Genomic DNA, 57,671 nt, shown 5'->3' on the forward strand with positions numbered 1-57,671 from the left:
CCCCACACGCAACGATCGCCTCCCGGAACACCGGCTCCGAGCCGTACAACTCCCCACCCATACCCACCCACTGCGCCCCCTGCCCCGGGAACACGAACACCGACCGACCCGGCGAACCGGCCACCCCCGTGATGACGCGGGGGTCTCCGTCGGCGAGGGCGGCCAGTTCCGCCATGAGGTCGGTCCGGGTGCTGCCCGCCAGGGCCGCCCGGTGGGCGAGCATGGTGCGGGTGGTGGCGAGGGCCCGGCCTATCGCGGCCGACCGGAGTCCGGGGTGGGCGGTGAGGTGGTCCGCGAGCCGTCGGGCCTGGGCGCGGAGGGCGTCGTCCGTCTTGCCGGACAGCAGCCATACGGTGGGCTCCGCGGAGTCGTCCGCGGCGGGTTGTTCGGGGGTTTCTTCCAGGAACTGTTCGATGACGACGTGGGCGTTGGTGCCGCTGGCCCCGAAGGCCGAGATGCCCGCGCGGCGGGGCCGCCCCGTCTCCGGCCACGGCCGGGCCTCGGTCAGCAGCCGGATGTCACCGGTGTCCCACTCGACGTGCGGCGTGGGCTCCTGGACGTGCAGCGTCGGCGGCAGTTCGGCGTGCCGCATCGCCATGACCATCTTGATCAGGCCGGCCGCGCCGGCCGCCGCCTGGGTGTGGCCGATGTTCGACTTCACCGACCCCAGCCACAACGGCTCCACCCGGTCCCGGCCGTAGGTCGCCAGCAGCGCCTGCGCCTCGATGGGGTCACCGAGCGTCGTCCCCGTACCGTGCGCCTCCACCGCGTCCACCTCGGACGGCTCCAACCCGGCATTGGCGAGAGCCTGCCGGATCACCCGCTCCTGGGAGAGGCCGTTGGGCGCGGTCAACCCGTTGGACGCGCCGTCCTGATTGACCGCCGAACCCCGCACCACCGCCAGCACCCGGTGCCCGTTGCGACGGGCGTCCGACAACCGCTCCAGCAGCACCAGCCCCGCACCCTCACCCCACGCCGTACCGTCGGCCGTCGACGAGAAGGGCTTGCACCGGCCGTCGGGGGCCAGGGCGCGCTGGCGGGAGAACTCCGTGAACTGGAGGGGGGTCACGCTCACGGTCACCCCGCCGGCCAGGGCGAGTGTGCACTCCCCCGAGCGCAGTGCCTGCGCGGCGAGGTGGATCGCCATCAGTGACGAGGAGCAGGCGGAGTCGACGGACACGGCCTGGCCCTGGAGGCCCAGCAGGTACGAGACCCGGCCGGAGGTGATGCTCGGCGAGATGCCGGTGGCGAGGTAGCCCTCGGTGTCGGGCGGTGCCTGGTCGGGGCTGCCGACGTAGCCGGAGGACCAGATGCCGGTGAACACGCCCGTCCGGCTGCCCCGCAACGACGTCGGATCGATCCCCGCGTCCTCGAACGTCTCCCACGCGGTCTCCAGCAGCACCCGCTGCTGCGGATCCATCGCCAACGCCTCACGCGGCGAGATCCCGAAGAAATCGGCATCGAACCCCGCCGCGTCCGCGAGGAAACCACCCGACCGCGTATACGACGTCCCGGGACCACCCGCCGGATCATAGAGACGACCCACATCCCACCCGCGATCCGACGGGAACTCCCCCACCGCGTCGACCCCACCGGCCACCAGATCCCACAAGTCCTCCGGCGACCCCACTCCACCCGGCAACCGGCACCCCATGCCCACGATCACCACCGGATCAGCCGACACCGGAACCCCGGCCGGCACCACCGACACCACACCCTTTGCCGCACCGGAGAGTTCGGCCGTGAGGTGGTCGGCAAGGTCGGCCGGGGTGGGGTGGTCGAAGACGAGGGTCGCGGGCAGCCGCAGGCCGGTGGCGCCGGCGAGGCGGTTGCGCAGTTCCACGGAGGTCAGGGAATCGAAGCCGAGGTCGCGGAAGGCGAGTCCGGGGGTGATCGCGGCGGCGTCGGAGTGGCCGAGGACGGTGGCGGTGTGGGCGGCGACCAGGGACAGCAGGTCCGACGCGGGGGCCTTCGGCGTCGGCAGGGTCTGCGGCATCGAGAGGTCGGCCGTGGTCAGCGCGGGACGTCCGGAAGCCAGCGCGGTGTCGAACATGGCCAGGGCGCGTTCGGTGCTGATGGGGCGGATGCCCTGGCGGGCGAGGCGTTGGCGGTCGGCCGCGGTGAGGTGGGCGGTCATGCCGCTCTCCTGCTCCCAGTAGCCCCAGGCCATCGACACGGCGGGCAGTCCGAGGGTCTGCCGGTGTGCGGCGAACGCGTCGAGGTAGGAGTTCGCGGCCGCGTAGCCGGCCTGGCCGGCGTTGCCGAGTACACCCGCGGCCGCGGAGAACAGCACGAAGGCGGCGAGGTGGTGCTCGCGGGTCAGCTCGTGCAGGTTCCAGGCGCCGTCGACCTTGGGACGCAGCACCTGGTCGAGCTGCTCTGCGGTCAGCCGTTCCACCACGGTGTCGTCGAGCACGCCGGCCGCGTGGACGACGGCGGTGAGCGGGTGCGCGGCCGGGATCGAGTCCAGTACGGCCGCCAGCGCGTCCCGGTCCGCGACGTCACAGGCCACGACCCGCACGTCGACGTCCCCTTGCGGCTCCAGGTGCGGCACCGCGCCGCCGCCGCGGCTGACGAGCAGCAGGTGCCGTACCCCGTAGCGGGACACCAGGTGCCGGGCGACGGCCCGGCCGAGGGTGCCGGTGCCGCCGGTGATCAGCACGGTGCCGTCGGGGTCGATCGGCCGGGGGACGGTGAGGACGATCTTGCCGGTGTGGCGGGCCTGGCTCATCAGCCGGAAGGAGGCGACGGCCTGGCGGAGGTCCGCAGCGGTGACCGGCAGCGGCTCCAGTGTCCCGTCGGCGACCATCGCCACGACCTTGGAGAGGATGTCGCCCTGCCGCGCGGGGTCGACGTCGTTGAGGTCGAAGGCCCGGTAGATCAGGCCCTCGGGTGAGCGGATGTCCGTCCTGCCCAGCTCGACGAACCGTCCGCCGTCGGCGAGCAGCCGCAAGGAGGCGTCGGTGAGTTCTCCCGCGAGCGAGTTGAGGACGACGTCCATGGCCGGGAACCGCTCGGCGAACCGGGTGTCGCGGGACGAACCGATGTGGTCGTCCGCCAGTCCGAGGCGCCGCAGGGTGTCCCACTTGGCGGGGCTCGCGGTGGCGAAGACCTCCGCGCCGCTGTTCAGGGCCAACCGGATGGCGGCCATGCCCACACCGCCCGCGCCGGAGTGGACCAGGACCCGGTCGCCGGGGCGTAGTTCGCCGAGGTCGAACAGCCCGTACCAGGCGGTGGTGAACGCGATGGGCACCGACGCCGCCTCGGTGAAGCTCCAGCCCTCGGGGATCGCCGTCAGGAGCCGGTGGTCGGCGACCGTGCGCGGCCCGAAGGCGCCGGGCATCATTCCCGTGACGCGGTCGCCGGGCCGCCAGGCCGTGACGCCGGGGCCGACCTCGATGACGGTGCCGGCCCCTTCGCCGCCCAACGGGGGCCGGTCCGGGTACATGCCGAGGGTGATGAGCACGTCGCGGAAGTTCAGGCCGGCCGCGCGTACGGCGACCCGTACCTGTCCGGGTTCCAGCGCGGCCTCCTGCCGGGGCAGCAGGGCCAGGTCGTCCAGTTGCCCGCTGCCGGACTCGCTCAGCCGGTACGCGCCGTCGGGGGCGGTCGGTTCCGGCGCGTACCTGGCCTGCCGCGGCACCAGGACGCCTTCCCGGCGCAGGGCCAGTTCGGGTTCGTCGCCGGCCGTCATGGCGGCCAGGACCGCGTCCTCCTCGGACGCGTCGCCCATGTCGACCAGGACGAACCGGCCGGGGTGCTCGGCGGCGGCGCTGCGGACCAGGCCGCGTACGGCCGCGCCGGCCACGCCGCGGGTCAGGACGGCCAGGCGTGCGGCCGCCCGCTCCGGCTGCCCGGCCAGGAAGTCCTGGACGAGCGCGCGGGCCCGCTGGACGAGGGCGTGCACGGAGTCCGCGTCGGCTTCCGCGGCGAGTACCGGGCTCGGCACCACCTCGGTCGGTGGGCCCGCGATGAGGGGTACCCACCGGGTGTGCAGCACCGTGGCCCGGGCCTCGGCGGCCGGACGGACGGTCAGCGCGGTGATGTCCGCGACCGGGTTGCCGGACAGGTCGGTCAGGGTCGCGCGGTAGGTGCCGGTGCCCGTGCGGGCCAGGTGGACCCGGGCGGACGACACACCGGTGGTGTGCACGGCGACGCCGGAGAAGGAGAACGGCAGCCGGACCCGGGTGTCGGGGCTGAGCAGGATCAGCGGCTGGAGTGCGGCGTCCAGGAGCGCGGGGTGGATGCCGAAGCGGGCGCCGTCGGGGACGGACACCTCGGCGTACAGTTCGTCCTCGCCCCGCCACAACTCCCGCACGCCCCGGAACGCGGGTCCGTACTGGTATCCGAGTCCGGCGAGGTAGGCGTAGAACCCTTCGGGGTCCACGGGTTCGGCGTTCCTCGCGGGCCAGTCGGGGCGACCGGCCGTCACCTGGCCGCCGAGGGTTCCGGACGCGTGGCGGACCCAGCCGTCGCCGCCCCTGGCGTGCACGGTGACCGGTCGGCGGCCGGCGTCGTCCGGGGCGCCGACCGAGACCTGGATGTCCGTGGGTGCGTCGGAGAGCGCGAGGGGCAGGTGCAGGACGAGGTCGTCGAGGGTCCCGCCGGCCAGGGTGGCGAGTTCGAGGAAGGCGGTGCCCGGCAGCAGGACCGTGCCGTCGACGGCGTGGTCGGCCAGCCAGGGGTGGGTGCGGGTGGAGACGCGCCCACTGTGCACGGTGGTCCCGTCGGGCAGTTCGACCGTGGTGCCCGCCAGCGGGTGCCCGGTGGCGTGGTCGCCGGCCGCGGGGGTGAGCCAGTAGGTGCTGCGCTGGAAGGGGTAGCGCGGCAGCCTGACGCCGTGCGGGCGGTCGTGCGGCCAGGTCACGGCGACGCCCTGGACGTGGAGGCGGGCCAGGGCGGTGTGGAATTCCCCGACGGCGCCGTGGTCGCGGCGCAGGGTGCCGGTCGCCACGCCGTCCAGGTCCTGCACCAGCACCGGGTGCGGGCTGACTTCCACGAACACCTCGTGGCCGTCGGCGGTGAGCCGGGCGGTGGCCAGGTCGAACCGTACGGGTTCGCGGAGGTTGCGGTACCAGTAATCGGCGTCGAGGGCTGAGGTGTCGACCGGCTCGCCGGTGACCGTGGAGTAGAACGGGATCGCCGCCGAGCGGGGCGTGATGTCGGCCAGTTCGGTGAGCAGTTGCTCGCGGATCGCCTCGACCTGCGCCGAGTGGGCGGCGTAGTCGACGGGGATGGCGCGGGCGCGTATGCCGTCCCTGGCGCAGGCTGCCAGCAGTTCGTCCAGGGCCCCGGGTTCGCCGGACACGACGACGGTCGAGGCGGAGTTGACCACCGCGACGGTGATCCGGTCGTCCCAGGGGCTCAGGTAGCCGGCGGCGTCGTCCGCGGACAGCGCGACCGAGACCATGCCGCCGTGTCCGGCCAGGGCGACCAGGGCCTTGCTGCGCAGGGCGACCACCCTGGCGGCGTCGTCCAACGACAACGCCCCCGCCACGTACGCCGCCGCGATCTCCCCCTGCGAATGCCCGACGACGGCATCAGGCTCCACACCATGGGCACGCCACAACTCCGCCAGCGCCACCATCACCGCGAACAGCGCGGGCTGCACCACATCCACCCGCTCCAGCGAACCACCGCCGGTCAGCACCTCGACCAACGACCAGTCGGTGTACGGTGCCAACGCCGCGTCACACGCATCGATCGCCTCCCGGAACACCGGCTCCGAGCCGTACAACTCCCCGCCCATCCCCACCCACTGCGCACCCTGCCCCGGAAACACAAACACCGACCGACCCACCGGGCGGGCGGTCCCGGTGACCAGACCCGGCGCCGTGCCGCCCTCGGCCAGGGCGTCCAGGGCCGCGGCGGTGCCCACCACCACGGCCCGGTGCTCGAACACGGCGCGGGCGGCCAGAGCGCCCCCGACCGCCGCCGGGCTCACCTCGGGATGCGCGGCGGTGAAGGCGCCCAGCCGGCGCGCCTGCTCCCGCAACGCCGCCTCGGACCGGGCCGACAGCGGCCAGAGGACCTGGTCGTCCGCGCGGCCCCGGGGGGAGGGTGCGGCGGAGTCGGCCTCGGCGGGCTGTTCGGGGATGCTCTGCTCGATAATGACGTGGGCGTTGGTGCCGCTGATGCCGAAGGCGGAGACGGCGGCCCGCCGTGGCCGCCCGGTCCCGGGCCAGACGACCGGTTCGGTGAGCAGCCGGACCGCGCCGGAGGCCCAGTCGACGTGCGGGGTGGGCGCGTCCACGTGGAGGGTCCGAGGCAGTTCGCCGTGCCGCATCGCCATGACCATCTTGATCAGGCCGGCCGCGCCGGCCGCCGCCTGGGTGTGGCCGATGTTCGACTTCACCGACCCCAGCCACAACGGCTCCACCCGGTCCCGGCCGTACGTCGCCAGCAGCGCCTGCGCCTCGATGGGATCACCGAGCGTCGTCCCCGTACCGTGGGCCTCCACCGCGTCCACCTCGGACGGCTCCAACCCGGCATTGGCGAGGGCCTGACGGATCACCCGCTCCTGGGAGGGGCCGTTCGGCGCGGTCAGGCCGTTGGAGGCGCCGTCCTGGTTGGTGGCAGAGCCCCGGACGACCGCCAGCACCTCGTGGCCGTTGCGGCGGGCGTCGGACAGGCGTTCCAGCAGCAGCAGGCCCGCGCCCTCGGCCCAGCCCGCCCCGTCGGCCGCGGCGGCGAAGGACTTGCTGCGGCCGTCGGGCGCGCTCGCCCCCTGCCGGGACATCTCGGTGAACAGCGTGGGTGCCGCGTTGACGGTGACGCCGCCGGCCAGGGCCAAGGAGCATTCTCCCGAGCGCAGCGCCTGGGCGGCCAGGTGCAGGGCCACCAGGGACGACGAGCAGCCGGTGTCCAGGGACAGTGCCGGGCCGAGCAGGCCCAGCTGGTACGCCAGCCGGCCGGACCCCACGCTCGACGCGGTGCCGGTGACCTGGTAGCCCTCCAGGTCGTCGGGGACCGGCCCGGCGGCGTAGCCGGTGGACCACATGCCGGTGAACACGCCGGTGGGTGTGCCCTCCAGCGCGGTCGGGTCGATACCGGCGTACTCGATGGTCTCCCACGCGGTCTCCAGCAGGATGCGCTGCTGCGGGTCCATGGCGAGCGCCTCGCGGGGCGATATCCCGAAGAACGCCGCGTCGAAGTCTCCGGCGGCGTCGAGGAAGCCGCCCTGGGACGTGCTCGACGTGCGGGGGCGGCTTCCCGTCGGGTCGTACAGGCGGTCGATGTCCCATCCCCGGTCGGCCGGGAAGTCGCCGACCGCGTCCACGCCGTCCGCGACCAGCCGCCACAGGTCCTCGGGGGTGCCGACGCCTCCGGGGTAGCGGCAGCCCATGCCGATGACCGCGATCGGCTCGTCCGTCGCGGCCGGGGCCGGGGCCCGCGGCGCGTCCTGCTCGCCGGACCCGCCGGACAGGTGGGCGGCCAGCCGCGCCGGGGTGGGGTGGTCGAAGACGAGGGTGGCGGGCAGCTGCGTCCCGAGCGCGGCGGTCAGGCGGTTGCGCAGTTCCACCGCGGTCAGTGAGTCGAAGCCCAGGTCCTTGAACGCCCGCCGGGGGTCGAGCCGCTCGGGGGTGGCGTGTCCCAGCACCCCGGCGACGTGGGTGGTGATCAGCTCCAGCAGGTCGGTGCCGCCGGCGGGGGGCACGGGTCGGGGGGCCTGCGGCCGGCTGTGGGCCTCGGGCAGGTCCCGCAGCAGCCGGCTCGGCCGCGCGTGGGTGTAGGCGCGGGCGAACTGTTCCCAGTCGGCCTCGGTGACGACCGCGAGGGCCTCGTCGTGGTCGAGGACGTCCTGCAGCGCGTCGAGTGCCCGGCCCGGGTCCAGTTCGCCGAGGCCGAGCAGGGCGCGCTGGTGCCGCACGGGCTCCAGGTCCGCCATGCCGCCTTCGGCCCAGATGCCCCACGCGACGGAGGTCGTGGCGCGGCCCTGGGCCCGGTGCTGTGCGGCCAGGGCGTCGAGGAAGGCGTTGCCGGCGGCGTAGGCCGCGCCGTGGCCGTCGCCCCACACGCCCGCGGTGGAGGAGAACAGGACGAAGGCGTCGAGGTCGGGCAGGAGTTCCGCCAGGTTCGCCGCCCCGGCGACCTTGGCCGTGACGACCTCGGCGAACTCCGCCGGTGTCGTGTCGGCCAGCCTGGTCGCCCTGATCACGCCGGCGGTGTGGAAGACCGCGCGGATGCCGCCGACGCGCGCGACGAGGTCCCGCAGGGCGTCCCGGTCGGCCACGTCGCACGCCGCCACGGTCACCCGCGCCCCGGCTGCCTCCAGTTCGTCGCGCAGGCCGGCCGCGCCGGGTGCGTCGGGGCCGCGGCGGGAGGCCAGCACGATGTGCTCCGCGCGCTGCCGCGCGAGGCGGCGGGCCAGATGACCGCCGAGCGCGCCGGTGCCGCCGGTGACCAGCATCGTGCCCCGCGGCCGCCAGGGCCGCGCGGCCGGGCCCGATGAGGCCTTGCGGCGCAGCCGCTTGGCGAAGCGCCGGGTGCCGCGGATCGCCACCTGGTCCTCGCCCGTGCCGGCGAGCACGACGAGCAGCGCGTTCACGCTCTCCTCGTCGGGCACGGCGGGAAGGTCGACCAGGCCGCCCCAGCCGTGCGGGAACTCCAGCGCCGCGGACGCGCCGGTGCCCCACGCCAGGGCCTGGGCCGGGCTGGTGACCGGGTCGGTGCCCGAGGTGCTCACGGCGCCGCTGGTCGCGCACCACAGCGGGACGGCCGCCGTCCTCACCGGGTCCGGGCTGCGCACCGGGTCCGGGCTGCGCACCGGGTCCAGGGTGCGGACCAGGTCCAGGGTGCGGACCAGGCCCGCCGGGAGCACCGGGTGGTCGGGGTGCGGCTCCTCGTCCAGCGCCAGCAGCGACAGCACACCGTCCGGCCCGGGCCGGGCGTCCCCGGTGCCGGCCACGTCCCAGGTGTCGGCCGCATCCCAGGTGTCGGCCACCGCGAAGCCCCGTTCGCGCAGGGCCTCGGCCCACGGGTGCCCGGTCGTGGCCAGGACGAGCCAGCGATCCGGGTCCACCGGGGCCGCGGTACCGCTCGTCGGCGTCCATGCCACCTCGTACCGCCAGTCGTCACGGGGCACCGGCGGGGTCGCGGTCACCCAGTAGGGCTCGCGCTGGAAGGCGTACGTGGGCAGGTCCGCCCCGGGTGCGGTGCGGGGCAGCACCGGCTTCCAGTCGACGTCGGCTCCGGCGGCGTAGAGGCGTCCCGCCGCGGCGAGGAATTCGGTGAGGCCGCCGTGGTCGCGGCGCAGTGTTCCGGTGGCGGCGACATCCAGCGCGGGCACCAGCACGGGGTGCGGGCTGACCTCCAGGAACAGGTCGTGGCCGTCGGCGGTGAGCCGGGCGGTGGCCAGGTCGAACCGTACGGGTTCGCGGAGGTTGCGGTACCAGTAGCCGGCATCGAGGGCGGAGGTGTCGACGGGTTCCGCGGTGACGGTGGAGTAGAAGGGGACGTCCGCGGTTCTCGGCTCGATCCCGGCCAGTTCGGTGAGCAGTTGCTCGCGGATCGCCTCGACCTGCGCGGAGTGGGCGGCGTAGTCGACGGGCAGGCGGCGGGCACGGATGCCGTCGGCCTCGCAGGCCGCCAGCAGTTCGTCCAGCACGTCGAGGCCGCCGGACACCACGACCGCCGCGGGTCCGTTCACCACGGCGGTGGTCAGCCGCTCGCCCCAGCGGGCCAGGTAGCCGGCGGCCTGTTCGACGGACAGCGCGAGGGACACCATGCCGCCCCGGCCGGCGATGACGGCCAGCGCCCTGGACCGCAACGCCACGACCTTGGCGGCGTCGCCCAGCGACAGCGCGCCGGCGACGTACGCGGCGGCGATCTCCGCCTGGGAGTGGCCGACCACGGCGTCCGGCTGCACGCCGTAGGACCGCCACAGGTCGGCCAGCGCCACCATGACGGCGAACAGGGCCGGCTGCACCACGTCGACGCGGTCCAGCGAGCCGTGGCGCAGTTCGTCGACCAGCGACCAGTCGGTGTACGGGGCCAGGGCGGCGGCGCAGGCGTCGATGCCGGCGCGGAAGACCTCGGACTGCTCGTACAGGTCACGGCCCATGCCCGCCCACTGCGCCCCCTGTCCGGGGAAGACGAACACGGTCCCGCCGGTACGGGCAGGCAGGCCAGGCACGCCCAGCAGTCCCAGCAGTCCCGGCAGTCCCGGCGGGAGCGCGGCCAGGCCGGACAGCAGGTCGTCCCGGTCGGCGCCGACCACCGCGGCCCGGTGCTCGAACCGGGTGCGGGCGGCCAGTGCGCGGCTGATCGCGGCGGCCGGGACGTCGGGGTGGGCGGTCGCGTACGCGTGCAGCCGCTCGGCCTGGGCGCGCAGCGCGGCGTCGGTCTTCGCGGACAGCAGCCAGGCGGTGGGGGCGGCCCGGTCGGCGGGTTCGGGAAGGTGGCCGGGGTCCGGGTCGGAGGACTGCTCGATGCTGCTCTGCTCGACAATGAGGTGGGCGTTGGTGCCGCTGATGCCGAAGGCCGAGATGCCCGCGCGGCGCGGGTGCTCGTGCTCCGGCCACGGCCGGGCCTCGGTCAGCAGCCGGACGCCGCCGGAGGCCCAGTCGACGTGCGGGGAGGGGGCGTCCACGTGCAGGGTCCGAGGCAGTTCGCCGTGCCGCATCGCCATGACCATCTTGATCAGGCCCGCGACGCCGGCGGCGGCCTGGGTGTGGCCGATGTTCGACTTCACCGACCCCAGCCACAACGGCTCCACCCGCCCCTGACCGTACGTCGCCAGCAGCGCCTGCGCCTCGATGGGATCGCCGAGGGCGGTGCCGGTGCCGTGGGCCTCCACCGCGTCCACCTCGGAGGGCTCCAACCCGGCGTTCGCCAACGCCTGACGGATCACCCGCTCCTGCGACGGACCGTTCGGCGCGGTCAACCCGTTGGACGCGCCGTCCTGGTTCACCGCCGAGCCCCGGACGACCGCCAGCACCCGGTGGCCGTTGCGGCGGGCGTCCGACAGACGTTCCAGCAGCACGACACCCGCGCCCTCGGCCCAGCTGGTGCCGTCGGCCGCGGCGGCGAAGGGCTTGCTGCGGCCGTCCGCCGCGAGGCCGTGCTGGCGGGAGAACTCGGTGAAGCCCAGCGGTGTCGCCATGATCGTGACGCCGCCGGCGAGCGCCAGCGAGCACTCGCCCGCGCGCAGGGCCTGGGCGGCCAGGTGGACGGCGACCAGGGAGGACGAGCAGGCGGTGTCCACGGACAGCGCCGGACCGCGCAGCCCGAGGTGGTAGGCGACCCGGCCGGACGTGACGCTGGTCGCGACGCCGGTGAACAGGTAGCCCTCCAGGTCCTCCGGCAGGCCCGGCCCGGTCGCGTAGCCGGACGACCAGACGCCGGTGAACACGCCGGTGTGGCCGCCGCGCAGCGAGGCCGGGTCGATTCCGGCGTGCTCGAACGTCTCCCAGGCCGTCTCCAGCACGAGCCGCTGCTGCGGGTCCATGGCGAGCGCCTCGCGGGGCGAGATGCCGAAGAACGGAGCGTCGAAGCCGGCCACCGCGTCCAGGAACCCGCCCCGGTTGGTGTACGTGGTGCCCGGGCCGCGCAGGTCCGGGTCGTACAGGCCGCCCAGGTCCCAGCCGCGGTCGTCCGGGAAGTCGCCGATCGCGTCCACGCCCTCAGCGACGAGCCGCCACAGGTCGTCCGGCGAGGCCACCCCGCCGGGGAGGCGGCAGCCCATCCCCACGATGACGACCGGGTCGTCGTGGGCGGCCGCGGCGGCGGGGGCGGCCTGGGCGGCGGAGGCCGGCCGGTCGCCGGGGCCGGTGCGCAGCCAGTCGATCAGTTCCGCGGGCGTCGGGTGGTCGAAGACGAGACCGGAGGGCAGTTGCCGGTCCAGGGCGCCGGCCAGGCGGTTGCGCAGTTCGAGCCCGGTGACCGAGTCGAAGCCGAGGTCCTTGAAGGTGAGCGCGGGATCGATGTCCGCGGGGTTCTCGTGGCCCAGCACGAGCGCGATCTGCTCGGTGACCACGGCGGCCGCGTCGACCGTGCTGCCCGACTCGGGGTCGCCGGTGTCCGTGCCGCCCGTGTCCCTGCCGCCCGCGTCGGTGTCGCGGGTCTCCGGGCCGCCGTCCGGCCGGCCGGGCGCGGCGGTCTCCGCGGCGTGCGTCCCCGGGGCGGCCGGGGTCCGTCCGCTCTGCCGGGCTGTCGCTTCGGGCAGCCAGTACGAACGGCGTTGGAAGGCGTACGTGGGCAGGTCGACCGGCGCGGCCCCGGCGACGGCCGGGGACCAGTCGACCGGCACGCCGGCCACGAACAGCCGGGACAGCGCGGTCAGGAAGACGTCCGGCCCGCCCCGGTCACGGCCCAGCGTGCCGGTGGCGACGCCGGGCACGCCGGTCCGCTCGCGGGCCTGTTCCAGGGTCTGTTCGAGGGCGGGCAGCAGCACCGGGTGCGGGCTGACCTCGACCACGACGTCGTGCCCGTCCGCCAGCAGTGCGGCGGTGGCCAGGTCGAAGCGGACCGGCTCGCGCACGTTGCGGTACCAGTAGCCGGCGTCGAGCTCCGTGGTGTCGTCGAGGAGGCCACCGGTGACCGCGGAGTAGTACGGGATGGTGCCCTGCCGCGGCCGCACACCGTCCAGTTCGGTGAGCAGCCGCTCGCGGATCGCCTCGACGTGCGCGGAATGGGAGGCGTAGTCCACCGGGACGACGCGTGCGCGGACACCGTCCGCCGCGCAGGACTCGACCAGTTCGGACAGGGCCTGCGTGTCGCCGGACACCACGACCGAGCCGGTGGCGTTGACCACGGCGACCGTCAGCGCGCCGCCCCAGCGCGACACGTGGTCCTCGGCCCGCTCGGCGGACAGGGCCACGGACACCATGCCGCCCCGGCCGGTCAGCGCCACCAGCGCGCGGCTGCGCAGTGCCACGATCCGGGCCGCGTCGGACAGCGACAGCGCGCCCGCGACGTAGGCCGCGGCGATCTCGCCCTGCGAGTGCCCGACCACCGCGTCGGGCTCGACACCGAAGGAGCGCCACAGTGCCGCCAGGGACACCATCACCGCGAACAGGGCGGGCTGCACGACGTCCACCCGGTCGAGCGGAGCGCCGTCCAGGACATCGGCCAGGGACCAGTCGGTGTACGGGGCCAGGGCCTGGGCGCACTCGTCCATAGCGGCCCGGAAGACGGGGTACGCGGCGTACAGCTCCCGGCCCATGCCGACCCACTGCGCACCCTGGCCGGGGAACACGAAGACGGTACGGCCCGGGGTGCCGGCCCGGCCGGCGGCGGCCTGGACGGAGTCGAGCAGGACCGCGCGGTGCGCGAAGCGGGTTCTGGTGGTGGCCAGCGCGTGCGCGACCTCGGCGCCGGTCAGGTCCGGGTGGCTGCGCACGTGCTCGCGCAGGCGCTCGATCTGCGCTCGCAGCGCCTGCTTGGTCCGCGCCGTGACGATCCACGGCGCCGGCCGGGCCTCGGGGGCGGGCCGCCGGGCCGGCGGCGCGGCCGCATCGGGCGCCTGCTCGACGATCACGTGCGCGTTGGTGCCGCCCATACCGAACGACGACACGCCGGCGAGCAGGGGCGCGTCCGGCCGCGGCCAGGGGGTCAGAGCGGTCTGGACCCGCAGCGCCAGTGCGTCGAGAGGGATGCCGGGGTTGGGGGTTTCGTGGTTCAGGCTCGGCGGCAGTGCGCGGTGGTACACGCTGAGGACGGCCTTGAGCAGACCGACGATGCCCGCGGCGCCTTCCAGGTGGCCGACGTTCGTCTTGGCGGATCCGACCCGCAGGGCGCCGTCGGCGTCGCCGGACCCGGCCGGGTCGCGGTAGGCCGCCGCGAGGGCGGCGGCCTCGACGGGGTCGCCGACAGCGGTGCCGGTGCCGTGCAGCTCCACGTACTGCACATCCGCGGGACGCACGCCGGCGCGGGCCAGTGCCTCGCGGATGACCTGTTCCTGGGCCTGCGCGCTGGGCACGGTCAGGCTCCGTGTGGCGCCGTCGTTGTTGACCGCGCTGCCCCGGACGACACCGTAGACGCGGTCCCCGTCGGCCAGGGCCCGACCCAGCGGTTTCAGGACGAGGAAGGCGCCGCCCTCGCCGCGGACGAAGCCGTTGGCCCGGGCGTCGAAGGTGAAGCAGCGGTCGTCCGGGGACAGACCGCCGAACTCCGCCGCTCCCTCCTCTCGGGCGGCGGTCAGGTTGAGGTTCACCCCGCCGGCCAGGGCGAGCGCCGACTCGCCGCGGCGCAGGCTCTCGACCGCCAGATGCACCGCGACCAGCGCCGACGACTGGGCCGTGTCGACCGTCATGCTCGGTCCGCGCACACCGAGGAAGTGCGAGACGCGGTTGGCGATGACGCCCCGGCTGGTGCCGGTCAGCGTGTGCGGCGTGATGTGACCGGGGTAGGCCAGCGACGTGTAGTCCTCCCACATCGAGCCGACGAACACCCCCGTCGGACTGCCCGTCAGCGTGCCCGGCACGATCCGGGCGTCCTCCAGGGCCTCCCAGGCGAGTTCGAGCATGAGCCGCTGCTGCGGGTCCATGCCGGCGGCCTCACGGGGGGACACACCGAAGAACGCGGCGTCGAAGCCGTCCACCCGGTCCAGGTAGCCGCCGTGCCGTACGCCCTGCCGGCCCGCGGGCGGCGCGGTGATCGCGTCGGACCCGTCGCACAGCAGTCGCCAGAACGCCTCCGGATCCGGGGCTTTCGGCAGCCTGCCCGCCATTCCGATGACAGCGACACGATCAGCGTCCGAATCCAAGGGGAAACGCATCACATCGACACCTCGTGAGCCGTGGAATGAAGGAAGGCAGGGGGGGTGTTTCCGTAGCAGTCCCGATGGTGCGGCTCCGGCCGCGCCGGCGGCCGGAGCATCGAGCGAGCGGGCAGCCCGGCGGCCCGGTGGTATCCGAACCCGGACTCGACGGCGCTTCGGGCGCCTGGATCAGTGGAGCGGTCCCTCGAAAGCGACAGCGCCGGCGACGCTCTCCGAGGAAGATGCACTGGTGAGCTGAGCGTGGGGGCCGGGGCGATGATCGCCCCGCCGCGCAGACGAGCATGGCAGCAACATCACGCCGTCGCCATAGGCCATGCGGAGGCTGTCTCAAACGAGGCACATCACAACGTCATATGCCTGCACGACCAAGGCGCCGTGGCGAAATCCGTCCCGTGCCCCATGAAACGCGCCGATTCCTGACGACGGCCCGCCACAGTGTCCGCCGGCGGACCCGCCGGCGAATCTGCCGGTGAACCTGCCGGTTCGGTCACAGTAGTTCGTCCACACCCCGAACCGCCACGACCGGGCCGGGTTCACGGGCACCGTCGACGCCGCCGGTGACAACGCCCTAGAATCCCCTTCGCACTCGCGCAGAAGAACGTCCTCGACCGCCATCCGCCCACGCGGGAAGACCTCCGCACGGCGATCACCACCCGGATCGAGCGAACCGACCACCGGCGCCACCGACGGCTCCGACCGAACCGTTCGACCCCCTCGACGTCGAGACGATCGCGAAGCGCCACCGCCCCCCGGCGGCACACAACCCAGCTGTCACCGATCCGTGCATCGGCCCCGGCCGTTCGCGCCCGGCACCCGGCGCCCGGACCTGGTGACATCCAGTCAGGAGGCAGCGATGCGAGCCACGTTTCCCCTCACCACACCGCACCACCTCGACAACGAGCCCGAAGCCGAGGCCCTGCTCGCGAAGGCTCCGGTCGTCCTCGCGTCGATGGGTACGGCGGACGTCTGGCTCGCCCTTTCCTACAAGGCGGTGCGCCAGGTTCTGAGCGACAGCCGGTTCAGCCGGGAGGCGGCCACACTTCCGGGCAGCCCGCTGAAACTGTCCGTCGCCGCCGACCCGCTACTGGTCTCCAGCCTGGACGGCGAGCGCCACGCCCGCCTGCGCAAACTGATGTCGCAGGCGTTCAGCCCGCGCATGGTCGATCAGCTCGAACCACGCGTGCAGTCCATCGCGGACTCCCTGCTCGACTCCCTCGATCCAACCGCGGATCTTGTGGCAGGCCTCTGCGCTCCACTGCCGTTGATGGTCATCTGCGAGCTGCTCGGCGTGCCCTACTCCGAGGCGGAGGCCATCCGCAGGTGGACCAGGCGGCTGTTCGTCACGAACATCACTCCGGACGAACTGCGGGCCGCACAGGGCGAGATGCAGGACTGGCTCGCCGATCTGGTGCGTCAGAAGCGGGCGCAGCCGGACAACGGGCTGATCTCGGCGATGGTCGCCGCCAACGACGAGGGCGACCACCTCACCGAACCCGAGCTGCTGGCCAACCTCGAAGGCCTGCTGATCGCCGGCCACGAGACGACCGTCAACCAGCTGGGCAACTCGTTCCTGACCCTGCTGCGCCACCCGGACCAACTCGCGCTGCTGCGGTCGTCACCGGACCTGATCGGACCGGCGGTCGACGAACTACTGCGCTACAGCAGGCTCTTCACCTCGGCCGAGGTCCGCGTCACGACCGAGCCCGTCGATCTGGAGGGCGTCGAACTGGGGGCGGGCGCACCGGTGTTGCCGGTCATCGTCGCGGCCAACCGCGACCCCGGCGTGTACCCGGATCCCGGCCGCTTCGACATCACGCGCGAAGGACCGGCAGCGCACCTCGCCTTCGGGCACGGGCCGCACTTCTGCCTCGGCGCGATACTGGCCCGCCGGGAGATGCGGGTGGCGATCGGCTCCGTGGTGAAACGGTATCCGGGACTGCGCCTCGCCGTTGACGAGTCCGAGCTCGCCTACGTGCCGGAACTGGTCTTCCGCGGCCTGCAGGCGTTGCCGGTCACCTGGTGATCCGCGGACTCTCGTACCGCAGTGGACAGCTGCCCGCACGACCGACGGCACCGGCTGCGAACTGACCTGGATCGTCTCGGTTGAGCCGGGGCCGGGTGGGTGAGGCCGCGGCGGGCAGCAGTAGGGTGCGGCGCTGACGGATTGATCATGTGTCGGCGGACGGGCACAGCGCGCGTGAGGAACTCGGCGTGAGGTACGGAGATCAGGAGCACCTGCGGCGGGCCCCCTACCGGGAGGGGTCCCACCAACCGCAGCAGCCGGGTGGTGTCCCGCTGTGGCAGCGGTTCCGGGGCGAGGAGTGGCCGACCCTGCGGGAGGTGCTGGCGCCCGTGCGGCGGACGGTCGGGGGCTGGGTCCTGGTGCCGCTGATGTTCTGCCTGTGGCCGTTGCTGGTGCTCCTGGGGCTCTACCCGATGGCCAGGACGGCGCGGCGGCAGGCGCGGCGGGTGTTCGCGGTGCCGGGGCCGCCGGGGATCACCGACGAGGCGGTGCTGCGGGTGCAGCGGATCCGGGGGTGGCTGGCGCTCGCGGCGGCGTTCTGGGTCCTCGTGGTGTACGGGTCGTCGGACGACTGGGGCCGGCTCGACGAGCAGTTCGAGGTCCGGCTGGCGGTCACGCCAGTGCTGGTGCTGGTGACCACGCCGGTGGTGGTCGGGGTCCTGTTCCGGCTCGCCGGGCCGGCCGCCCGACCGGCCATGCGGGCGCAGGTGCGGCCTGCGGTGCTGATGGCCCTGAAGTACGTGGGCGCGTGCACGGCGGTTCCGGCTCTGCTGTGGCTGGCCTCGCAGGCGCGGGGGTCGGTCCAGGGCCTGTTCCTCGGGCCGCTGTTCGACCTGCTGGTCATGACGGCGCCGATCTGGGTGCTGATGTTCGTGGCCTTCGCCTCACCGACGGTGGCCCGTACGGCATTCACCATGGACCGGGTGCACGCGACGTTCCCGCCCATCCTCACCGGCATCGTGGTCTGGGAGCTCGCCGGGATCGGGCTGCTGTTCGGCGGCCTGCCGCCCGGCCCGCCGCCCGTCCAGCTGTGCGCCGTGGTCGGCGGACCCGCGACGGTGACGGCGGTGGCCTGGTGGGAGGTGCACCGGCTCCGTACACGCTTCGGGGTCTCCCTGCGCGGGCGGGCGACGGCCGCGAACCGACGGTAGTCCGACCCCGTTCGGGAGGCGTGCCCCTGCCCCAGCCGGCCTCCTCTGCCCGGTAAGCGATCACCGGTCTCCTGCCACGCTCCCTCCCGGTCTCCTCCCCTCCCGTTGACGGCCCTTCGGGAAAGCGCTTACCGTCGTCCCGCCCGGCCCCCACCTCCAGGGAGGACCTCCCCTCGTGCCCGCCGCACCGAACCCCGCCCTGCTCTCCCGCCGCCGCCTGCTGCAACTCGCCGCCATCGGTACCACCGCCCTCACGCTCGGCGCCCTCCCCACCCCCGCCACGGCCGCGGCCGACGCCTACGACACCCTCCGCCTCCGCTGGCGCGACCTGCTCACCGGCACCGGCTTCGACCCGGCAACCGCCCCCTACGCCACCACCCTCGCCGCCCTGGGCGACCGGGCCCGCACCCAGCTCCAGGCCATGGCCCCGGCCTCCACCTCCCTCTGGCCGGACCTCCCCCTGGGCACCAACTCGGCGAACGTCACCGCCTCCCACACCCGCCTGCGCACCATGGCCATGGCCTGGGCGCAGCCCGGCACCGGTCTGACCGGTGACCAGACCCTCGCCACCGCGATCACCACCGGCCTGAACCACCTCAACACCACCACCGGCGCCTACACCCCCACGGCCACCGCCTACGGCAACTGGTGGGACTGGCAGATCGGCACCCCGCAGGCCCTCCTCGACATCTGCGTCCTGGTCCACGACCTCCTGACGCCCACCCGGCTCTCCGCCCTGCTCGCCGCCGTGGACCGCCAGGTCCCCGACTCCCAGGTGTCGAGCTACACCGGCACCAGCACGGGCGGCAACCGGGTGGACCTCTGCCGCGTCCTGGCCCTGCGCGGCGTGCTGGGTCGCGCCTCCGCCAAGCTCACCACCGCCACCACCGCGCTCTCCCCGGTCTTCCCGTACGTACTGACCGGCGACGGCCTGTACGCCGACGGCTCCTTCGTGCAGCACACCTGGGTGCCGTACACCGGTTCCTACGGCGAGGTGCTGCTCGGCGGCCTGAGCAGGCTCTTCGCCCTGCTGGCCGGTTCCGCCTGGCAGATCTCCGACCCGTCCCGGCAGAACGTCTTCGACGCCGTCACCGACGCCTACGCGCCCTTCCTCTACAACGGCCTGGTGATGGACTCCGTCAGCGGGCGGGCCGTCAGCCGGGGCCGCCAGAGCGGCGACCAGTTCCAGCTCCAGCAGGACGACCACACCCGGGGCCACACCCTGATCGGCCACATCCTCCGCCTCGCCGACTCCGGTGCCGCCCCGGCCGCCCAGTCCGCCGCCTGGCGCTCCGCCGTGAAGGGCTGGCTCACCCGTGACTACTACCTCCCCTACCTCTCCAACGCCTACCTCGACGTCCCCGAGCTCGCCCGCGCCCAGGCGCTCCTGAACTCCGCCACCGCCGCCTCCCCCGAGCCGCTCGGCGCCCGGGTGTTCGCAATGGACCGCGCCGTGGTCCGCCGCTCCGGCTGGGCCGCCTCGCTCAGCCTCTGCTCCGCCCGCACCGCCTTCTACGAGACCGGCAACGGCGAGCACCTGCGCGGCTGGCACACCAACAACGGCATGCTCTCCTGGTGGGGTGCCACCTCCGGCAACGGCCAGTACTCGGACGCCTTCTGGCCCACCGTGGACCCGTACCGCCTCCCCGGCACCACCGTCTCGGCCAAGCCGCTCGCCGACGCCGCCGGCGGCGCCTGGGGCGCACCCCGCCCGGACTCCACCTGGGCCGGCGGCGCCACCGACGGCACCTACGCCGCCGTCGGCCAGGACCTGCGCGGCCTCTCCTCCACCCTGACCGGACGCAAGTCCTGGTTCCTGCTGGACGATTCGGTGGTCTGTCTCGGCGCGGGCATCGGCTGCACCGACGGCACCCCGGTGGAGACCGTCGTCGACAACCGCAACCTCGGCCCCGCAGGCACCCACGCCCTCACCGTGGACGGCGCCGCCCAGCCCACCACCCTCGGCTGGTCCCAGCGCTTCGACGGCGCCCGCGCCGTCGCCGTCGCGGGCTTCGGCGGCTACGTCCTGCCCGCCGGCAACACCCTCCAGGCGAAGCGCGAGGCCCGCACCGGCAGCTGGCACGACATCAACACCAACGGCTCCACCGAGCAGCTCACCCGCCGCTACCTCACCCTCTGGTTCGACCACGGCACCGACCCCACCGACGCCGGGTACGAGTACCAGCTGCTGCCCGGCGCGACCGCCGCGGCCACCGCGGCCCGGGCGGCCGCCCCCACAGTCACCACCCTCGCCAACTCCCGTACGGTCCAGGCGATATCCGACTCCGCCTCGGGTGTGACGGCCGCCAACTTCTTCGCAGCCGGCACGGCCGGGCCGCTCACCGCCTCCGCCCCCTGCTCGGTGCTGGTCCGCGACACCGGCAGCACCCGCACCGTCACCGTCGCCGACCCGTCCCGCCGGGCCGCCACCGTCACGGTCACCCTCGCCGGCACGGGCCGCCCCACCGCGGCCGCCGAAGGCGTCAGCGTGCTCTCCACCGAGGGCACGGTCACCCTCCTGGTGGAACTCGGCGGCACCCAGGGCGCCGGCCGCACCATCACCCTCACCACCGCCTCCGGTGCCCCGGCGACCGCCACCGCGACCCTGCTCGACCCCACTCAGGACAGCTTCGTCCGCGACGGCTCCTACGCCACCACCAACTACGGCACCGCCACCACCCTGACGGTCAAGAACACCGGCACCACCGACAGCGGCTTCAGCCGCCGCGCCCTCTTCACCTTCGACACCACCGCCGTCCCCGGCACCGTCCGCCGCGCCGTCCTCTGGGTCCACGGCGCGGTCGCCGACTCCGGCGGCACCCTCGCCACCCTCCAGGCCTTCACCACCGCCCCCACCCCCTGGACCGAACTCGCCGTCACCTGGGCCAACGCCCCCGCCCTGGCCCAACCCCTCGGCACCGGCCGGATCTCCACCACTCCCGACTGGATCCCCCTCGACGTCACCTCCGCCGTCACCCCGGACAACCCCTCCCTCGCCCTGGCCCTCTTCCAGCCCCTCGCCACCGTCGGCCTCGCCGTCAACCTCGACGCCCGCAGCCACACCGCCTTCCATCCCGTCCTGGAGGTGATCAGCTCCTGACCGGCCACCGCCGCACCACGGGGTGTCATGACTTCGGTGGCCGCCCCGATCAGGGGAGACACTGAGGAGTTCGCTGCCGGATCACCTGATCGAGCCGGTTCCTGGCGGATCGGTCTCGTCGGGGCCGGGATCGGCCGATGCCCCGGACATGGGTCCGAGGGCGATCCGCGAGAGAGGGCCTGGCGGCAGGCCGGCCCGCAAGTGCGGAGCTGGCGCAGTGCAGGGCGGCCGGTGGTGGCCTGATCGTTCGCCGGTTTCACCGCCGGGACCTCCGGGCCGGTGCGGACCTCGGCCCGGCCGTCGCCGGGGGTGCCGGTCGGCGGAGTCGGCGCCGGCGCCACCTGCCGTCCGTGCCCCCGGCGCGACCGGCTGCGGGGCCGGTTCCCGGGCCGGTCGGCCGGCCCGGGAAAGGGGTCAGCTCTCGTTGCCCCGTTCGTCCTCGGGCGAGAACCGCAGGCAGGTGGCGGCCGCCGCGCGCCGAGGGCCAGCAGCACGACGGAGATCCACAGGCCGGCCAGGTGGTTGCCGGTGCTCTCCTCGGCCCAGCCCATGTCGTAGGAGCCGACGAAGCCACCGGTCATGCCGGGCAGGAAGTGGACGACGGAGTAGAGCGCCACCTGATGCATCCAGTCGGCGAAGATCGCGATGGGCATCTGCTTGTCGCGCAGCACCGTCAGCAGGGAACCGCAGCTGGTCCCGGCGGCCCTGGCACCGTCCTGCTGCTCGCGAGTCGCCGCCTCGCCGACCAGCGCCGCCTCCTTGGCGGTCGGCCACGGGCCGTGGCCGGGCCGTCCGGGAGGTACTTGAGGACGACGAAGGCCAGGAGAACGCAGGGAAGGCCCTCGATGACGAACATCCACTGCCGGCCGTGCCAGCCCCCTCACGCGGACGGCCGACGGCTCAGCGGTGCTCGGGGTTCTCGAAGTCGAAGCGGCAGCCGGCGTCCCACTCGGAGCGCTGGTTGCCGTGGGCGGGGATGCCGCCGGCGTCCTTGAGGATGCGGGCCAGGTGGAGCTGGTTCCAGGTCATGAAGGTGGTGTTGCGGTTGGTGAAGTCGTTCTCCGGGCCACCGGAGCCCTCGTCCAGGTAGGACGGGCCGGGGCCCGCCTCGCCGACCCAGCCGGCGTCGGCCTGGGGCGGGACGGTGTAGCCCAGGTGCTGGAGGCTGTAGAGGACGTTCATCGCGCAGTGCTTGGCGCCGTCCTCGTTGCCGGTGATCAGGCAGCCGCCGACCCGGCCGTAGTAGGCGTACTGGCCCTCGGAGTTGAGGATCGACGAGCAGGCGTAGAGCCGCTCGATCACCTTCTTCATGACGGAGGAGTTGTCGCCCAGCCAGACGGGCCCGGCCAGCGTGAGGATGTCGGCGGCCATCACCTGGGAGTAGATCACCGGCCACTCGTCGGTCTCCCAGCCGTGCTCGGTCATGTCCGGCCAGACGCCCGTGGCGATGTCGATGTCCACCGCCCGCAGGACGTCGACCGCGACGCCCTGGCGTTCCAGGATGCCGGTGCTGACGTCGATCAGGCCCTGGGTGTGGCTGCGTTCGGGGGAGCGCTTGAGGGTGCAGTTGATCACCAGGGCGCGCAGGTCGGTGTACGACGTCGGCGTGTCCGGCACGGGGTCCTCCCTCGGTCCGTCGGGGAGACCGGTCGGGTCGCGGACTCCCGGCACAGCTCACCAGCCCGACGGGGCGGACGCGCGCGCAGTTGGGCCGGTTGCCTGACGACACGCCGACCGGTGCGCCGGGCAGTCGCGGACGAAGCGGGCCTGGCACCCGTGTGCGGCGTCAGTGCCCGGGGTGGCGGCCGCCGTCCGGGAGGCAGAGGTGAACGGTGTGCCGAGGGTCGGTGGGGAACGAGTGGTCGAGCTTCCAGCCCTGTTCGGCCGCCACCCGCAGGACGGCTGCGGCGCCCGCGCCCCGGTAGTGCCGGGCCCGGACGGCGACCCGGCGCAGGACCCGGCCCGTCCCGTCGAAGCGGTAGTGGTTCCTGCTGCGTTCGCGCGCCAGCTCGGCCCGGAAACGTTTCCGCAGGTGTTTCCGCAGATGGCGCACGTAGGCGTTCGGGCTGCGGCGCAGCTCCAGGAGGCTCACCCTCGGCACGAGCACGAGGGTGAGCAGGGGAACCACCACCCGGCAGCGCATCGGGCCCCACGGTGTTCCGGGCTCGGGCGGTGGTCCGGACGGATCGGGCACACCGGTCGGCACGGGAGGTGGCAGGAGGCGGTAGAAGTGCAGTTGTCCCTGCACCGCCCTGCTCTTCGCCCAGTCCGTCGACCAGTCGTGCCGCCCGGCCAGCTCCTCGACCCGCAGCGGGGTCAGCCCACGGTAGTGGTGGCGTTCGAGACCCGTGACGGCCCGGCGCACGCCGCTTGGCGGCAGCTCGGCCGGTCTCCAGCCGCTGGTCCGCTCGGCGGCGGCGAAACGGTTCCGCAGGAGCTCGTCGGTGAACCGCTCCCACTCCTCGGGCCTGCCGTTCCACTCGACGCGCAGGCGGCGCCAGGAGATCCCGGCTGCCGACAGCCCCGCCAGGGTGTCGGCCAGGTCGGCGGCATCGGGACCGCCGCCGCCGCCGACGGAGCCTCCCCAGAACGCCAGGACCGTCCAGCCGATCACGAGCAGGAGTCCCAGCGGGAGGTAGAGGAACTGCAGGACGAACTGTGTCACCAGGCCGGCCCGTGACCGGCGCGGCGCCGCCTGCTGGGCGGGGGTCGTCCACGGTCGGACCGGAACGCCGGTCCGGGACGCGCCCGGTCCGTCCGAACCGCGCGGCATGGCTGAAGGCATCGGACACCGTCCCCCTCGGTCGCGTGCTGCCTGGATCGGCTCTGCCCGCTCCGTGGGGCGCCAACCTCTCTGTGACGCAATCGAGTTCTGGTCACGGCCAGGCGGCCCGCGCCCTCGGAGCGCCCTCGGAGGCTCGGCTCAGGACCGGGCGGCGCGGCGGATGATGAGCATGTCCTGGGTGTGGCCGATGGCGAAGCCCCCGGCGGGGAGGGCGAAGTGGTCCTGGACGTAGGCGGCCAGGGCCGTGCGGGAGGGGCGGGGGTCGAGGGTGGCCAGGTCGGCGACGTTGACCATGAACTCGGCGACGTCCACGGCCACGGTGAGGTCGGGCGCGCGGTAGTGGAGGTCGAGGGTTTCGAGGGCGTAGCCGTGCTCGGGGTGGAGCTCGCGCAGGCGGTCGGCGAGCGGGCGGAGGTCGTAGCGGGCACCGGTGAAGTGCGCGGCCATCCGCATGCAGGGGCTCTCCGGGTTCTGCAGCACGACCAGGAGGGTGCCGCCGGGGGCCGTCCAGTCCAGGGCGCGGTTGAGGGTACGGAGCCAGTCCGCCTCGGGCACGTAGTAGAGCACGTGGGAGAGGTGGACGAGGTCGGCCCGCTCGGGCGGGTCGGCCCGGTCGAGCGGATCCGGGAGGACCAGGGCGTCGGGGCAGGCCACGGAGAGCTTCTCGCGCATCGCGGCGCTGGGTTCCACCGCGATCGTGCGGTCGAAGGAGCGGCTCAGGTAGGCGGTGGTGCGGCCGTCGCCCGCGCCGAGGTCGAGCAGGACCCGGCGGTGCGGCAGGGTGGCCACGATCTCGCCCAGCCGGTCGTGGGTGATCGGCTTCTCGTCCGTTCCGGCGAGGAACAGTTCGAACGCCCGGCGGTAGTCGGCGCCCGTCACGTCCAGCACCCGGACCGGGTCCTCGTCCTTCGTCCTCGTCTCCACCGGTCAGCCTCCCCTGTTGACGTTGTGTCGGGTCGCGTCATTGGACCCCGGGGGCGCGGTCCGGTGGTGCAGGGACGTTCCTGCCCGCGTGTCGGCCAGGTCCTTCGGCACCCGGGGCCCGCCGTTTAATCGGTGGCCCGGGCTCGGCGGCGGCTCCTACAGTGTCGGCCGGATCAAGAACGCCCAGGGAGCAGGACATGCGTGTGCACTACCCCCGGACGCCGCATCTGCCCTGGTCACCGGGCGCCGCGGCGGACGACGTACGGACCGGGGACCTGTCCGCGCTGGCCGGCGCCGAGGTCGTCGTCACCGAGAAGCTCGACGGCGAGAACACCACGCTCTACCGCGACGGCCTGCACGCCCGCTCGCTGGACTCCGCCCACCACCCCTCCCGCGCCTGGGTGAAGGGCCTCCAGGGCCGGATCGCCCCGCGCATCCCGGAGGGCTGGCGGATCTGCGGCGAGAACCTGTTCGCCCGGCATTCGATCCCGTACACCGACCTGGAGAGCTGGTTCTACGGCTTCTCGGTCTGGACGGGCGGCGAACCCAACCGCCACGACGACGGCCACGACGACGGCGGGGACGACGGCCAGGACCACTGCCTGGACTGGGACGACACCGTCCGCCTCCTGCGCCGCCTCGGCGTCCCCACCCCACGGGTGCTGTGGCGCGGCTGCTACGACGAACGCGCCCTGCGCGCCCTGCGGTTGGACCTCGACCGGCAGGAGGGGTACGTGGTGCGGACGGTCCGGGGCTTCTCCCGGGCCGAGTTCGGCGAGCGGGTCGCCAAGTGGGTCCGCCCGCGGCACGTGCGCACCGACACCCACTGGATGCACGCCGCCGTGGTGGAGAACGGGCTCGGCCCGGGTGCCGCGCTCTGGGCCGTGCGCTCCGGCGCGCTGCCCGAACCGACCGCCCTCGCGGCCGCCCTGGACCTTCCCGAACTCACCTGCCCGCCCGAGGAGTTGGCCGATGTTTCGGCCCGACTGGACGAACTGGGCCGGGGCGGGGACGCCCGGCTGGCCGGTGTTCTCGCCACCGCGCTGCGCACCGCCCGCCGGCAGTCGCTGGCGCCGCGGCTCGCCGGGCCGCTCGGCCTGCCGCTGGCCCGGCGGGTCGCCGACCTGGTCGGGCTGCACCCGGCCCTCCACCAGCCGTACCCGGACGGGGAGCGCCGCGCCGGGCTGGTCCGGCTCTCGGCCGCCGCCGACCTCGGGGTGCTGCACGCCGTCGCCGCGACCGCCGCCCCCGGACGGGCGGAGCGCGAGCAGGTCGCCTGGTCCGCGCTGCACGCCGAGGACGCCGGGCTGCTCGACGGGGCGCCGCTCGCCCGGTTGCGGGCCGGGCTGCGCGAGGCGCTGGCCGGTCTGGACCGCGACGCCGCCGACCGCTGCTGGGCCCAGGCCCGCGAGGCGTACGCCCTCGGCCGGATCGCCACCGCCGAGGAGGCCGTGGCGGCCACCTGGCGCTGGCGCGACGGCCGCTTCCCCCGGCTGGTCCACCTGTGCGGCCCCTCCGGCAGCGGCAAGAGCAGCTTCGCCGCCGGGCTCACCGGCGTGACCGCCCGGATCTCGCTGGACGACCTGCGCGCCGCCCGGGGCTCGCGCGCCGACCAGCGCGACAACGCCGAGGTGCTGCGCGAGGGGCTGGCCCGGCTGGACGCCGCCCTGTGCGCCCCGGGCGACGGCGAGGCGGCCACCGCGGTCTGGGACGCCACCTCGCTCAACCGCCAGCAGCGCTCCCACGTCCACGCCGTCGCCCAGCGCCGCGACGCCCTGATCACCCAGGTGGTCCTGGCGGTCGGCGAGGACGAGCTGGTGCGCCGCAACGCCGTCCGCCCGCACCCGGTGCCCGAAGCGGTGCTCACCGCGCAGCTGCACCGCTTCGGACCGCCCTACCCCGGCCAGGCGCACCGCACCTGGTACGTGGGCCCCGGTGGCATCGTGGAGGACACGGCGGGCACCCTCGACGAGGAGGAGGAGTGATGCGCCCCATCGAACAGGTCTGCCAGCGCATCCGCTGGGACGCCCGCTTCGACCCGGCCCGGTTCACGCTGGGCGTGCGCCAGCGCGACAACCGCACGAAGCGCGTCCCACTGGAGGCCTTCGCCGCCTCGGGCGAGATCCCCTGGCACCGGGTGCACTGGGTCGAGGCCGACGGCGTACGGGTCTGGGACCGCGCCTCGGGCGTGGACCTGCTCGACTCCACCGAGGCCGGGCACCGCACCGACCCGCCCCTGCTGCCCTCGCCCTTCTTCACCGCGACCGTCCCGCACGCCTGGCATCCGGGCGGCGGCTGGCGGCCCACCGAGGCCGGCCCGGGCACCCGGGTGGCCACCGGCGTCCCGGCGGCCACGGACGTCCCGGCGGCCACCGGCCTGCGCGTGGTCACCTGGAACACCCTGTGGGACCGCTACGACGCCGACCGGATCGCCACCGCCCGCCGCCGCCCCCTGCTGCTCGCCGCCCTGGAGGCCGCCGACGCCGACGTCATCGCCCTCCAGGAGGTCGAGCCCGCCCTGGTCGCCCTGCTGCTGGCCGCCCCCTGGATCCGCGCCGGGTACACCCTGGGCGCCGACCCGCTCGGGCCCGACGTCGACGACCACGGCCTGCTGCTGCTCAGCCGGCTGCCGGTGGCCACGGCCGGGCTGCACGCGCTGGGCCCGCACAAGGCCGTCGCCGCCCTCTCGGTACGGACCGGCGGCACGCCGCTGACCATCGCCGCCGTCCACCTCAGCAGCGACCACTCGCCGGACGGCGCCGCCCGCCGCCAGGCCGAACTCTCCCGACTGGCCGAGGGATTGGCCGGCGTCGAGGGCGAACTGCTGCTGCTCGGGGACTTCAACGACGGCCGCTCCGGCCCGGCCGGCCCCGCCGCCGCGCTCGGCCTGCTGGACGCCTGGACCCAGGTGCACGGACCGGCCGACGACACCCCCACCTTCGACCCGACGGCCAACCCGCTCGCCGCGGTCTCCTCGCTGACCGGCCGCCCGGGCCGCCTGGACCGCGTCCTGCACCGCGCCGACGGCACCCGCGCCACCGCGGCCGTCCTGCTCGGCGACCGTCCGGCCGGGGACGGGCTCCTCCCCTCCGACCACTACGGCGTGGCCGTGGACCTCGCGCTCGACGGCGAGGACCCGGACGACGGCCCGCCGGACGTCCTCGACGCCGCACCCACCGCCCGCACCGCCGTCGCCTGGCTGCCGCCCGAGGAGCTGTGGCCGCCGATCCAGCGCCTGCGCGAGGCCTACGACCCGCAGCTGCGCCGCTGGCCCCCGCACGTCAACCTGCTGTTCGGCTTCGTCCCGGAGTCCGAGTTCGACCGCGCCCTGCCGCTGCTCGGTGCGGCCGCCGCCGAGACGGCACCGTTCACCGCGCGACTGGAGGGCGTGCACGCCTTCGGGCACCGCGAGGACGCCACCGTCTGGCTGGACCCGGCCGCCGGCTCCCCCGCGCCCTGGGCGGCACTGCGGCACGCGCTGGAGCGGCGCTTCCCGCGGTGCCGCGGCCGGGCGGAGGGCTTCACCCCGCACCTGACCCTCGGGCGCAGCGACGACCCCCAGCCGGTGGCCGCCGACTGCGCGGCCCGGCTCCCCGGGGCCTCCGCCCGGGTCGGCGAGCTGGTGGTGCTCTCCCGCCGGGGCGCCGAGCCGATGCGGCCGCGCGCGGTGGTCTCGCTGGGGACGGGCGAGGTGCGGCCGGTGCCCGAGCAGCCGATCGCCTCGCCGTCCCCGGAGCCGCCTCAACGCACCTCCACCGCCCGGGCGTTGGCCCGGCGCATCGCGGCGGCCCTGCCCGAGGGCGTGGTGCACACCGTCGGCTCCCGGCGGCTCGGCTGCCAGCTGGACGGGGCCGACCTGGACCTGGTGGCGGCGCTGCCCGGCCCCGCCGATCTGCCCGCCGTCCGCGCCCGGGTGGCGGCCGCGCTGCCGGGGACCCGCGGGCTGCGCGAGGTGCGCGGCGCCCGGGTGCCGGGGCTGCGGCTGACCGCCGACGGCCTGGCGGTGGACCTCGTGGTGGTCTTCACCGGCGATCTCGACCCGGCCCGGGCCGTCGAGCGCCGTGCGGAGCTGGGCGAGGCCGAGGCCGTCGCGCTGAGCGCGGTCACGGACGCCGAGGCGATCCTGACGGCGCTCGGCGACCGGCACGGCCGCTTCGTCCGGCTGGCCCGCCAGGTCAAGGCCTGGGCCCGGGCGCGCGGCCTGGACTCCGCGCCGTTCGGCCAACTCCCCTCGCTCGCCTGGTCGGTGCTGGCCGCCCGGACGGTCCTGGAGGCCACCGGCAGTCCCGAGGAGGAGCTCTTCCGGCGCTTCACCGGGACCTGGGCGGGCTGGGACTGGCGCCAGCCCGTCGCCCTCACCGGCGACCCGCTGCCGGCCTCCCCGGGCCCGCTCACCGTCCTCACCCCCTCCGCCCCGGTCCGCAGCTGCACCACCCAGGTCGGCGCCGACACCCGCGATCTGCTCACCGAGGAGCTCTACCGCGCCTGGGAACTGGCCACCGAGGCCGCCGAGGCCGCCGAGACCGGGGAAGCCGCCGAGACCGGGGAAGCCGCCGAGGCAGGGGAAGCCATCGACGCCGAGGAAGCCGCCGATCAGACCGGGGCGGCCGCCGGAAACCCGTGGCCCGCCCTGCTCGCCGCTCCCCCGCTGCACCGCCGGCACGCCGCCTGGGCCGTGATCGGCACCGACGAGGGGTCACTCGGCCTCGTCCGGGGCCGCATCCGCGCCCTGCTGGCCGCCCTGGAGGACGCGGGGGCCACCCGGCTGCACGCCTGGCCCCACCCGTACCGGACGGCCGACGGCCGCGCCCACCTCCCGATCGGCCTCGGCCCCGCGCCGCTCTCCGCCGCCCGGCTCGCCCCGCTCGCCAGGGCGTGGTCCCGCACCCTGCCCGGCGTCCGGGTCGAGTACCTCGACGGCGGCGCCGTCCCCACTCCGGTCCGCCAACCGCCCGCCTGACCCGCCCGACCCGCCTGACCTGCCAACCGCCCGCCCGACTGAACCGCCCGACCCGCCGAAGCGTCCCGATCGACCCGACCACGCCCTCCCACCGGACGACCCCCACCCGCGGAACGACTCCGATCTGCCGAACCACCCCTGCCCATCGGGCTCTTCTGGACAATCGCCCCCGAAATTTGCCACGGTGAGCACCAGCGGCCCAGCCATCGATCATGCGGCCGAAGCCCCATGGGAGCTCCCCGTGCCCTCCGCCGACTTCCCCGCGTTCTACCTCGGACAGAGCGTCTTCTCCGACCCCGGCGCCCACCTCCCCCGCTACGCCGATCTCCCCAAGGACCCCCGCCGACTCGCCCGGATCGCCCGGAACCTGATCATCCATCGCCTCGAAGGCTGGCTGTTCCACCACCCCATCCCGGCGAACCGGCTCCACCACGACGCCGAGACCCGCTACCTCGACGACATCCTGCACCTGATCACCGACCGCGACCCGGCCCCGCTCAGCCATCCCCGGGCGCCCGCCGACCGCTTCGTCGGCGTCTGCCGGGACCTGGCGCTGCTGCACTGCTCCTTCCTGCGCCACGTCGGCATCCCGGCCCGGTTGCGCTGCGGTTTCGCCGGCTACCTCGGCCCGGACGGCTTCCACTGCGACCACGTGGCCACCGAGTACTGGGACGACCGGCGGGGCTGGCTGCTCGCCGACCCGCAGCTGGCCGACCCGAAGGTCGCCGCCGCCTGGCGGGTGGACTTCGACCCGATGGACGTCCCGCGCGACCGCTTCCTGGTCGCCGGCCGGGCCTGGCGCACGATCCGCTCCGACCGGGCGGCCGCCGGTTCCTTCGGCGTCCACCCGCCCGAGGAGGGCCCGCTCAACGGCGCGTGGTTCGTCGCCCACTCCACCCGGCTCGACCTCGCGGCCCTGAACAAGGTCGAGACGCTGCTCTGGGACACCTGGGGCACCGACTCCACCAACACGCCCCACGCCCCGTACGACGAGGTGGCCCATCTGACCGTCGGTCCGGTCGACGTCCACGCCGTCCGCCGCCTCTTCGCCGAGCACGACGCCCTGCGCACCCCGAAGACGGTCCTGTCCCTGGCCCCGTTCAACGGCCCCCGCGAGGTCACCCTGCGCTGACCGCCCCCGGCCCCCTCGACCCTCCTGGCGGAGCAGGCCGCCCCTACGCCCCGACCTGCTGGTAGAGCGTCACCAGGAGGCCGTACACCGGCTCGCCCTCCGCGTCCTCCTCCGTCTCGTCGACCAGTCCGGCCAGCGCCTCGACGAGCCGCGCCGCCTTGGCCGGGCTGAGCCGGAGGTGGCGCAGTGCCAGGAGGTGGTCGACGGGCGAGCGGTCCAACTCCTGGGCGACGGCGCCGAACAGCGCGGCCGTACCCTCTGCCTGCGGTTCGGCGACGAAGAAGCGATCGGCGGTCCGCCGGTAGTACTTCTCGGTGCCGCCGCGCACCCGTCGCGTTCCCGCGTCCTGGACCAGCCCCGCCTCGCCCAGCACCCTGAGGTGGTGCGAGACGCTGCCCTTGTTCACCCCGAGCTGCGCGGCGAGCCGGCTGATCGTCGACGGACGGCTGCTCAGGGCGAAGAGCAGGCGTTGGCGCAGGGGGTGGGCGAGCGCGGCGTGCTGCAGCGGCGCACTGATCCGCTGGACGGTCTCGTCCGGTCGGTGACTCACCTGATCAAGCGTTAAGTACGTTTGACGCTTTGGCAAGTCGCTGGTCTACTGCCTCTCCATGACCTCCACCACATCGCCGTCCGCCCTGGACACCTTCACCGTCGTCGAGTCGATAGCCGACCTGGTCTGCGAGAACTACGTCTTCCCCGACGTCGCCCGGCAACTGGCGGACCTGCTGAGGCGAAGGAGCGCCGAGGGCGCCTACCGGACCGAATCCGCCCAGGAGTTGTCCGAAGCGGTCACCGCGGACCTGCGGTCCGTCAACGGCGACCTGCACCTGGGCCTCAAGTACCACGCCGTGCCGGTGCCGCCGGAGCCGGGTGCGGCGGTACTCGCCATGGTGCGCAGGGAGTTCGACACCTTCCTGAACGGCGTTCCCCGCGTGGAACTCCTCGACCACGGCGTCGCGGTCCTGGAGATCGGACCCAAGCTGTTCCCGCTGGACTGGGCGGCACCGCCGCTGACCGCGGCGCTCTCCCTGGTGGCCCCCGCCCGCGCCCTCATCCTGGACCTGCGCCGCAACACCGGTGGCGACCCGAACACGGTCGCCTTCGTCTGCGCCTACCTGCTCGACGGCCGCACCCACCTGAACACCATGTTCTCGCGGAAGGACGAGGTGGGCGCACAGTCCTGGACGCCCCCCTTCGTCCCCGGCACCCGCTTCGGCGGCAGCAAGCCGATCTACGTACTGACGAGCGCGGACACCTTCTCCGGGGGCGAGGAGCTCGCCTACGACCTGCAGCAGCTCGGGCGCGCCGAGGTCGTCGGGGAGGTCACCCGCGGCGGCGCCCACCCGCGCGAGGGCTGGACGGTGCACCCGCACCTGGAGCTGAGCGTGCCCTTCGCCCGCGCGGTCAACCCGGTCTCGGGCACCAACTGGGAGGGCATCGGCGTCCAGCCCGACGTCCCCTGCGACGCCGAGGCGGCGCTCGACCGCGCCCTCTCCCTGGCCGCGGCGCGCCTGGCGTAGCCCTGGGCCAGTCGGTAGCCACGCAGCGAGTCCTGTGGCCGGCAAGCGTGTCCGGCCGCAGGCGTCCTGACGATCCGACATGAAGATCTGAAATTTTTATTGCGCAATTTTTCCTTCAGATCTATCGTCGACGCATGCCCGAGAAGCCCCGGCCCGACCGGATCACCGACCTGTCCCGCCTGAAGGCGTTCACCAACCCGCTGCGGATGCAGCTCTACCGCCTGCTCTTCGCCGCCGGGAGCGCGACCGCCTCGCAGCTCGCCGAGCAGGTCGACCAGGCTCCGTCGCTGGTCAGCTACCACCTGCGCAAGCTCGCCGAGCAGGGCTTCGTCACCGCGGCGAGCGGCCGGAGCAGCGACGGGCGGGAGCGGTGGTGGCAGGTCGCCTCCGAGGAGGGCTGGGGCTTCCGCGCGTCCGACCTCGCCGGCACGCCCGAGGGCGCGGCAGCCGTCAGCACCGTGACCAGGGGCCTGGTCGACTCCCGGGTCGCCCAGTACCGCGCCTACCTCGACCAGACCGCCGCCTGGGGCGGGGAGTGGACCGACGCGGCTTTCAGCTCCGAGTGGCTGCTCGACCTCAAGCCCGCCGAACTCGCTGAGCTGGGCGAGGAGTTGCAAGCCCTCGCCCGACGCTGGCGGGAGCGCGGCAACGCCGCCAAGGCCGCCGGGGACACCGCGGGCCGCGAGCACGTGTCCGTCCACCTGTACGGGTTCCCCTTCCGCCCCTGACGCCGGCACAGGCCGGCCCCGAGCACCGGCGCAGGCCGGTCCCCGGCCGCCGGCGCCGCCGTGTCCCGACCTCCGGAGTCCCCCATGGTCCTCACGGAACCGCCCCTCTCCCGCCGGGCCGCCGCGCCGCCCGCCCACCGCGACGGCAACGTGCTGCGCTGGCTCACCGCCTACACCGCCTCGCTGATCGGCGACAGCGTCTACTTCGCCGCCCTCGGCTGGTCCGCCCAGCGGTCCGCCGGCCCCACCGAGGTCGGCCTGGTCATGGCCGCCGGCGCCGCCCCGCGCGCCTTGCTCATGCTCGGCGGCGGCGTCCTGGCCGACCGGCTCGACCCGCGCCGGGTGGTGCTGGGCAGCGACGCCGTGCGCTGTCTGCTCATCCTCTCGGTGGCCGCCGCCATCGCGCTGACCACGCCCGCGCTCTGGCTGCTGGTCGCGGTGGCGCTCGTCTTCGGCGCCGTGGACGCCCTGTTCGTCCCCGCCGTCGGCGCCCTCCCGCCCCGGATCACCAGCCCCGACCAGCTGGCCCGGGTCACCGGCCTGCGCTCACTTGCGGTGCGCCTCGGCCAGATCGCCGGACCGCCGCTCGGCGGCCTGGCCATGGGCCTGGGCGGACCGGCCGCCGCCTTCGCCGTCGCCGGGCTGCTCTTCGCGCTCTCCCTGCCGCTCCTGCTCTCCGTGCGGATCAGTCCGCTCGAAGCCCCTCCGGGTGACGCCCCGTCCGGCGCCGGCGCCCTGCCCCGGCCCGGCACCGCGCGCGCCGAACTCCTCGACGGACTGCGCTACATCCGCCGCCACCCGCTGATCGGACCGCTGGTCGCCGTCGGGGCCGTCTGCGAACTCGGCCTCACCGGCACCCTCAACGTCGGCCTGGTCCTCCTCAACGCCGAGCGCGGCTGGGGTCCGTCCGGCTACGGCTGGATCGTCGGCTGCTTCGGCGCCGGGGCCGCCGCGAGTGCCGCGCTGCTCGCCGTCGTCGGGCGGATTCCCCGGGCCGGTCTGACCATGGCCGTCACCCTGCTGGCGGGCAGCACCGGCGCGGCGGCCATGGCGCTGGTGCCGCAGCTGTGGACCGCCGCCGTCCTGGCCACCCTGACCGGCCTGGGCGCGGGCGTCTTCGGCAGCCTGAACGGCACCCTGATCCAGACCACCGCCGACCCCGCCTACCTGGGCCGGATCACCTCCGCCGTGATGCTCACCCTGGTCGGCCTCGCCCCGCTCAGCTACCCGGTGGTCGGCGCCGCCATCGGCGCCTGGGGCACCGCCCCGGTCTTCGTCGGCTGCGGGGCCCTCTCCTGCCTCGGCGCCGCCCTCGCCCTCGCCTCCCCCGCCGTCCGCCGCGCGGAACTCCCCCGCACCGAACTCCCCCGCGCGGCCTCCCGCTGAGCCCCCAGCACCGGGCGCGGACGCCGGCCCGGCAGACCCGGCAGGCCGGTCACCAGGTGACCGGGAGCGCCTCGACGCCGTAGACCGTCGACCCCTCGCGGAAGCGGAGCTCGGCCTCGGGAACGGCGAGCCGCAGGGTCGGGAAGCGCCGCAGCAGGGCCGGCAGGGCCACCTTCAGTTCCAGCCGGGCCAGTTGCTGGCCGAGGCACTGGTGGGCGCCGAAGCCGAAGGACAGCTGGGCGACCGGACGGCGGCGCAGGTCGAGGTCGTCCGGTCGCTCGGGGACGAGTTCGGGGTCGCGGTTCGCGGTCAGCGGGGAGAGCAGGACGTGCTCGCCCTCGGCGATCCGGTGGCCGTTGACCTCGACGCCGGCCACGGCGGTGCGCAGGAGCGGTGCGGGGATGGCGAGATGGCGCAGCAGTTCCTCCACCGCCGGGCCGGTCGCCCCGGGGTCGTCACGGAGGACGGCGAGCTGCTCCGGGTGGCGGAGCAGCGCCAGCACGCTCAGGGCGAGCTGGGTCGCGGTGGTCTCGTGTCCGCCGACCAGGAGGGTGGTGCCGAAGCCGATGAGCTCCTCGTCGGTGAGCTCCGCGCCGTGCTGCCGCACCACCGCGCCCAGCACGCCGTCCCCGGGGGTGGCCCGGTTGCGGGCCACGATGTCCGCCATGGCCGCGTTCAACTCGGCAGAGGCGGCGATCAGTTGACCGGCGTCGGCGGTTCCGTCCATGATCACCCGGGAGCAGCGCTGGAACATCGCCCTGGTCCCGTACGGGACGTCGAGCAGTTCGCAGATCGCCAGCGAGGGGATGGGCAGGGCGAAGGCCTCGACCAGGTCGACGACCGGGCCCTGCTCCGCCATCGCGTCGAGGTGCTCGGAGACGATCGTCTCTATCGCGGGCCGCAGCCGCTCGACCCGGTGGACGGTGAAGCTGCCGGTGAGCATCCGGCGCAGACGGCTGTGCTCCTCGCCGCTGTAGGCGGGCAGGAAGCCCGGGTGGTTGAACAGGGTGCGCGGCAGCGACGGGTCGATGCCGTTGCCGGTCACCAGGCGCTCGTCCGCGAAGGCGGCCCGGACGTCGCCGTACCCGGTGATGACGACGGCGTCGATCTCGCCGCGCACCGGGTGGGTCACGCGCAGCCGCGGCAGGCCGTCCGCCTCGCGCATCCGGCGGAGGTCCGGCGACGGGTCGAACGGGCAGGTCCGGTCCCGTTCGGAGGCGACGAAGGACGCCGAGCGGTGGTCGGGCATGGTGCGGGCTCCTCAGCTGGATCGGTCCGGGGGCGCGGTCGTACGACGGGAGGCGGGAAGCGGGAGGCGGGAGGCGGGAGGCGGGAGGCGGCGGCCTACCCGTGGTACCGGGTGGAGGCGTGGTGCCAGTCGTACGCGCCGCGGATGGTGGTCTGCAGCGCCTCGGTGCAGTAGCGCTGCAGCAGGTCGCGTTCGGCCGGGTCGAGGTGGCCCGTCGCCGTGCTGCCGAGCAGGGCCCGGTGGGCGCCGGTGAACAGCTCCAGGGCTTCGGCGCGGCGGCGCAGCGCCCGGTCGACCGCCTGCGGCCGGGAGAGCCCGTGGTCCCGTTCCAGGCAGAGCACCAGGTTGTTCTGCTCCCCCAGGGCCGCGTCCTTCTCCAGGGAGACGATGTCGTTGTCGCAGATGATGAAGGTCTTCGTCATCTCGCGCATGACGGACAGGTGCGGCAGCGCGTACAGGTGGTCGGGCAGGACGCAGGAGGACAGCCGCTCGGCGAGGTCGATGACCGGTGCCACCCCGATGGTGTGGCGCCGGACCCGCAGGTAGGTGCTCAGCGGCATGGGCGCACCGGACTGCCGGCTGCGCGCCTCGTCGACGTGGTGGTCGAGGTAGGAGGACCAGTGGGCCGCCGAGCGCCGGATCCAGTCCTCGGGCATGCCGTGGCAGCTGCGTCGTCGCATGTCGGCGAAGGCGGCGGCCGGCGGCAGCGGGGAGGCCTGGCCGGTGACGCCCTCCTGGACGAGTCCGACGAGGTGGCGGACCCGCTCGGGCGAGCCGCCCCACTGTTCGTCGAGCGCGTCGTCGAACAGGAAGTACCAGCTCTGCTGGTCGACGCCGATGTCCAGTTCGCTCCCGGTCGCGTTCGGATAGAACATGGCCGCGATCAGCGGGAACTGGCCCTTGAGGTGGTGGGCCCGCTCCGCTTCCGTGGACAGGAAGCCGAAGGAGCGCGGCCAGGCGAGGTGGCGGTCGTGGGCGGCCCGGAAGTCCGGGCTGATCCGGCGGGGGAAGGGGAGCTGGTCGAGGGCCGGGGCCTCCGGGTCCGGGGAGAGGATCTCTGCCGTGGTTGTCATGGTGTGGCGCACCTCCGGGGACGGGGCCGGGTCACGGCCGTACGGGACGGGGCCGGTTCAGTCGGCCGGCCAGGGTGAGACGCGCATGGGCAGCGCGTTGGGCCGGATCAGGGCGTGGACCACCGGCCGGACCCGGTGCCCCTCGACCGGGCGCGGCCGCCACCGGGAGACGATCGAGCGCAGGACGACCAGCATCTCGGTCATCGCGAAGTGGTCCCCGATGCACTTCCGGTTGCCGAGGGCGAAGGGGACGTAGGCGCCCGGTGGCAGGTCCTTCTCGGGGCGGTCGAGCCACCGGTCCGGGTGGAACCGCAGCGGGTCCGGGTAGTGGGCCGGGTCCCGGTGCATCGTCAGCGCGCTGTAGATCAGCTCGGCCCCCTGCGGGAGGTCGACCCCGCGGACCCGGACCGGTTCCAGGGCACGCCGCATCAGCAGCCAGCTGGGCTGGTGCAGCCGGAGCACCTCGCGGAGGAACCGCTCGGTGAACGGGAGCGTCGCGGCGCCGGGCAGGGCGCCGGCGGGCAGGGCGTCACACTCGGCCCTGATCCGCTCGGTGAGCTCCGGGCGCCGTCCGATCTCGTGGAGCGCCCAGGCCAGGGTGGTGGACGTGGTCTCGGCGCCGGCCATGAGCAGGGACAGCAGCTCGTCGCGGGCCTCCACGTCGGTCATTCCCTGCGGGTTGCCCGGGGTTCCGGCGAACATGATCGAGAGCAGGTCGCCGCCGGCGGCCGGGTCCTGGCGGGCCTGCCGGACGGCGGTGTCCGCGAGTTCGCGCAGTGCCGCCGCCGCGGCCAGGTACCTGCGGTGCCCCAGCAGGCGTGAGGACGCGATCGGAGCGGGCAGGACGGTGCCCACGAAGACCCCGCGCATCACCGTGGTCAACTGCTCGGCGACGCGTTCCCCGAGCTCGGCCACGGCCGCGGCGCCGTCCGGGCGTTCGGTGCTGAACAGGGTCGACACGAGCATGACCGTCATCATCCGGCGCAGCACCAGGTCCATGGCGATCACCTGGCCCGGGCGCCAGGACGACACCTGCTCCTCGGCGATGTCGGTCATCGTGCCGACGCTCGCGGCGATGCTGTCCCGGTGGAAGGCCGGCTGGAGCGCGCGCCGTTGGCGGAGGTGGAAATCCCGATCGGAGGTGATGATGCCGTTCCCGATGAATGGCCGCGCGACGTCGAACAGCAGTCCTTTGCCGAACTTCCTGCTCTGCTTCAGGAGAACGTCGTGGACGGCCTCCGGTGAGTTCAGGACGAACACCGGACGATTCCCGAGGAATATCCTGACGATGTCACCCCGGGCCCTGACCGACTGCAGGAACTCCACCCGCTGGACGGCCAGCTGCGGCAGGTGGCCGAGCAGTGGGAAGCGCCCCGGCGCCACGGGGGCCGCCACGGGAGCGGTGGTGGAACGCACAGCCCCGCACCTCCCTGAAGTCTCGGATCGAAAATCCGCCCGACATTGGAACGTTCACTCGCTCGCGGTGCACGGTGATCATCGTCCGCCGGATCGGGAGAGGTCAAGGGACCGGCCGAAAATGCACTGCCGGAGTGATTTTGAGCCGAACCGCGCGAATTCCCCCACCTCCCCGTGTGTTTCAGGCCACCCGTCCCGGATTGGACCGGGACGCCGTCCGCACCCCGCCGTTAGCCTCGGGCGCACCGCCCAGCCGATCAACGGAGAATCGTCATGCACCCCGAACTCGCCGCCGATCTCGGCCGGTTGCCGGAGCTCCTGGAGGAGACCCGGCAGCGTGCGCTCGCCTTCCTGGAGACCCTCGACGAACGGCCCGCGATCGGACGGTCCGGCGCGCAGGAGGCCTGCGTGCAACAGGGCGGCGCCGAGACCGCCGGCGCGAAGAACGCCGGCGCGCCGCTCGCCGAGGAGGGCGGCGGAGTGCGGGCCGCCCTGGCGGAGTTCGCCGAGCGCTGGGAGCCGCGGCTGTCGGCGAGTGCCGGGCCGCGCTACTTCGGGTTCGTGACGGGCGGGGCGACGCCGGCGGCGCTCGCGGGCGACTGGCTGACCTCGGCCGTGGACCAGAACTCCAACTCCTCGCTGGATCCGGCCGGTCAGCAGCTGGAGCGGGAGACGGTCGGGTGGCTGCGCGAGCTGTTCGGGCTCTCGGCGGCGCACCGCGGCACCTTCGTGAGCGGCGCGACGATGTCGAACACGGTGGGGCTGGCGATCGCCCGCGAGTGGCTGGGCGAGCGGCTCGGCGTGGACGTCGCCGAGGACGGGGTCGGCGCGCTGGGCCCGGTCCGGGTGCTGTCGGGCAGTGCGCACTCCAGCGTCGCCAAGGCGCTGTCGGTGCTGGGCCTGGGCCGGACGGCGCTGCGGACGGTGCCTGTCCTGCCGGGCCGGGAGGCGGTGGACGTGGCCGCGCTGGAGCGGGCGCTGACCGGGGCTCAGGGGCCGTGCGTCGTGGTGGCCAACGCCGGGACGGTCAACACCGTCGACTTCGACGACCTGCGCGCGATCGCCGCGCTGCGCGAGCGGTACGGGTTCTGGCTGCACGTGGACGCCGCGTTCGGCGCCTTCGCCGCGCTGTCGCCGGAGCACGCGGAGCTGGTGGCGGGACTGGACCTCGCCGACTCGGTCTGCGTCGACCTGCACAAGTGGCTCAACGTGCCCTACGACAGCGCCGTGCAGTTCACCCGCCGCCCGGACCTCCAGGCCCGGGTCTTCCAGAACGCCGCCGCCTACCTCGGTCCGCTGAGCGAGCACCCGGACCTGGTCCACCTCACGCCGGAGAACTCCCACCGGCTGCGCGCCCTCGCCGCCTGGTTCACCCTGAGGGCGTACGGCCGCTCCGGGCACCGGGAGATCGTGGAGCGCTGCATCGCCGGTGCCCGGGCGCTCGGCGCGGAGGTGGCCCGGATCGAGGGCCTGGAACTGCTCGCCCCGGTGCGGCTGAACGTCGTCTGCTTCTCGCTGACGGCCGACCCGACCCCGGAACGGCTGGCCGCACTCGCCGACGGGCTGGCCGGCGAGGCCTTCCTCACCCCCACCCGCTACGCGGGGCGGCCCGCCCTGCGCGCCGCGTTCAGCAACTGGCGCACCACCGAGGCGGACGTCCGGCGGACGGCCTGAGCGCGAGCAGCGGACCGCGCCGGGACGGGCCGGGCGGAGTCCGGGGTCAGCTCCGGTCGTGGTCGCCCGTCCCCCCGTCGATCAGCTCGCGCAGGATGTCCATGTGCCCGGTGTGCCGGGCCGTCTCCGTGGTCATGTGGATCAGCACCCAGCGCAGCGAGACGGAGTTCCCCGACCAGGAGGTGCCGAGGTCGTCCAGTGCCAGCTCCCGGATCGCCTCGTCGGCGCCGGCCCGGGCCCGGGCGTAGAAGGCCAGGACGTCCGCCGTCGACTCGTGCGGCTCCACCCGCATGTCGGAGGAGTCGTCGGCGTCGATGTCGAACGGCAGCGGTCCGCTCTCCCGGCCGAACGTCTCCCGGAACCAGCCGAGTTCGGCCCCGCCGAGGTGCTTCACCAGCCCCAGCAGATTGGTCCCGGAGGGCGTCATCGGGCGGCGCAGCTGCTCGTCGTCCAGCCCCTCCAGCTTCCACAGCACCACATCGCGGTGCCGGTCCAGCGCCGCATGGAGGCTTTCCTTCTCCCCACCCGTGAAGGGCACACGATTGCTCATGCCGGGGACGGTACCAGCCGCCACCGACAGGCCGGCCCTGCGGCCACGGCCCCCGGCCGTCCGGGATCACGGGTGTGCGCCGTCCCCGTACACGCCGCCCGCCCGGTCGGTCAGGCCGGCCATGATCTCCGCGTGGGCGAGGTTCATGAAGTGCAGCGGCCGCCAGCGGGAGCGGTGGTCGGGGTGGTCGCGGAACCGGTCGGCCGTCTCGCACAGTCGCTCCCACCAGATCATGGCGTCCTGGCGCATCCGCTGCGTCCAGCCGGGCTCGTCGTTGCGGCCCTCCAGGACCACCTCCTCCCAGGCCACCAGGACGTCCGAGAGGAAGACGCAGTCGGCGGCGGTGATCTCCGCCAGCCGCTCGGCGGCGAACCGGGCGCCGGTGCCCTCGGGTTGGGCCCGGACCAGCTCGCGCATGCGGGCGGCCAGGAAGGCCTGCAGCGGGGTGACGTCGTCGGTGTGGAGGTCGTCGGAGAACTCCAGCAGTTCCACCGGCTTGCGTTCGCGTGCCATCGTGCGGTGTCCCCTCGACTCGGACGGTGCGCATCCACTGACGGACCGTCACCGTTTTCGCGACCGACCATAGCGGCTCACGCCGGACATCACGGCCGATTCCCGAACCTTCCGCACCGGCCCGCCGGTCCGTGCCATCATGCGCCGCCTCCCGCCCCACCTGCCCGGCGGGCCCCGCCCAGCACGCCCGGCGCACCGCACCCCGCCCACCCGGCGGACCTCGCCCAACACGCGTGCCGGACCTTGCCCAACACGCGTGGCGGACCTTGCCCTCACACCGGTGTGGAGGTCGATGATGCTGCCATGACCGCCACTGCTTTCGACCCGTACGCCCTGCTCGCGCAGAGCCGCCTCGGCGTCCTCGCCACCATCAAGGCGGACGGCCGCCCGCAGCTCTCCCCCGTCATGCCGTTCTACGACCGGGACGCGAACGCCATCCTGATCTCCACCCGGGACGGGCTGGCCAAGACGGCCAACCTGCGCCGGGACCCGCGGGCCAGTCTGGAGGTGACCGGGCCGGACGGCCGCTCCTGGGTCACCGCCGAGGGCGTGGCCGCCCTGACCGGGCCGGGCACCGACCCCGAGGGGCCGGAGGTCGAGGCGCTGGTGGACTACTACCGCCGCGCCGCCGGGGAGCACCCGGACTGGGCGGAGTACCGCCAGGCGATGGTCTCCGACCGCCGGGTGCTCCTCACCATCCCGGTCGACCACGTGTACGGCACCCGCATCTGACCGGCTCCGGCCCGGCCGCCGTCACGGGGGAACGGCGGCCGGGCCGGGCCCCGGCTCAGGGCCGCGGGAGAACTCCCCTCGGCAGCCGGGCGGTTCAGCGCAGTGTCGCGGTGACCACCGTGGCGTCCAGGTCCTCCTCCCGGCTCTCCGCCGCCGCCAGCCCGGCCGTCCGGGTCACCGCGAGGGCCGTCGGCGCCTGCCGCTCGCTGGTCTCGAACAGCAGCGACCCGCCGGGCGCCAGCCACCGCGGCGCCTCGGCGACCACCCGCCGCAGCACGTCCAGTCCGTCCGCCCCGCCGTCCAGCGCGGGCCGGGCCTCGTGCAGCCGCGCCTCGGGCGGCAGCAGGCCGAGGTCGCCGGTCGGGACGTAGGGGACGTTGGCGATCAGCACGTCCACCCGGCCGGCCAGTTCCGAGGGCACGGCGGCGAACAGGTCGCCCTCGAAGACCCCCGCCGCGGCGCCGGCCAGGTTGCGGCGGGCGCAGCGGACCGCGCCCGGATCGATGTCGGCCGCGTACAGCTCGACCGGGTGCGCGGTGGCGGCCGCCACCGCGGCGCCCAGCGCGCCGCTGCCGCAGCACAGGTCGAGCACCACCGTGCCCGGGGCGGTCAACGCGGTGGCGGCGGAGACCAGGAACTCGCTGCGGCGGCGCGGGACGAAGACGCCCGGGTCGACGGCGATCCGCAGCCCGGCGAACTCGGCCCAGCCGACGACGTGTTCGAGCGGCCGCCCGTCGGCGCGGGAGCGGACCATGGCGGCCAGGTCGGCGGGCGAGGCGGCGGCGGAGAGCAGGATCCGCGCCTCGTCCTCGGCGAACACGCAACCGGCGGCGCGCAGCCGGGAGACCACGGAGGAACGGAGGGAGGCGGAGGAGAAAACCGGCAAGAGAACCCCTTTGGGGGAGGACGGGAGGACTGACGACTCCGTCAGGGCTCCCGCGAGGGCCGACACTGCGTCGGCGCGCCGGCCGCGCTATGCGCGCGGGGCGCCGACGCGGCCGCGCTCCGGGAGCACCCGCTCGGACATTCCGGTAATGGGTCTCACCTCCCTGAGTCACGGTCATACTCGGCGTCGGCCACCCTACCGCACCGCCGGGCAAGGATGATCGGAATGATTCCGAAGGCCCCTTCCACACCTCCGGCAATCCCCTCGACAGTCCACCCGTCGCCGACACTCCCATGACCCCTCGCTCGTCCGAGCGATTCGATAGGTCCACTGACAGTACTCGGCGATAACGGACCGTAGCGACCGCGCATAGTAACGCCATGACGAGACAATCCTGCGGACCGTCACGGCTTCGCGCCCGAACGGCCCGCCTCATCAGCGCCGCGGCCACCCTCGGTCTGCTCGGCGCCGGCCTCACCGCCCCGCTCGCCCAGGCCGTCGCCCCCGCCCACCACCGTGCCGCGCCGCTGCCGGAGCGGGTCCGGGCCGTCGGCACGCCCCTGCTCCAGGAGACCTTCACCGGCGCCACCGCCGACTCGCGCTTCATCGCCGTCGGCTCCGCCTGCCTCACCGGCGCGGCCCCCGCGACGCCCGGGCCGGGCGACCACCCGCTCGGCGGCTGCCCCACCGCCGAGACCGGCCCGGTGCCGCCGCTGAACTCCGCACCGCTCGGCTACCTGCGGATCACCGACGCCGGCAACGACCAGAGCGGCGCGGTGCTCTTCGACCAGGCCCTGCCGGCCGGCAACGGCCTGGACGTGACCTTCGACCAGTGGCAGTACGGCAGCACCACGCCGAACACCCCGGCCGACGGCATCTCCTTCTTCCTCGTGAACGGGGACGTCTCGCTCACCCACCCGGGCGCCTTCGGCGGCAGCCTCGGCTACGCGCAGAAGCTGCCCGACGACAACCCGAACCTCACCTTCCTTCCCGGCGTCGACCGCGGCTACCTGGGCGTCGGTCTCGACGTGCTCGGCAACTACTTCGGCGACTGGGAGCAGCGCGGCAACGGCTGCGCCCAGCGCTCCCCCGCCGGTACGAGCTTCCGCATCCCCGCGCCCGGCGCCAACATGGTCACCGTCCGCGGCCCCGGCGACGGCACCACCGGCTACTGCTTCCTGACCGCGACGACCAGCAACTTCACCACCAACGGCCCCTGGCCCTCCACCCTGCCCGGTACGCTCCAGGGCCCGCTCACCGCCCTGCCGCCCGGAGTCACCCCGGACCAGGCGCAGACCCTGCTGGAGCCCTCGCGCCGCCGGGTCAACGTGCACCTGACCCCGGCGCCCTCCCCGGTGCTCACGGTCTCCGTCGACTTCAACGACGGCACCGGCTCGCACCAGGTGCTGCAGACCCCCGCACCCCAGCCGGTGCCCTCGACCTACAAGTTCGGCTTCGCCGGGTCCACCGGCCTGTTCACCGACGTGCACCTGATCCGCAACGTCGTGATCAACACCGACCAGCCGCTGCCCGAACTGAACCTGGTCAAGCAGGCGCACGAGCCGCTGCCCGGGCTGATCACGGTGGGCACCCCCATCCCGTACGACTTCGTGGTCACCAACTCCGGGAACGTGCCGATCACCAACCTCGCCGTCAACGACCCGAAGGTCGGACCGGTCAACTGCCCGGTGAGCACCCTGGCCCCCCGTGACACCGTGACCTGTACGGCGACGTACCTGGTCACCGCCGCCGACGCCGCCCAGGGCCACGTCGCCAACACGGCCCAGGCCACCGGGACCACCGACGGGGGACCGGTCACCTCGCCACCGGCCTCGGAGAACGTGCCGGTGGTCGCGCCACCGGGGATCACCCTCGTCAAGCACGTCGACGCCGCCGAGCCCTTCCACGTCGGCGACACCGTCCCGTACACCTACGTGGTCACCAACACCGGCGGGAGCCAGGTGACCAACCTCGCGCTGACGGACGACAAGGTCACGGGGATCACCTGCGACTCCACCACCCTGGCTCCGGCCGGCAGCCCCGGGGACAGCACCCAGTGCCACGGCAGCTACGTCGTGACGGCCACCGACGCGCAGGCCGGGCAGGTCACCAACCACGCCCACGCCACCGGGACGTCGAACAGCCAGCCGGTCACCTCACCGGAGGCCGATGCCACCGTCACGGTGGTCGGCCCGTCCTCGATCGGTCTGACCAAGCAGGCGGACACCGCCGGCCCCGTCCACGTCGGGGACACCGTGCACTACACCTACACGGTCACCAACACCGGGACGACCACGCTGAACAACCTCGTCGTCGTCGACGACCACGCCCCGCAGGTGACCTGCGACCGGACGACCCTGAACGCCGGAGCGAGCACCCCCTGCCACGGCACCTACACCGTGACCGAGGCCGACCTGCAACTCGGCCACGTCACCAACACCGCCCAGGCGGAGGCCACCGGCCCGCAGGGGCAGACGGTGGTGAGTCCCATCGCCCAGGTCACGCTGCAGGTCGTCGGCGTCGCCAGGCTCGACCTGCGGAAGCAGGCCGACAGCGCCGGACCGTTCCACGTCGGCGACACCGTGCCGTACACCTACACGGTCACCAACACCGGGAACACCACGCTGAACAACCTGACCGTCAGCGACGACCACGTCCAGGCGGTGACCTGCGACCGGACCGGCCTGGACGCCGGCGAGAGCACCACCTGCCACGGCAGCTACACCGTGACGGCGGCCGACGCCCAGGCCGGGCACGTCACCAACACCGCCCACGCCAACGGCACCGACCCGCAGGGACAGAACGTCCAGAGCCCACCGGCCCGGGCCACCGTCCAGGTGGTCACCGCCGGAGAGTCCTCACTGTCCATCACCAAGCACTCCGACGCCGACGGGACCGTACACCCGGGTGACACCATCACCTACCTGTACGCGGTGACCAACACCGGGTCGACCACGCTCACCGACGTCACCGTCAGCGACGACCGCGTCCAGGGGGTGATCTGCGAGCAGACCACCCTCGCCCCGTGGGAGAGCACCCTGTGCCACGGCACCTACACCGTGACCGAGGAGGACGCACGGGCGGGCAGCATCACCAACACCGCCCACGCCACCGGCCGCGACCCGGAGGGAGGGACCGTGCAGAGCCCGCCGGCCGAGCTCTGCATCGCCGTCGCCCCCTGCCCGCCGAAGGGCCACGAGCACAAGGGCGGCGGGAGCCACGGCTGCCCGAGCCGCCCGGGCCACCACCCGGCGCCGCCGCAGAGTGACGGCGGATCCGGCGGGCTGCCCGACACCGGCGCTCCAGCGGCCTCCGTCATGAGCGCGGGCCTGGGCGGAGCCGGGCTGCTGAGCCTCGGCGGCCTGCTGTTCCTCCGGGCCCGCCACCGCACGGCCCCCCACCGCTCAGCGGTGTGACGGACGCCTGCGATCCGCCGTACGACGGCGGTCGGGCCGCCCCCGGTGCCTTCGGGTACCGGGGGCGGCCCGCTGTCCGGGCGGGCCACTGCCCGGCCGGCCGGTCCCCGAACCCTTCCGGCCGGCGCCGCGGCCGCTCCGAAACCCCTTGGACGGCACGGGGACCGGCTTGCTGAAATGGGAGACGGCCACTGAGGGAGTCGAAGGGACGCGGCGATGACCGGGATCAGGCTGCACCTGACGGTGCGCGGCCTCACCGACGCGGACCTGCCGTCCTGCGGCTGGGCCGGCTCCCCCAAGCACGTGCGCGAGCTCGTCCACCAGATCCGCCGCGCCGAGGCGGGCGAGATCGACTACCTGGCGGTGTGCACACCGGTCGGGCTCCCGGTGGCGGTCGGCGGCATCGACTACACCGTCGAGCCCGGTGCCGGCACGCTCTGGCAGCTCGGCGTCCACCCGGCCCTGCGGTCCTGCGGGATCGGCACACTGCTGATCCGCTCCGCCGAGCAGCGGATCGGCGCCCGGGGCCTGACCCGCGCCGAACTCGGCGTCGAGGAGAGCAACCCGCGCGCCCGCGCCCTCTACGAACGCCGGGGCTACCGGGCCCACGGCCGAAAGCTCGACTCCTGGGACGTGGAGGCCGAGGACGGCTCGCTCCAGCGGTACGGGACGATGTGCACGCTGATGCGCAAGGACCTGGCGTGACGCCGGACTTCGCGGCGTTCGTCGCCGATGCGACGGCCGACCCGGCCGTCGTCGGGCTCGTCCTCAAGGGCTCCCGGGCCCACGACGGCATGACCACCCGTCACTCCGACCACGACCTCTACGTCATCCTCGCCGACGACGCGGCGAGCGAGCTGGCCGCGCTCGACGGCTACCGCTCCGCGCGGCTCGACCTGGTCGTCACCACCCTCGAACGGTTCCGCCGGCCCGCCGACTGGGAGCGGTACGCCATCGCCCGTTCCCGGGTGCTGGTCGACCGCCGCGACGGGGAGATCGTGCGGATCGTCGCCGCGATGGGGCGGCTCGGCGCCGAGGAGGCCTTCCGGTCCGGCGCCGCCCTGCTGGACGCCTACGCCAACTCGCTCTACCGCTCGGTCAAGAACCACCGCGACGGCAACCCGCTCGCCGGCCACCTCGACGCGGCCGCCGGTGTCGGGTTCCTGCTCGACCTGCTCTTCGCCCTGGACCGCCGACCGCGCCCCTACAACAAGTACCTGGCCTGGGAGCTGGACCGCTTCCCGCTGCCCGGCTGGGACAGCGCCGCACTGCTGGACACCGTCGCCCGGATCACCGCAACCGGCGAAGTGGCGCCGCAGCAGCGGCTCTTCGCCCGGGTCGAGGCGGCGGCCCGGGCCGCCGGCCACGCGGCGGTGCTGGACGCCTGGGGCGAGGACCTGCTCCTGATGCGGCCCCACCCGGACGCCCCGACCCACCAGCTCTTCCGGCCCTGACCGACAGTCCGATCGGGCGAGACGACTCGGAACGTCCTCTCGGACGGGCCGGTCTCGAACGGCCCCTCGGACGGCCCGATCTCAGGCGGGCCGATCTCAGGCGGGCCGGTCTCAGGCGGGCCGGTCTCAGGCGGGCCGCGGGGCCGACGGCCTGGTGCGGTAGCCGCCGGCCGTGCCCGGACGCACCAGACAGGGCAGCAGCCAGTCCCAGAGGGCGCCGACCCTGCGGGCACGCTCCTCGGCGGGGCAACCGTCCGCGAACACCACCTCCAGACCGCAGGCGGCGGTCACCACCAGGGTCTCCGGGCCGAGGCCGCCCGAGCGGTCGCGCAGCTCGCCCGCGCGGCGGGCACCGGCCAGCAGGTCACGCACCACCCCGGCCCAGACGCTGTGGAAGCCGCGGATGTCGGCGAAGGCCGGCTGCCTGGAATCGGCCGGGGCGGGCCCCGCCGGGGTGAGCCCTGCCGTGGCGGGCCCGGCCGTCGTGAGCGCAGCCGTGGCGGGCGCGGCCGTGGTGGGCGCGCTCTGCCAGCCGGCGTCCTCGCGGCCGAGGCGGAAGGCCGCCCGGATCACCGGGTCCACCCCGAGGGCGTCGACCAGCCAGTACCCCGCGTCGATCAATCCCTGGAGCGGGGAGGAAGCCGCACGCAGCTCCGCGCACGCCGACCGCAGCGAGCGCTCGGCCTGTCCGAACACCGCTCTGGCCAGCTCCTCCTTGGAGGCGAAGTGGAAGTACAGCGCCCCCTTCGTCACCCCGGCGGCCGCGGCGATCTCGCCGAGGGTGGCACCGGCGTAGCCGCGGCGGTCGAACAGCACCGCCCCCGCCTCCACCAGCCGCCCGCGCGTCCGTTCCGACCTCTCCTGGACCACCCGTCCCACAACCCCTCACAACGACAAGCAGGTTCCGACCGGACCGCGACCGCCCCAGGACGGGCGCCGCGGCCTCCGACGGCCGTCCGCGGCCGGTTCCACCGATGCGGCACCGGCTGCGGACGGCCGTCGGGTTCACCCGACCCGGCTGAACCGGGCCGCCGCCCCCGGTCCGGCGGCCACGCCCGCACCGGCGGGCTCGCGCTCCGCCGCACGATCCGCCGCGCGTTCGGGGCCGGCGAGCAGGATGGAGCGCTGGAGCCGCCGCAGTCCGACCGAGGGCTCCATGCCCAACTCCCTTACCAGGGTGTTCCGCAGGCGCTGGTACGCCTCCAGCGCCTCGCCCCGGCGGCCGGAGCGGTGCAGCGCGATCATGTACTGGCCGTGCAGGCTCTCGTGGGTGCGGTAGCGGTCCACGAGCACGGTGAGTTCGGCCAGCAGCACCCGGTGCCGGCCGAGCCGCAGGTCGGCCTCGATCCGCTGGTCCAGCGCGCAGAGCCTGGTCTCCTCCAACCGCCGCGCCTCGACGGCGAGTTGGCCGCCGACGGGGACATCGGCGAAGGCCGATCCGCGCCACAGCCCGAGGGCCTCGCCGAGCAGCCGGGCCGCCGCCGGGTAGTCCTCGCCGTCCATCGCCCGGTAGCCCGTTCCGGCCAGCCGCTCGAACTCCCGCAGGTCCGTCAGCCCTGCGCCGCTGTTCAGCATGTAGCCGCCCGGCGAGGTCACCAGGACGTCCTTGGCGCAGGCCACCCCCCTCGCCGCACCGGCCGCGGCGAGCGCCCGGTCGATGAGGTCGCGCAGTTGGAGCACGTACGTCTGCACGGTGGTGCGCGCACTGCGCGGCGGACGGCCGGACCACAGCTCGTCGGCCAGCACCCCGGCCGGCACCACCTGGTCCGCCCGCAGCGCCAGCAGGCCCAACACTTGCCGCGGCTTCGGCGCCGACGGCACCACCGACACCCCGCACACCCGGACGTCCAGCGTCCCGAGCACCCGAATTTCCACGATGACCACCCCAATCACACGGAACGCCGCAGCCCCCTTCGCCACGGCCGGCACCCGGGTCGACACCCTGGGTCAGCTGTCACCAAGTCAAAAACAGGACGCGCGGTTTGTCAATACAAAACCGAACGTGCTGTTTGTTTTGCTGGCGCCGCTCCGCCCCGTCACCGCTGGCACGGCTTCCGCGACGCTGCGCGACCCGGTCCGTCCGGCTGCGGGCCCGGCTCCAGGCTCGCCCGCGGGCCCAAGTCCGGGCCCGGGCAAACCAAAGGCGGCGCCGGACCCCCATGGTCCCGTCGCCGCCGGTTCCGCCTTGCCCCGCCCGGATCCCCGCAGGCAGGAGCTCCGATGAGCCGCCGTCAGCCCACGCCGACCTCCGTCTGCGCCTCGACCCGCGCCGAACCCGCCGCACCGCCGTCCGGCACACCGTCCGGGCCTCCGCCCTCCGCGGCCGCACGGGCCGCCGCGGCCTCGGCCACCACCTCGGCCCCGCGGTTCGGCCCCATCCGCAGCGAACCGAGCACGCCCGGAACGGCGATGCTCGGCATCAGGTGCTGGTACAGCGCGGACACCCGCAGCTCCAGGTCCGCCCGGCCGCAGAGCTTCTGGGACTGGATCTGCACCCCGGTCCACGCGGCCACGAGCAGCCAGGCGGTGTCCGCCGGAACGACGTGCGGAAGCAGCTCGCCGCGCTCGCCGGCCGCGGCCAGGAGAGCCTCGAACCGGTTGATCCAGCCGGGGATGGCGCCGCCGCCGAGGTCGTCGAAGAGGTCCTGCCCGAGCGACAGCCGGGCACCCGCGCTGAGCAGCGGGTCACGCGGCATCAGGTACGCCACCACCATCCCGGTGTCCACGAACTCCTGGAGCTTGCAGCTCCGTTCCGGAACTCCGTCCTGAACGAACTGCTCCTCCACCACGCCCTGCGCCAGATCCCGCTTCGAGGCGAAATGGAAATACACCGCACCGCGCGTCACACCGGCCCGGGAGACCACCTCGCCGATGGTCGCACCCTCGTACCCGAACTCGTCGAAGACCGAGGCAGCCGCCTCCAGGATCAGCCGACGTGTCCGGAGCGCCCGTTCCTGCCGTACCACCGAAACCACCCCGCCCTGAGCTCCCGGAAAACAAAACCAAACACCCCGTATCTTAGCTTCGCCTCACCCACGACCGACAAGACGATGTCGATGAATCCCGCCAACCACTCCCTCTCTCCACGACCCGTCAGACACCACCGTCCCGTTGGCGGCCAGAGACCTCGACCGCCCCGAGGGTTCGACGTCCGATGCCCCGCCACCTCCCCCTGGAAACCGAACGAACGGTTTCTTCCCGGCGCTCGTCTCCGTACATCCGTACAGACGTGACCTCCGAGACGGGCCGGTCGTTGCACCGGGTCTGCGGGAATCCTCGACGGAAGCGGGTGCACATGGGCCTCGGCCTGGGCGTGGTGGTGCTGACGATGGGCGACCGGCCCCGGGAACTGGGCGCGCTCCTCGACTCGGTGGCCGCCCAGGAGGGCGAGGCCGCCCGGGTCGTGGTGATCGGGCAGGGCGCCCGGCTGCCGCCGCTCCCGCCCTGGGCGGACGCGGTGGAACCGCCGAAGAACCTCGGCATCCCCGGCGGCCGCAACCTCGGTGTCCGGCGACTGCGCGAACTCGGCGGCGTGGACGTGGTGGTGAACCTGGACGACGACGGCCTGCTGCCGCGCACCGACACCTTCCGGCTGGTCCGGGAGGCCTTCGAGCGGGAACAGCGCCTCGGCGTGGTCGGCTTCCGGGTCGCGGGCGCGACGGGGCACACCCGGCGCCGCCACGCCCTCCGCCCGGGCCGCTCCGGCGTGCTGCGGTCCGGCGAGGTCACCACCTTCCTGGGCGGCGGCCACGCGATCCGGATGAGCGCCATCGACCGGGTCGGCGGTTTCCCGGCGCGGTTCTTCTACGCCCACGAGGAGACGGACTTCGCCTGGCGCGTCCTCGACGCGGGCTGGTCGATCCGCTACCGGGCCGACCTGCTGCTCCAGCACCCGCGCACCGACCCGGCCCGGCCGGCCGCCCACAACCGGCCGACCGCCCGCAACCGGGTGCGGCCGGCCGAGCGCCGGCTGCCCGCCGCCCTGCTGCCGCCCTACCCGGCCTCCTGGTCACTGCACACCCTCACCCGCCGACCACCCGCGGCCGGGCTGCGCGCCTGGTGGTCCGGCTTCCTGGAGGGCGTGCGCACCCCGTCCCCGCCCCGACTCCCGATGCGCTGGGCCACGGTGTGGCGGATGACCCGGCTGGGCCACCCCCCGGTGTTCTGACAGCCGGAGACCGTCCGGCGGGTCCCGGCGCTCAGCTGCCACGGTCCCGGCCGCACCCTGAACGCCAGTGACGAAACGTGAGAAGTCGAACCGGCCGACTTCTCGCGCAACACCCTCAGGACACCCGGTCGCCGCAGGCTCAGCCGCCCGCTCCTCGGCCACAGCGCCACCGCTCCACCAACCGTGTCCTCAGACATGTGATCTCGACCGGGGGTCATGCGAATCAGACGGCCTGGCAGGAGTGTCGCCTGCCAGGCCGTCTGATCTCGCTTGGCTACCAGTGCCGATCGCGCCATTCCGCCTCGGGGATGCGGCCCTCCGAGACGTCACCGCAGCGCTCCGCCCAGGAGGGGGCGACGAGCACCGGCCGGCTCAGTACGACATCCCCGGCGCGCTGGGCGCGAAGGACGACTCCCAACTCCTCCGAACCGGGATCCCCGTACTGGCCGCATCGCAGGTCGTACCCATGGGTGGCCGTGTACTTGACGAAGTCTGCTTCGAGCTCGGACGGCAAGCGGCCGACCAACGACATCTCGTCCAGCGTGACCTGCGGACCGCGCAACGCGTTGACGACCACGCAGACCAGGCGTTCGGCGTCGTAGTAGACCGTGAGGGCCGAATTGTTCGAGGAGTGCGGGAGGTAGAAGTCGTCGCTCAGCACGTGGCCGTAGTGGCGTGTGCTCTCCGCGGAAGGCTCAAGAAAGCCATCGAGTGCCTCCACCACGTCCTCGTACATCATGCCGAACCGCAGCGGGCCGACACCCACGAGCGGATCCAGCCTCCACTGAATCCGGTCGCACTCCGCGACGACCGTCTTGGCGGTAAGCACTCTCCACGCTCCCATCATCGGACCGTCGCTCACAGTACTGGAGCTCTCGATCGTGCAACGTCCTCGGAACGCCCGGTGCCTGCGGGCTCAGCCGTCGACTCCGCTGTCGGCGGGGTCGTCCAGGGGCCAGGTGTCGCGGTCGCGGACGTGGTCGTAGGCGGGGAGTTCGCCGGCCAGGACGTCGAAGTGGAGCAGCGGGGCCCACAGCGCGCGGTCGCCGACCACGTACAGGCGGCGCTTGGCGCGGCTGGCCGCGACGTTCAGGAGGTGCGGGGAGCCGGCGGCCCAGGCGCGGGCGCCGGGGCGGCCCGCGCCGAGCAGCAGGATGACGACGTCGGCCTCCTTGCCCTGGGCCTTGTGGACGGTGGCGCAGCGCTCGTCGAGGAGTTCGGCGGTCCATCCGGGGAGCCCGCGGCAGGTCTCGCGGGCTTCGGCGACGAGGGCGCGGAAGGGCGCGATGATCCGCAGGCGTTCGACGGTGACGCCGTGGCGGTCGAGCCGTCCCAGGAGGAAGGCGAGGGCGCGGCGGTCGCGGTCGCCCCAAGGGGCGTCGGCCGGGCGGTCGGGGTCCGGGGTGTCGAGCCAGCGGCTGGGGAGGAGGCCGTCGTGGTCGGGGTCGGGGAAGGGCTGGGGGTGGGTGCCGTGGACCATGAGGCCGCCGTACGCGACCTCGTTGCTGACGGTGAACATGGGCTCCTCGCAGCGGCGGTGGACGCGCAGCGGTGAGCCCACCCAGACCGTTTCGTCCTCCGCGCCGGTAGGGGCGGGCAGGTAGGTGCCGTAGCGGTTGACCCGGTCGGCGACGGCCTGCGCGGAGGTCGCGGAGGGCAGCCATTCCTCGTCGACGCCGTAGGCCAGCAGGAGCCTGCGCTGCAGGGCGGTCGGCATGGTGACAACGGGTTCCAGCTGGAGCGGGTCGCCGACGAGGACGGCGCGGCGGGCGCGCCAGAGGGCGCCGACGGCGGCCTGCGGGGTGGCCTGGCCGGCCTCGTCGACGAGGATCCAGCCGATGGAGCCGCGGCCGAGGCGGGCGAACATGCTGCCGATCGAGGAGAAGGTGGTGGAGACGACCGGGACGAGGAGGAAGAGGGTCTGCCAGGCCTGCAGGACCTGCTCGTCGGGGACGGGTCCGCCACCGCCCGCCATGAGTTCCACCAGGACCTGGAGGTTGCCGCGGATCCGCTTGGCCGTGTTGGCGACCAGGGCGCGGTGCAGGTCGAGGGCGCGCAGGAACAGGTCGCTGCGGGCGGTGCTCCAGGCCTCGTCGGCCCACGGGGCGCCGAGTTCCTGCGCGTGGTCGCCGAGTTGCGGCCAGTCGAGGGGCAGCGAGGGGAGAGCGGCGGCGGCCGCGCGCAGGGCCCGGTGGGCGGCGTCGAGTTCGGCGCCGGCGGCCTCCAGGTCACGCCGGGCGGACCGGGCCTCGTACCGGGTCTGCTCGACCTCCGCCCGGGCCGCCGACTCCGCGGCCCGGGCGGCGTCCTGGTGGACGCGGGCGCGGACGGCGCCGGTCTCGGCCTCGGTGACGGCGGCGGTGGTGCGGGCGGTCAGGTCGGCCGCGAGGCCTTCCGCACGGGTGCAGCGGGCGACGTGGTCATGGGCGTCCTCCAGCGCGGTGCGCTGCTGGACGAGCTGGGCGAGGAGGTCGCTCCGGCTGCGTTCGCGGTGCTCCTCGGCGGCCTGGCGTTCGGCACCGCTCTGCAACAGGCGGCGCAGTCCGCCGCGCAGACCCGGCTGCGCGGCGGGGGGCTCGTCGTGGAGTGCCGTCAGGACGCCGACCTGCCGGCGGTGCTGGTCGGCGCGTTCGCGGGCGGCGGCCAGGGTGGCCCGGGCGTCGGCGAGGGCCTCGCGGGCCCGCGGGACGCGCTCGGCCGCGGCCCGGTGCGCGGCTTCGGCGGCGTGGGTGGCGGTGCGGGCCGTCCCGACGGCTGTCGCCGCGGCGGCGTGGCGGGCCTCGGCGGCCGCCGCGCGGTCGTCGGCGCGGTCGACGGCGGCGCGCAGGGCGTCGAGGCGGGGGTGGACCCGGTCCGCCCGGGAGTCCGCGAGGACGGCGGCGAGGCCGACGCGTTCGGCGCGCAGGCGCTCGACCTCGGCCTGGGCGGCCTGGAACGCGGCGACGGCCTCGGGCCACGAGGGGACGGGCTGGGCGGGGACGGGCTGGGCGGGGGCCTGGACTTCTGCAGTGGGATGGGGAGTTGGGGCGGTGATGGCCGGGGCCGTGACCGCCGGGGCCGTGACCGCCGCCGGGCGACGGTCACGCGGGGTCCGGGCGGGCCTGGGCACACTGGGCGGCACCCAGTCGCCGAGGACGGCGTTCATGCCGCGCAGCGGCGGGAGCCCGGCGTCGGCGCGGGCGGCGGACTCGTCCTCCGGCAGGCGGCCCCACCAGAAACGCTCGGTGAACCTCGTCCGATTGGTCTTGTTGCCGAGGACGGCGGCGACCAGCCCCCAGGCGGGCGCGCCGCCGAGCAGGGCGGAGGCGAGGTCGGAGAAGTGGTCGGGGCCGTCGTGCCAGTGCGCGTCGAGGGCGTCGGCGCCGGGCAGTTCGGCGGTGATGTTCTCCACCGCGCCGTTGTTGGAGGAGGTGACCACGATCTCGCGGCCGGCGAGCCGCGGGTCGAGGGCGGAGACGAAACGCGGGTGGACACCATGACGGTCCTTGCCCCGCCAGGCACGGCCGACGAACGCCTCCTCGGGCCTCCGGTAACCGGCCATCACGGCGGCGCGTTCGACCACGAGGGCGGCGACCAGGTCGCGGAGCATGGTGGTCTTGCCGGTGCCGGGCGGGCCGTTGACGGAGAACAGGCCACCGGTGTCGGTGCTCGCGGTGGCGGCCTCCGTGCTTCCGGCGCCGGCCCCGGCGCTGCCCCCGTCTGCGGCGCTGCCCCCTGCCCCGGCGCGGTCCGCGAGCATGCGGTTGACCGCGAACTGCTGGCTGAGCGCCAGCGGGTACCGCGACTTGGCGGGCCAGCGTCCGGCGGGGACGAGAGCCGGGTCGACGCCGGCCAGGACGGCGAGCCGGTCCTCCCGCAGATCGGTGCGGGCGTCGACCGGGATGTCCCGGCGACCGGTCAGGTAGGCCTCCAGGGCGGGGCCGAGGCCTGCCGCCCGCAGGCCCCCGTCCCCGAGCGCGGCACGGACCCGGGCGAGGTCGGGCGGCAGGAGACTGTTGAGGAACGGCTGCGCGGCGGCGGGCTTGGTCTTCGGGTCGCGCGGGCGGTGCACCAGCCGGCTCCGGACCCGGATCACCCGCGGGTCCAAGTGCTCCTCGACACCGCAGAGATGGGCGATCTGGGCGGTCAGGGCGACGAGGTCGGCGAGCGCGACCGGGCGAGGGCCGGTGTCCTCCGCCGCCTCCGTCTCCGCCGCGTCCGCCGTCTCCTCGGCGGGCGGCTGCGGCGCGGCGGACGGGGAACCCCCACCCGCGCCCTGCTGGTCCGGACGACGGGTCGCCGCCCACTCGGCGACGCGCCGCACCAGCGGCTCCGTCGCCCCCTGCACCGCGGCCCCGGCGACCTCACCGAACAGCGCACCGACCGCCGAGACCGCCGCGCCGCCCAGGATCTCCGCGATCAGCTGCTGCCAGCTGCGAACGGCCTCGTCCCCCTCCCCCACGGGCAGGTCCGCCAGGAGCCCGGGCCCCGGCGCGTACGGAATCGGCGTGGCGGTCAGCCGCCCCACCGCGACCTCGAACGCCTCACCCAACTCCTCGAAGCCGTCCAGCCACCCGGCCGCCGACGGCCCCGGGTCGAACAGCCGGCCCGTCGCCCAACCGCACGCGGAAACCACCGAAGTGTCCTCGACCGGCCGCCCGTGCTCGTCCAGGACGAGGGCGAACATCGCACTCTTCCCCGACAGCACCAACTCCTCGTCCGGTACCCCCGGATCCGGGTCGGTCCCCTTCGGCAGAACGGCGATCATCGCCTGCCGCAGCAGCTCCAGGTCGTACACCCCGCCGTACACCTCGTGCCGCCACACCATCCCCCGCGGCGCCCGCCGGGCCGCCGTCTCCGGATGCTCCGGCGCCCACGGCAGCAACAGCGCCGGCCGGCCCGCCGCCGGCGTCACGTCGACGGTGATCGCGTCCGACGCCCGGGGACGGCCGGCCCGGCGCTTCCGCGGCACCTCCGGAATCGGCGGCGGGCTGAACAGCTCGACCGCCCGCCAGCACTCCAGCAGGTCCCCCGCACGCCCGTCCCTGTCCCGCACCCCGTAGCCCCCTGCGTCGAACCCGCGGCACGAAGCCGCTTCGTGTGCCGATCAACCGGCCGCAGAATCTACCGGACTGCGGGCGGGTAGGCCGAGGGCCCATGTCCCCTCACGGGGCCCCTGACTCATGGCTCGATGTCCTCGGCACTTTGACGCCTCGGCAATGAAACGGCAAGGTCGCCACATCGCCCCAGCTCACAAAGGGTTCTCCCCGCACACGCGGGGGTCAGCCGTGCTGGAGCTGGGTGGGACGCTGCGGCAGGCGATCCTCCCCGCGCACGCGGGGGTCAGCCGGGGAACGCCGTCCGGGGGCCGCATCGCCGTGGCTTCGTCGCATTTGCGGGGCGGACCTGGTGGCGTCGGTTCCACTCGCCGCCGTACGGCCCCGGACCACGGACGCCGGCTGCGGGATGATCCCGCAGCCGGCGCCGGGCCGTGACGTGCGTGGCGCGACCCGTACCGATGACGCCCGGTCAGGCCGAGATGCCGCAGTACTGCTGCTGTTTGCCGATCACGCGGTAGACGCAGTCGGCCGTCTCGACCAGGCGCAGGACCGCTTCGCGGTTGCGGCTGGTCTCGCGGCCGATCACCTCGTCGGGCGGGTAGAAGCCGCCGCCGCTGCCGCTCTCGCCGGGGTACATCTCGAAGGTGTAGGCGAAGATCCGGTGGGCGCCCCACAGCCAGTCGTCGATCGCCCCGTCGGTGATGTAGAGGTCGCTCGACTGTTCGGGTGTGTAGCCGTTGGTGGCGGCCATGCCGCGGCCGAGGGTGGCGAAGGTGTTGTACTCGTCGGCGGTCATGCCGGTGGCGGTTTCGGCGGTGGTCCAGCCGAACGGCCAGAGGACCAGTTCGCTGTAGGTGTGGAAGTCGATGGCGGCGGTGATCTGCTGCTTGCCGTCGACGACCCGGCTGCGGACGAAGTCGGCGACGACCTTGGTCTCCTTGGCGGACTCCGGTGCGCTGCCCCGGTACGTCTCGTTGGAGGTGGAGCCGGAGGAGCCGCCGCAGCAGCCCCACTTGTAGTTCCAGTTTCGGTTGAGGTCGGTGCCGACGCTGTTGCTGCCGCTGTTGGGC

32 protein-coding genes (1 of these 32 running past the window's edge) are annotated in these 57,671 nt (G+C 74.3%); 15 read left to right on the forward strand and 17 right to left on the reverse strand.

From position 1 onward, the window contains the following. Positions 1–14,671, reverse strand: a 14,671-nt coding sequence (locus ACFVHV_RS12070) for an SDR family NAD(P)-dependent oxidoreductase (RefSeq protein WP_380350925.1), incomplete at its 3' end; no start/stop codon positions are given. A 904-nt stretch (positions 14,672–15,575) separates the two neighbouring features. On the opposite strand from ACFVHV_RS12070, the gene ACFVHV_RS12075 reads away from it, so the two are divergent. From ACFVHV_RS12075 to ACFVHV_RS12085, 3 genes are all read left to right on the forward strand, one after another. Continuing rightward, positions 15,576–16,745 (forward strand): cytochrome P450, encoded by a 1,170-nt coding sequence (locus ACFVHV_RS12075; RefSeq protein WP_380350927.1) that lies wholly within the window; start codon positions 15,576–15,578, stop codon positions 16,743–16,745. A gap of 188 nt (positions 16,746–16,933) precedes the next feature. Then, positions 16,934–17,896: a hypothetical protein gene (locus ACFVHV_RS12080; RefSeq protein WP_380350929.1), complete on the forward strand. Its 963-nt coding sequence runs from the start codon at positions 16,934–16,936 to the stop codon at positions 17,894–17,896. 175 nt (positions 17,897–18,071) lie between these two features. Next, complete coding sequence (locus ACFVHV_RS12085) at positions 18,072–20,996, forward strand: polysaccharide lyase family 8 super-sandwich domain-containing protein (protein WP_380350931.1); 2,925 nt, start codon at positions 18,072–18,074, stop codon at positions 20,994–20,996. A gap of 900 nt (positions 20,997–21,896) precedes the next feature. Here ACFVHV_RS12085 and ACFVHV_RS12090 read toward each other — a convergent pair. The 3 genes from ACFVHV_RS12090 to ACFVHV_RS12100 form a co-directional block, all read right to left on the reverse strand. Next, positions 21,897–22,613, reverse strand: a complete 717-nt coding sequence (locus ACFVHV_RS12090; RefSeq protein ID WP_380350932.1) for a flavodoxin family protein — start codon at positions 22,611–22,613, stop codon at positions 21,897–21,899. A 169-nt stretch (positions 22,614–22,782) separates the two neighbouring features. Beyond that, entirely contained in the window at positions 22,783–23,661 is an 879-nt protein-coding gene (locus ACFVHV_RS12095) for a hypothetical protein (RefSeq protein WP_380350934.1), read from the reverse strand. A 258-nt stretch (positions 23,662–23,919) separates the two neighbouring features. Then, the gene (locus ACFVHV_RS12100) at positions 23,920–24,705 is read right to left on the reverse strand and encodes a class I SAM-dependent methyltransferase (protein ID WP_380350936.1); all 786 of its coding nucleotides are present in this window, start codon (positions 24,703–24,705) and stop codon (positions 23,920–23,922) included. 197 nt (positions 24,706–24,902) lie between these two features. On the opposite strand from ACFVHV_RS12100, the gene ACFVHV_RS12105 reads away from it, so the two are divergent. The 3 genes from ACFVHV_RS12105 to ACFVHV_RS12115 all read left to right on the forward strand — a co-directional run bounded on the left by ACFVHV_RS12105 (position 24,903) and on the right by ACFVHV_RS12115 (position 30,797). Beyond that, on the forward strand, positions 24,903–26,690 hold the full coding sequence (locus ACFVHV_RS12105) for an RNA ligase family protein (protein ID WP_380350937.1): 1,788 nt from the start codon (positions 24,903–24,905) through the stop codon (positions 26,688–26,690). After that, positions 26,690–29,665, forward strand: a complete 2,976-nt coding sequence (locus ACFVHV_RS12110) for an RNA repair domain-containing protein (RefSeq protein WP_380350939.1) — start codon at positions 26,690–26,692, stop codon at positions 29,663–29,665. Before ACFVHV_RS12105 ends, ACFVHV_RS12110 begins: the two co-directional genes overlap by 1 nt. 241 nt (positions 29,666–29,906) lie before the next feature. Beyond that, positions 29,907–30,797 (forward strand): transglutaminase domain-containing protein, encoded by an 891-nt coding sequence (locus ACFVHV_RS12115; RefSeq protein ID WP_359897191.1) that lies wholly within the window; start codon positions 29,907–29,909, stop codon positions 30,795–30,797. Positions 30,798–30,840: 43 nt separating this feature from the next. Here ACFVHV_RS12115 and ACFVHV_RS12120 read toward each other — a convergent pair whose 3' ends face one another. Then, the gene (locus ACFVHV_RS12120) at positions 30,841–31,347 is read right to left on the reverse strand and encodes a winged helix-turn-helix domain-containing protein (RefSeq protein WP_359897190.1); all 507 of its coding nucleotides are present in this window, start codon (positions 31,345–31,347) and stop codon (positions 30,841–30,843) included. Between the two features lie 58 nt (positions 31,348–31,405). Here ACFVHV_RS12120 and ACFVHV_RS12125 point away from each other — a divergent pair, with 58 nt between their 5' ends. The 3 genes from ACFVHV_RS12125 (at position 31,406) to ACFVHV_RS12135 (ending at position 34,431) form a co-directional block, all read left to right on the forward strand. Beyond that, a complete protein-coding gene (locus ACFVHV_RS12125) occupies positions 31,406–32,317 on the forward strand; it encodes a S41 family peptidase (protein ID WP_359897188.1) in 912 nt (303 codons plus the stop codon). A 134-nt stretch (positions 32,318–32,451) separates the two neighbouring features. Beyond that, on the forward strand, positions 32,452–33,045 hold the full coding sequence (locus ACFVHV_RS12130) for a helix-turn-helix domain-containing protein (protein WP_049652954.1): 594 nt from the start codon (positions 32,452–32,454) through the stop codon (positions 33,043–33,045). An 84-nt stretch (positions 33,046–33,129) separates the two neighbouring features. After that, on the forward strand, positions 33,130–34,431 hold the full coding sequence (locus ACFVHV_RS12135) for an MFS transporter (RefSeq protein WP_380350942.1): 1,302 nt from the start codon (positions 33,130–33,132) through the stop codon (positions 34,429–34,431). A 49-nt stretch (positions 34,432–34,480) separates the two neighbouring features. Here ACFVHV_RS12135 and ACFVHV_RS12140 read toward each other — a convergent pair whose 3' ends face one another. The 3 genes from ACFVHV_RS12140 to ACFVHV_RS12150 all read right to left on the reverse strand — a co-directional run bounded on the left by ACFVHV_RS12140 (position 34,481) and on the right by ACFVHV_RS12150 (position 38,169). After that, entirely contained in the window at positions 34,481–35,680 is a 1,200-nt protein-coding gene (locus ACFVHV_RS12140) for a cytochrome P450 (RefSeq protein ID WP_380350943.1), read from the reverse strand. A 95-nt stretch (positions 35,681–35,775) separates the two neighbouring features. Further along, positions 35,776–36,753, reverse strand: a complete 978-nt coding sequence (locus ACFVHV_RS12145) for a pentalenene synthase (RefSeq protein ID WP_380350945.1) — start codon at positions 36,751–36,753, stop codon at positions 35,776–35,778. A 57-nt stretch (positions 36,754–36,810) separates the two neighbouring features. After that, complete coding sequence (locus ACFVHV_RS12150; RefSeq protein WP_380350947.1) at positions 36,811–38,169, reverse strand: cytochrome P450; 1,359 nt, start codon at positions 38,167–38,169, stop codon at positions 36,811–36,813. A 273-nt stretch (positions 38,170–38,442) separates the two neighbouring features. Between ACFVHV_RS12150 and ACFVHV_RS12155 the strand changes: the two genes are divergently transcribed. Then, positions 38,443–39,843 carry a pyridoxal phosphate-dependent decarboxylase family protein gene (locus tag ACFVHV_RS12155; protein ID WP_380350949.1) on the forward strand — a complete coding sequence of 467 codons (1,401 nt, stop codon included), beginning with the start codon at positions 38,443–38,445 and terminating at the stop codon, positions 39,841–39,843. 46 nt (positions 39,844–39,889) lie between these two features. Here ACFVHV_RS12155 and ACFVHV_RS12160 read toward each other — a convergent pair whose 3' ends face one another. After that, positions 39,890–40,393 (reverse strand): DinB family protein, encoded by a 504-nt coding sequence (locus ACFVHV_RS12160; RefSeq protein ID WP_359897177.1) that lies wholly within the window; start codon positions 40,391–40,393, stop codon positions 39,890–39,892. A gap of 66 nt (positions 40,394–40,459) precedes the next feature. Further along, positions 40,460–40,906, reverse strand: coding sequence for a hypothetical protein (locus tag ACFVHV_RS12165; protein WP_359897175.1), 447 nt, complete (start codon positions 40,904–40,906; stop codon positions 40,460–40,462). 303 nt (positions 40,907–41,209) lie between these two features. Between ACFVHV_RS12165 and ACFVHV_RS12170 the strand changes: the two genes are divergently transcribed. Next, entirely contained in the window at positions 41,210–41,638 is a 429-nt protein-coding gene (locus ACFVHV_RS12170; protein ID WP_359897173.1) for a PPOX class F420-dependent oxidoreductase, read from the forward strand. A 94-nt stretch (positions 41,639–41,732) separates the two neighbouring features. Here the strand turns inward: ACFVHV_RS12170 and ACFVHV_RS12175 are convergent, their stop codons facing one another. Further along, positions 41,733–42,524 carry a putative protein N(5)-glutamine methyltransferase gene (locus ACFVHV_RS12175; protein WP_380350951.1) on the reverse strand — a complete coding sequence of 264 codons (792 nt, stop codon included), beginning with the start codon at positions 42,522–42,524 and terminating at the stop codon, positions 41,733–41,735. A gap of 380 nt (positions 42,525–42,904) precedes the next feature. Between ACFVHV_RS12175 and ACFVHV_RS12180 the strand changes: the two genes are divergently transcribed. From ACFVHV_RS12180 to ACFVHV_RS12190, 3 genes are all read left to right on the forward strand, one after another. Further along, positions 42,905–45,940, forward strand: a complete 3,036-nt coding sequence (locus ACFVHV_RS12180) for a hypothetical protein (RefSeq protein WP_380350953.1) — start codon at positions 42,905–42,907, stop codon at positions 45,938–45,940. A 216-nt stretch (positions 45,941–46,156) separates the two neighbouring features. Then, the gene (locus ACFVHV_RS12185) at positions 46,157–46,645 is read left to right on the forward strand and encodes a GNAT family N-acetyltransferase (protein WP_380350955.1); all 489 of its coding nucleotides are present in this window, start codon (positions 46,157–46,159) and stop codon (positions 46,643–46,645) included. Continuing rightward, positions 46,642–47,394, forward strand: a complete 753-nt coding sequence (locus ACFVHV_RS12190; protein ID WP_380350957.1) for a hypothetical protein — start codon at positions 46,642–46,644, stop codon at positions 47,392–47,394. Before ACFVHV_RS12185 ends, ACFVHV_RS12190 begins: the two co-directional genes overlap by 4 nt. A 126-nt stretch (positions 47,395–47,520) precedes the next feature. Here ACFVHV_RS12190 and ACFVHV_RS12195 read toward each other — a convergent pair whose 3' ends face one another. From ACFVHV_RS12195 to ACFVHV_RS12205, 3 genes are all read right to left on the reverse strand, one after another. Beyond that, positions 47,521–48,264, reverse strand: a complete 744-nt coding sequence (locus ACFVHV_RS12195) for a TetR family transcriptional regulator (protein WP_380350959.1) — start codon at positions 48,262–48,264, stop codon at positions 47,521–47,523. Between the two features lie 135 nt (positions 48,265–48,399). After that, on the reverse strand, positions 48,400–49,269 hold the full coding sequence (locus tag ACFVHV_RS12200) for a BTAD domain-containing putative transcriptional regulator (RefSeq protein ID WP_380350960.1): 870 nt from the start codon (positions 49,267–49,269) through the stop codon (positions 48,400–48,402). 356 nt (positions 49,270–49,625) lie between these two features. After that, on the reverse strand, positions 49,626–50,360 hold the full coding sequence (locus ACFVHV_RS12205) for a ScbR family autoregulator-binding transcription factor (RefSeq protein ID WP_380350962.1): 735 nt from the start codon (positions 50,358–50,360) through the stop codon (positions 49,626–49,628). Between the two features lie 329 nt (positions 50,361–50,689). Between ACFVHV_RS12205 and ACFVHV_RS12210 the strand changes: the two genes are divergently transcribed. Then, entirely contained in the window at positions 50,690–51,562 is an 873-nt protein-coding gene (locus ACFVHV_RS12210; protein WP_380351014.1) for a glycosyltransferase family 2 protein, read from the forward strand. Between the two features lie 274 nt (positions 51,563–51,836). On the opposite strand, the gene ACFVHV_RS12215 is transcribed toward ACFVHV_RS12210, so the two are convergent. The 3 genes from ACFVHV_RS12215 to ACFVHV_RS12225 all read right to left on the reverse strand — a co-directional run. Continuing rightward, the gene (locus ACFVHV_RS12215) at positions 51,837–52,391 is read right to left on the reverse strand and encodes a hypothetical protein (RefSeq protein ID WP_359897158.1); all 555 of its coding nucleotides are present in this window, start codon (positions 52,389–52,391) and stop codon (positions 51,837–51,839) included. An 87-nt stretch (positions 52,392–52,478) separates the two neighbouring features. Continuing rightward, the gene (locus tag ACFVHV_RS12220; RefSeq protein ID WP_380350964.1) at positions 52,479–56,597 is read right to left on the reverse strand and encodes an AAA domain-containing protein; all 4,119 of its coding nucleotides are present in this window, start codon (positions 56,595–56,597) and stop codon (positions 52,479–52,481) included. A 473-nt stretch (positions 56,598–57,070) separates the two neighbouring features. After that, positions 57,071–57,671 carry the final stretch of a M14 family metallopeptidase gene (locus tag ACFVHV_RS12225; protein WP_380350966.1) on the reverse strand. 803 nt of this gene lie beyond the right edge of the window, so only the last 601 of its 1,404 coding nucleotides appear in the window; its start codon lies beyond the right edge, outside the window — the gene reads right to left on this strand; its stop codon occupies positions 57,071–57,073.

The organism is Kitasatospora sp. NPDC127116 (assembly GCF_042677365.1).
Taxonomy (GTDB): Bacteria; Actinomycetota; Actinomycetes; order Streptomycetales; family Streptomycetaceae; genus Kitasatospora; species Kitasatospora lactacystinica.

Coding starts and splice junctions, on each gene's coding strand:
- ACFVHV_RS12075 (WP_380350927.1), top strand. CDS start 15,576: ATGCGAGCCACGTTTCCCCTCACCACACCGCACCACCTCGACAACGAG.
- ACFVHV_RS12105 (WP_380350937.1), top strand. CDS start 24,903: ATGCGTGTGCACTACCCCCGGACGCCGCATCTGCCCTGGTCACCGGGC.
- ACFVHV_RS12110 (WP_380350939.1), top strand. CDS start 26,690: ATGCGCCCCATCGAACAGGTCTGCCAGCGCATCCGCTGGGACGCCCGC.
- ACFVHV_RS12125 (WP_359897188.1), top strand. CDS start 31,406: ATGACCTCCACCACATCGCCGTCCGCCCTGGACACCTTCACCGTCGTC.
- ACFVHV_RS12130 (WP_049652954.1), top strand. CDS start 32,452: ATGCCCGAGAAGCCCCGGCCCGACCGGATCACCGACCTGTCCCGCCTG.
- ACFVHV_RS12135 (WP_380350942.1), top strand. CDS start 33,130: ATGGTCCTCACGGAACCGCCCCTCTCCCGCCGGGCCGCCGCGCCGCCC.
- ACFVHV_RS12140 (WP_380350943.1), bottom strand. CDS start 35,680: ATGCCCGACCACCGCTCGGCGTCCTTCGTCGCCTCCGAACGGGACCGG.
- ACFVHV_RS12145 (WP_380350945.1), bottom strand. CDS start 36,753: ATGACAACCACGGCAGAGATCCTCTCCCCGGACCCGGAGGCCCCGGCC.
- ACFVHV_RS12155 (WP_380350949.1), top strand. CDS start 38,443: ATGCACCCCGAACTCGCCGCCGATCTCGGCCGGTTGCCGGAGCTCCTG.
- ACFVHV_RS12160 (WP_359897177.1), bottom strand. CDS start 40,393: ATGAGCAATCGTGTGCCCTTCACGGGTGGGGAGAAGGAAAGCCTCCAT.
- ACFVHV_RS12165 (WP_359897175.1), bottom strand. CDS start 40,906: ATGGCACGCGAACGCAAGCCGGTGGAACTGCTGGAGTTCTCCGACGAC.
- ACFVHV_RS12170 (WP_359897173.1), top strand. CDS start 41,210: ATGACCGCCACTGCTTTCGACCCGTACGCCCTGCTCGCGCAGAGCCGC.
- ACFVHV_RS12180 (WP_380350953.1), top strand. CDS start 42,905: ATGACGAGACAATCCTGCGGACCGTCACGGCTTCGCGCCCGAACGGCC.
- ACFVHV_RS12185 (WP_380350955.1), top strand. CDS start 46,157: ATGACCGGGATCAGGCTGCACCTGACGGTGCGCGGCCTCACCGACGCG.
- ACFVHV_RS12210 (WP_380351014.1), top strand. CDS start 50,690: ATGGGCCTCGGCCTGGGCGTGGTGGTGCTGACGATGGGCGACCGGCCC.